This window comes from Kitasatospora sp. NPDC056273, from assembly GCF_042268845.1.
GTDB lineage: Bacteria > Actinomycetota > Actinomycetes > Streptomycetales > Streptomycetaceae > Kitasatospora.
The window spans coordinates 1-54598 of the sequence record NZ_JBHJSJ010000052.1 but is presented as its reverse complement, the minus strand read 5'-3'; the positions used below and the strand labels follow the sequence as shown (position 1 = coordinate 54598).

At 74.1% G+C, this 54598-nt stretch carries 51 protein-coding genes and 1 tRNA gene (1 of these 52 cut by a window edge); 31 read left to right on the top strand and 21 right to left on the bottom strand.

Annotated features, from left to right (window positions below):
* Positions 1-1035: the 5' portion of a ScbA/BarX family gamma-butyrolactone biosynthesis protein gene (locus ACFCY1_RS32935; protein ID WP_375876949.1), read on the bottom strand. The gene continues 147 nt to the left of window position 1, outside the view; 1035 of the gene's 1182 nt are visible here — the first part of the coding sequence; its start codon is at positions 1033-1035; its stop codon lies beyond the left edge, outside the window.
* 348 nt (positions 1036-1383) lie between these two features.
* Here ACFCY1_RS32935 and ACFCY1_RS32930 point away from each other — a divergent pair, with 348 nt between their 5' ends.
* Positions 1384-2022 (top strand): ScbR family autoregulator-binding transcription factor, encoded by a 639-nt coding sequence (locus tag ACFCY1_RS32930; RefSeq protein WP_074004008.1) that lies wholly within the window; start codon positions 1384-1386, stop codon positions 2020-2022.
* A gap of 34 nt (positions 2023-2056) precedes the next feature.
* On the opposite strand, the gene ACFCY1_RS32925 is transcribed toward ACFCY1_RS32930, so the two are convergent.
* From ACFCY1_RS32925 to ACFCY1_RS32910, 4 genes are all read right to left on the bottom strand, one after another.
* Positions 2057-2668: a ScbR family autoregulator-binding transcription factor gene (locus tag ACFCY1_RS32925; protein WP_049661418.1), complete on the bottom strand. Its 612-nt coding sequence runs from the start codon at positions 2666-2668 to the stop codon at positions 2057-2059.
* A 263-nt stretch (positions 2669-2931) separates the two neighbouring features.
* Positions 2932-3141 carry an acyl-CoA carboxylase epsilon subunit gene (locus tag ACFCY1_RS32920; RefSeq protein WP_049651530.1) on the bottom strand — a complete coding sequence of 70 codons (210 nt, stop codon included), beginning with the start codon at positions 3139-3141 and terminating at the stop codon, positions 2932-2934.
* A 95-nt stretch (positions 3142-3236) separates the two neighbouring features.
* Positions 3237-4838 carry an acyl-CoA carboxylase subunit beta gene (locus ACFCY1_RS32915; protein ID WP_049651531.1) on the bottom strand — a complete coding sequence of 534 codons (1602 nt, stop codon included), beginning with the start codon at positions 4836-4838 and terminating at the stop codon, positions 3237-3239.
* A gap of 452 nt (positions 4839-5290) precedes the next feature.
* Complete coding sequence (locus tag ACFCY1_RS32910) at positions 5291-5713, bottom strand: PLD nuclease N-terminal domain-containing protein (RefSeq protein ID WP_375876948.1); 423 nt, start codon at positions 5711-5713, stop codon at positions 5291-5293.
* Between the two features lie 92 nt (positions 5714-5805).
* On the opposite strand from ACFCY1_RS32910, the gene ACFCY1_RS32905 reads away from it, so the two are divergent.
* Positions 5806-7263 carry a menaquinone biosynthesis decarboxylase gene (locus ACFCY1_RS32905; protein ID WP_049651533.1) on the top strand — a complete coding sequence of 486 codons (1458 nt, stop codon included), beginning with the start codon at positions 5806-5808 and terminating at the stop codon, positions 7261-7263.
* Positions 7260-8156, top strand: a complete 897-nt coding sequence (gene mqnP / locus ACFCY1_RS32900; protein WP_369808292.1) for a menaquinone biosynthesis prenyltransferase MqnP — start codon at positions 7260-7262, stop codon at positions 8154-8156. The genes ACFCY1_RS32905 and mqnP overlap by 4 nt, the downstream gene beginning before the upstream one ends.
* A gap of 75 nt (positions 8157-8231) precedes the next feature.
* Here mqnP and ACFCY1_RS32895 read toward each other — a convergent pair whose 3' ends face one another.
* The 4 genes from ACFCY1_RS32895 to ACFCY1_RS32880 all read right to left on the bottom strand — a co-directional run bounded on the left by ACFCY1_RS32895 (position 8232) and on the right by ACFCY1_RS32880 (position 11942).
* Entirely contained in the window at positions 8232-9026 is a 795-nt protein-coding gene (locus tag ACFCY1_RS32895) for a hypothetical protein (RefSeq protein WP_375876947.1), read from the bottom strand.
* Positions 9027-9206: 180 nt separating this feature from the next.
* Positions 9207-9845: a hypothetical protein gene (locus ACFCY1_RS32890; protein ID WP_074004004.1), complete on the bottom strand. Its 639-nt coding sequence runs from the start codon at positions 9843-9845 to the stop codon at positions 9207-9209.
* Positions 9846-9883: 38 nt separating this feature from the next.
* Positions 9884-10639, bottom strand: a complete 756-nt coding sequence (locus ACFCY1_RS32885; protein WP_375876946.1) for an alpha/beta fold hydrolase — start codon at positions 10637-10639, stop codon at positions 9884-9886.
* A 79-nt stretch (positions 10640-10718) separates the two neighbouring features.
* Positions 10719-11942 (bottom strand): FAD-dependent oxidoreductase, encoded by a 1224-nt coding sequence (locus ACFCY1_RS32880; protein WP_375876945.1) that lies wholly within the window; start codon positions 11940-11942, stop codon positions 10719-10721.
* 101 nt (positions 11943-12043) lie between these two features.
* On the opposite strand from ACFCY1_RS32880, the gene ACFCY1_RS32875 reads away from it, so the two are divergent.
* Entirely contained in the window at positions 12044-12850 is an 807-nt protein-coding gene (locus tag ACFCY1_RS32875; RefSeq protein ID WP_049651539.1) for a TetR/AcrR family transcriptional regulator, read from the top strand.
* Positions 12851-12954: 104 nt separating this feature from the next.
* Here ACFCY1_RS32875 and ACFCY1_RS32870 read toward each other — a convergent pair whose 3' ends face one another.
* Positions 12955-13671 carry an MOSC domain-containing protein gene (locus ACFCY1_RS32870; protein WP_375876944.1) on the bottom strand — a complete coding sequence of 239 codons (717 nt, stop codon included), beginning with the start codon at positions 13669-13671 and terminating at the stop codon, positions 12955-12957.
* A gap of 71 nt (positions 13672-13742) precedes the next feature.
* Entirely contained in the window at positions 13743-14495 is a 753-nt protein-coding gene (locus tag ACFCY1_RS32865; RefSeq protein ID WP_049651541.1) for a cyclase family protein, read from the bottom strand.
* Positions 14496-14584: 89 nt separating this feature from the next.
* On the opposite strand from ACFCY1_RS32865, the gene ACFCY1_RS32860 reads away from it, so the two are divergent.
* From ACFCY1_RS32860 to ACFCY1_RS32835, 6 genes are all read left to right on the top strand, one after another.
* Positions 14585-15259 carry a UbiX family flavin prenyltransferase gene (locus ACFCY1_RS32860; RefSeq protein WP_049651542.1) on the top strand — a complete coding sequence of 225 codons (675 nt, stop codon included), beginning with the start codon at positions 14585-14587 and terminating at the stop codon, positions 15257-15259.
* Between the two features lie 119 nt (positions 15260-15378).
* Positions 15379-15837 (top strand): Lrp/AsnC family transcriptional regulator, encoded by a 459-nt coding sequence (locus tag ACFCY1_RS32855; RefSeq protein WP_049651543.1) that lies wholly within the window; start codon positions 15379-15381, stop codon positions 15835-15837.
* Between the two features lie 3 nt (positions 15838-15840).
* Entirely contained in the window at positions 15841-16803 is a 963-nt protein-coding gene (locus tag ACFCY1_RS32850; protein ID WP_074003999.1) for a threonine/serine dehydratase, read from the top strand.
* Between the two features lie 52 nt (positions 16804-16855).
* On the top strand, positions 16856-18019 hold the full coding sequence (gene mqnE, locus ACFCY1_RS32845; protein WP_049651548.1) for an aminofutalosine synthase MqnE: 1164 nt from the start codon (positions 16856-16858) through the stop codon (positions 18017-18019).
* A gap of 116 nt (positions 18020-18135) precedes the next feature.
* Complete coding sequence (locus tag ACFCY1_RS32840) at positions 18136-19350, top strand: L,D-transpeptidase family protein (protein ID WP_338016324.1); 1215 nt, start codon at positions 18136-18138, stop codon at positions 19348-19350.
* A gap of 135 nt (positions 19351-19485) precedes the next feature.
* Positions 19486-20433: a beta-ketoacyl-ACP synthase III gene (locus ACFCY1_RS32835; RefSeq protein WP_049651545.1), complete on the top strand. Its 948-nt coding sequence runs from the start codon at positions 19486-19488 to the stop codon at positions 20431-20433.
* A gap of 248 nt (positions 20434-20681) precedes the next feature.
* On the opposite strand, the gene ACFCY1_RS32830 is transcribed toward ACFCY1_RS32835, so the two are convergent.
* Entirely contained in the window at positions 20682-21329 is a 648-nt protein-coding gene (locus tag ACFCY1_RS32830) for a TetR family transcriptional regulator (protein ID WP_049651546.1), read from the bottom strand.
* A gap of 449 nt (positions 21330-21778) precedes the next feature.
* Between ACFCY1_RS32830 and ACFCY1_RS32825 the strand changes: the two genes are divergently transcribed.
* Positions 21779-24151 carry a PQQ-binding-like beta-propeller repeat protein gene (locus ACFCY1_RS32825; RefSeq protein ID WP_074003998.1) on the top strand — a complete coding sequence of 791 codons (2373 nt, stop codon included), beginning with the start codon at positions 21779-21781 and terminating at the stop codon, positions 24149-24151.
* 37 nt (positions 24152-24188) lie between these two features.
* Here ACFCY1_RS32825 and galE read toward each other — a convergent pair whose 3' ends face one another.
* Entirely contained in the window at positions 24189-25175 is a 987-nt protein-coding gene (gene galE, locus ACFCY1_RS32820) for a UDP-glucose 4-epimerase GalE (protein WP_049657664.1), read from the bottom strand.
* Between the two features lie 204 nt (positions 25176-25379).
* On the opposite strand from galE, the gene ACFCY1_RS32815 reads away from it, so the two are divergent.
* Positions 25380-26495, top strand: a complete 1116-nt coding sequence (locus ACFCY1_RS32815; RefSeq protein ID WP_375876953.1) for a S1C family serine protease — start codon at positions 25380-25382, stop codon at positions 26493-26495.
* Positions 26496-26630: 135 nt separating this feature from the next.
* On the opposite strand, the gene ACFCY1_RS32810 is transcribed toward ACFCY1_RS32815, so the two are convergent.
* Positions 26631-27800 (bottom strand): sensor domain-containing protein, encoded by a 1170-nt coding sequence (locus tag ACFCY1_RS32810; protein ID WP_049657675.1) that lies wholly within the window; start codon positions 27798-27800, stop codon positions 26631-26633.
* A gap of 341 nt (positions 27801-28141) precedes the next feature.
* Between ACFCY1_RS32810 and ACFCY1_RS32805 the strand changes: the two genes are divergently transcribed.
* From ACFCY1_RS32805 to htpX, 11 genes are all read left to right on the top strand, one after another.
* Positions 28142-28558 carry an NADH-quinone oxidoreductase subunit A gene (locus ACFCY1_RS32805; protein ID WP_049657666.1) on the top strand — a complete coding sequence of 139 codons (417 nt, stop codon included), beginning with the start codon at positions 28142-28144 and terminating at the stop codon, positions 28556-28558.
* Positions 28549-29265: an NADH-quinone oxidoreductase subunit B gene (locus ACFCY1_RS32800; RefSeq protein WP_375876943.1), complete on the top strand. Its 717-nt coding sequence runs from the start codon at positions 28549-28551 to the stop codon at positions 29263-29265. The genes ACFCY1_RS32805 and ACFCY1_RS32800 overlap by 10 nt, the downstream gene beginning before the upstream one ends.
* Positions 29262-30416 carry an NADH-quinone oxidoreductase subunit C gene (locus tag ACFCY1_RS32795; RefSeq protein WP_375876942.1) on the top strand — a complete coding sequence of 385 codons (1155 nt, stop codon included), beginning with the start codon at positions 29262-29264 and terminating at the stop codon, positions 30414-30416. Before ACFCY1_RS32800 ends, ACFCY1_RS32795 begins: the two co-directional genes overlap by 4 nt.
* The gene (nuoH, locus tag ACFCY1_RS32790; RefSeq protein WP_375876941.1) at positions 30413-31372 is read left to right on the top strand and encodes an NADH-quinone oxidoreductase subunit NuoH; all 960 of its coding nucleotides are present in this window, start codon (positions 30413-30415) and stop codon (positions 31370-31372) included. Before ACFCY1_RS32795 ends, nuoH begins: the two co-directional genes overlap by 4 nt.
* The gene (locus ACFCY1_RS32785) at positions 31369-31926 is read left to right on the top strand and encodes an NADH-quinone oxidoreductase subunit I (RefSeq protein WP_049660446.1); all 558 of its coding nucleotides are present in this window, start codon (positions 31369-31371) and stop codon (positions 31924-31926) included. Before nuoH ends, ACFCY1_RS32785 begins: the two co-directional genes overlap by 4 nt.
* Complete coding sequence (locus ACFCY1_RS32780; protein ID WP_375876940.1) at positions 31923-32642, top strand: NADH-quinone oxidoreductase subunit J; 720 nt, start codon at positions 31923-31925, stop codon at positions 32640-32642. The genes ACFCY1_RS32785 and ACFCY1_RS32780 overlap by 4 nt, the downstream gene beginning before the upstream one ends.
* A complete protein-coding gene (gene nuoK / locus ACFCY1_RS32775; RefSeq protein WP_049660586.1) occupies positions 32642-33034 on the top strand; it encodes an NADH-quinone oxidoreductase subunit NuoK in 393 nt (130 codons plus the stop codon). Before ACFCY1_RS32780 ends, nuoK begins: the two co-directional genes overlap by 1 nt.
* A complete protein-coding gene (locus tag ACFCY1_RS32770; protein WP_375876939.1) occupies positions 33031-35100 on the top strand; it encodes an NADH-quinone oxidoreductase subunit L in 2070 nt (689 codons plus the stop codon). Before nuoK ends, ACFCY1_RS32770 begins: the two co-directional genes overlap by 4 nt.
* 53 nt (positions 35101-35153) lie before the next feature.
* On the top strand, positions 35154-36710 hold the full coding sequence (locus ACFCY1_RS32765) for a NuoM family protein (protein ID WP_375876938.1): 1557 nt from the start codon (positions 35154-35156) through the stop codon (positions 36708-36710).
* A gap of 56 nt (positions 36711-36766) precedes the next feature.
* A complete protein-coding gene (locus tag ACFCY1_RS32760) occupies positions 36767-38311 on the top strand; it encodes an NADH-quinone oxidoreductase subunit N (protein WP_375876937.1) in 1545 nt (514 codons plus the stop codon).
* 231 nt (positions 38312-38542) lie between these two features.
* Positions 38543-39406, top strand: a complete 864-nt coding sequence (gene htpX, locus ACFCY1_RS32755) for a zinc metalloprotease HtpX (protein ID WP_074003990.1) — start codon at positions 38543-38545, stop codon at positions 39404-39406.
* 12 nt (positions 39407-39418) lie between these two features.
* Here htpX and ACFCY1_RS32750 read toward each other — a convergent pair whose 3' ends face one another.
* Entirely contained in the window at positions 39419-40873 is a 1455-nt protein-coding gene (locus ACFCY1_RS32750) for a PLP-dependent aminotransferase family protein (protein ID WP_049656596.1), read from the bottom strand.
* Here ACFCY1_RS32750 and ACFCY1_RS32745 point away from each other — a divergent pair.
* From ACFCY1_RS32745 to ACFCY1_RS32735, 3 genes are all read left to right on the top strand, one after another.
* Complete coding sequence (locus ACFCY1_RS32745; RefSeq protein WP_375876935.1) at positions 40872-41780, top strand: DMT family transporter; 909 nt, start codon at positions 40872-40874, stop codon at positions 41778-41780. The genes ACFCY1_RS32750 and ACFCY1_RS32745 overlap by 2 nt on opposite strands.
* Before the next feature lie 175 nt (positions 41781-41955).
* Entirely contained in the window at positions 41956-42381 is a 426-nt protein-coding gene (locus ACFCY1_RS32740; RefSeq protein ID WP_049656591.1) for a BlaI/MecI/CopY family transcriptional regulator, read from the top strand.
* A 3-nt stretch (positions 42382-42384) separates the two neighbouring features.
* Positions 42385-43350: a M48 family metalloprotease gene (locus ACFCY1_RS32735; RefSeq protein WP_375876934.1), complete on the top strand. Its 966-nt coding sequence runs from the start codon at positions 42385-42387 to the stop codon at positions 43348-43350.
* Between the two features lie 30 nt (positions 43351-43380).
* Here the strand turns inward: ACFCY1_RS32735 and ACFCY1_RS32730 are convergent, their stop codons facing one another.
* Positions 43381-44082: an NAD(P)H-dependent oxidoreductase gene (locus ACFCY1_RS32730; RefSeq protein WP_375876933.1), complete on the bottom strand. Its 702-nt coding sequence runs from the start codon at positions 44080-44082 to the stop codon at positions 43381-43383.
* 74 nt (positions 44083-44156) lie between these two features.
* Here ACFCY1_RS32730 and ACFCY1_RS32725 point away from each other — a divergent pair, with 74 nt between their 5' ends.
* Complete coding sequence (locus tag ACFCY1_RS32725; RefSeq protein ID WP_375876932.1) at positions 44157-45089, top strand: sigma-70 family RNA polymerase sigma factor; 933 nt, start codon at positions 44157-44159, stop codon at positions 45087-45089.
* Positions 45090-45128: 39 nt separating this feature from the next.
* Here the strand turns inward: ACFCY1_RS32725 and ACFCY1_RS32720 are convergent, their stop codons facing one another.
* On the bottom strand, positions 45129-46133 hold the full coding sequence (locus ACFCY1_RS32720) for an NADP-dependent oxidoreductase (protein ID WP_375876931.1): 1005 nt from the start codon (positions 46131-46133) through the stop codon (positions 45129-45131).
* Between the two features lie 149 nt (positions 46134-46282).
* On the opposite strand from ACFCY1_RS32720, the gene ACFCY1_RS32715 reads away from it, so the two are divergent.
* Positions 46283-47308: a LysR family transcriptional regulator gene (locus ACFCY1_RS32715; RefSeq protein WP_375876930.1), complete on the top strand. Its 1026-nt coding sequence runs from the start codon at positions 46283-46285 to the stop codon at positions 47306-47308.
* Here the strand turns inward: ACFCY1_RS32715 and mug are convergent.
* The 3 genes from mug to ACFCY1_RS32700 form a co-directional block, all read right to left on the bottom strand.
* Positions 47248-47790, bottom strand: a complete 543-nt coding sequence (gene mug / locus ACFCY1_RS32710) for a G/U mismatch-specific DNA glycosylase (RefSeq protein ID WP_049652089.1) — start codon at positions 47788-47790, stop codon at positions 47248-47250. The genes ACFCY1_RS32715 and mug overlap by 61 nt on opposite strands.
* Positions 47791-47804: 14 nt before the next feature.
* Positions 47805-48941: a phosphatase PAP2 family protein gene (locus tag ACFCY1_RS32705; protein WP_375876929.1), complete on the bottom strand. Its 1137-nt coding sequence runs from the start codon at positions 48939-48941 to the stop codon at positions 47805-47807.
* 169 nt (positions 48942-49110) lie between these two features.
* A complete protein-coding gene (locus ACFCY1_RS32700) occupies positions 49111-50190 on the bottom strand; it encodes a M24 family metallopeptidase (protein ID WP_375876952.1) in 1080 nt (359 codons plus the stop codon).
* 702 nt (positions 50191-50892) lie between these two features.
* On the opposite strand from ACFCY1_RS32700, the gene ACFCY1_RS32695 reads away from it, so the two are divergent.
* Positions 50893-51387, top strand: a complete 495-nt coding sequence (locus tag ACFCY1_RS32695) for a hypothetical protein (protein WP_074004049.1) — start codon at positions 50893-50895, stop codon at positions 51385-51387.
* A 127-nt stretch (positions 51388-51514) separates the two neighbouring features.
* Here the strand turns inward: ACFCY1_RS32695 and ACFCY1_RS32690 are convergent, their stop codons facing one another.
* Entirely contained in the window at positions 51515-52003 is a 489-nt protein-coding gene (locus ACFCY1_RS32690) for a YajQ family cyclic di-GMP-binding protein (RefSeq protein ID WP_049652087.1), read from the bottom strand.
* 220 nt (positions 52004-52223) lie between these two features.
* Here ACFCY1_RS32690 and ACFCY1_RS32685 point away from each other — a divergent pair.
* A tRNA-Tyr gene (locus ACFCY1_RS32685) sits at positions 52224-52304 on the top strand.
* Between the two features lie 406 nt (positions 52305-52710).
* Positions 52711-54543 carry an APC family permease gene (locus ACFCY1_RS32680; RefSeq protein WP_375876928.1) on the top strand — a complete coding sequence of 611 codons (1833 nt, stop codon included), beginning with the start codon at positions 52711-52713 and terminating at the stop codon, positions 54541-54543.
* Positions 54544-54598: the final 55 nt, after the last annotated feature.

Below are 54598 nucleotides of genomic sequence, written 5' to 3'. Positions count from 1 at the left end.
GAGCAGCAGGCACTCGGCCGCCGTCCGGCCGTCCTGGAGCAGCTCGACCCGTACCGCGAGCCGCCCGTCCGCCGCGGCCGGCCCCTCGGCCGGCCCGGGGGCCGGTTCGGGGGCGGCCCGGACGAAGCAGGGCCGGTCCAGCTCGATGTAGTGGTCGAAGGAGGTCACCAGCTCGACCGGGACCACCGGCTCGGGGTGGCGCAGCCGCTGGGCGGCCTGCCGGGCGGCCTCCAGCACCAGCATCCCGGGCACGTGGTCCAGCTCGTGGTCGAACAGCACCGGGTGGGTGGCGTCGGCGCGCAGCAGCCAGGTGTCCGGCGCCAGGGTCGGGCTGAGCACCACGTCCGCGGGCTGTGCGCGGCCGACCAGCTCGGGCGCGGCGGGTGCCGGCGGGCGCGGCGGGAGGGTGCGCCGCGCGGGGCCGCGCAGCCGGGCGTACGAGGCGGGGGAGACCACCCGCAGCCGTCCGCTGCCGCGGCCGATCGGCCGGCCGTCCCGGGTGACGTCGACGCAGACCCGGAGCGAGGCGAGCTCGCCGTGCCGCATCCGGACGTCCTCGCAGCCGACGGCCAGCATCAGCGAGGCGGGGCCGGCGGTGACGGCGAGGCCCGGCAGGCCGGTCCCGTCGAGCGCGTAGGAGAGGTCCTCCATCATGAAGTGGTGGCCGCGCGGCACCCCGAACCCGGCGTGGCCGATCAGCAGCCCGGTCTGCCGGATCGTTTCGGCCAGCAGCACCGGGTCGTGGTAGCGGTCCCCGGGCAGCCGGTAGAAGCCGTGCAGCCGGGGCCACTGGGCGCCGAGCAGGAAGTCGTACGGGCCGGTGGCCTGCCAGCCGGTGAGGAACACCTCGGACACCGAGGCGCGGTGCACCAGGTGCCGGGAGACGGTCCGGTCGTGGAAGTCGTAGCCGGTGGCGGGACCGTGGTGGAAGTCGTGGCCGGTGGTGGGGCCGTCGTCGAACCCGAAGCCGCCGGCGCTGCCCGGGCCGGGGTGGGCGTACGGATCGTGCGGGTCCGGCTCTACGATCGATGGCATGACGGGCCCCCGCTTCAGGGTGTCGGTCGGAGCGGCCGCCACGGCCGTCCGAGCAAAACATACATACCACCCGGTTTGTGTTCGGCGGCTGGGGTGCCCAGGCCGAACGCTCCGGCCCGGCCACGCTACCTGCCCCCTGGGCTGCGGGAATGCCCGTTCGGGAGGCCTCGGACCATCGGTGGGGGGCCGTCCCCGCTGGACGGCGGGGGCGAAGCAAGCGCTAGATTAGATACCAACCATGCGGTTTCGGAGGGTGCCGTCCGCATGCGAGCGCCGCCCCCGCAGGGGCCGTGCCGACAGCAGCCGGGTGGGGCGGGGATCGCGCCCGGCCGAGTCCGGAGGGGGCCAGTGGTCAAGCAGGAGCGGGCTGGGCGGACCCGGCGGGCCGTACTGCTCGCCGCCGCGGAGACCTTCGCGCGGGTGGGCTTCGAGGCCGCCAGCCTGGTCGACATCAGCCGCCGGGCCGGGGTGAGCAAGGGGGCCCTCTACTTCCACTTCGTGTCCAAGCAGGCCCTCGCCGACGGGGTGCGCCGCGCCTCCGGGCGGGAGGTCGGCTCGGCCGCGCTGCGCGCGCTGCGGGCCGACGGCCCGGCCCTCCAGGGGCTGATCGACTTCTCGCACGAGCTGGCCCGGATGCTGCGCGAGGACGTGGTGGTGCGGGCCGGCGTCCGGCTCGGCCGCCAGGGCCCGCGCCGGGACGGCGCCCAGGAGGGGCCGGACGGCCCGCCCGTGGCCTCCGACGTCGCCTGGCGCAGCCTCACCGCCGTCGTCCACCGGCTGCTGGACCGCGCCGCCGAGGCCGGCGAGCTGCGCCCCGGAGTGGACCGGCGGGCCGCCGCCGAACTGCTCACCGCGGTGGCGGCCGGCCAGGTGCTGCTCGCGGGCGAGGAGACCGGCCGGCCCGGTCCTGAGGCGGTGAGCCGGCTCTGGACGGCCGCGCTGCCGGCCCTGGTGACGGCGGAGCGCCGGGCGGGCTACCGGGTCTGACCGGCCCCGGCCCCGGGGCTCCCGGAGTCGGGGCTCAGGCGCGCTCGGCGACGCTCAGCCGGGCGAGCGCGTGCGGCTGGACCAGGCCGGGCAGCAGCAGCGTCCAGAGGTCGGACAGCCGCTGGATCAGGTCCTGCCGGTCGGCCAGCACCTGGGAGCTCAGCTGGATGCCGGTGACGGCCCCGGTGATCACCCCGGCGGCCGCGGTCAGGTCGACCCCCGGGTGGAGGTCGCCGGCCTCTCGGGCGTGCTCCAGCAGGACGCGGACGGTGTCCATCCAGCCCTGGTAGGCCGCGAGCTGCGGCTGGGTGAAGCTGCCGTGCTCGATCGTCAGCCGGATGCTGCCGCGCACCAGCGGGTCGGTCTGGAGCGCGCGGGCGAAGGCGTACCCGAGGTCGATCAGGTTCTGCACCGGGCTGTCCGAGGCCGGTGTCCAGCCGGAGATGAAGACGCCCTGTCCCTCGATGACGGCGAGCGCCAGCTCCTCCTTGGAGCGGAAGTGGAAGTACAGCGCGCCCTTGGTGACGCCGGCGCGGTCCAGGATCTCGGACATCGTGGCGGCGGCGTAGCCCCGCTCGTCGAACACCTCGGCCGCCGCGACGAGTACCGTCTGGCGGGTCGCCAGCGCGCGGGCCTGCCTGGCCATCGCAGCCTCCCTGGAAAGTTCTGGTCTCGGCAGCGGCCGATCCTATGGGGGCGGACGGGGCGGCGGACGCATACCGTCCAGTAGGCATCCTACCGAGCCCGCCGCGGGCCCCTCCGGCCCCGGCCGACCGGGCGGGAGCACCGCCGACGCGGCCCCGGACCAGCGCCGACGCGGCTCCGGACGAAGCCCGAGGCGGCCCGGGCAACGCCGGACGGCCGGTCACCCGAGCGGGGTGACCGGCCGTCGGCACGGGCCGTGGGCCGTCAGGCCGCCTGCTGCCAGCTGAACGGCGAGTAGTACGCCGGGCGGCGCTCCAGGCGCTGCCAGTTGGCGATCGGCTCGATCGGCGCGGCGGCGGCGGCCTGCTGCGCGACGGCGGCGCGCGCGGCGAGGACGGCGGTCAGGGCGGCGAGTTCCTCGTCGGTGAGGCTGCCGCGGACGATGCGGACGAGGGGTTCGGCGGAAGCGGTCATGTCCTGGTTTCTCCCCCGGGTGGCTGCGGTCTGAGGTGGTGGCGCGTCGGTGCGGGCTGCTGCTGAGGTGCGGGCTGTCGCGGCGGTGCGCGCCACTACATCGGCGGGTTGCCGTGCTTGCGGCTGGGCAGGTCGGCGTGCTTGGTGCGGAGCATGGCCAGGGCGGAAGCGATCACCTGGCGGGTCTCGGCCGGGTCGATGACGTCGTCCACGAGGCCGCGCTCGGCCGCGTAGTACGGGTGCATCAGCTCGTTCTTGTATTCCTTGATCTTCTGGGCGCGCATGGCGTCCGGGTCCTCGGCGGCGTTGATCTCGCGCCGGAAGATGACGTTGGCCGCGCCCTCGGCGCCCATCACGGCGATCTCGTTGGTCGGCCAGGCGTACGACAGGTCGGCGCCGATCGAGCGGGAGTCCATCACGATGTACGCGCCGCCGTAGGCCTTGCGCAGGATCAGCGAGATGCGCGGCACGGTGGCGTTGCAGTACGCGTACAGCAGCTTGGCGCCGTGGCGGATGATGCCGCCGTGCTCCTGGTCGACGCCGGGCAGGAAGCCGGGGACGTCGAGCAGGGTGACCAGCGGGATGTTGAAGGCGTCGCACATCTGGACGAAGCGGGCGGCCTTCTCGCTCGCGTTGATGTCCAGCACGCCGGCCAGCGACTGCGGCTGGTTGGCGATGATGCCGACGACGTGGCCGTCGATCCGGGCGAGCACGCAGAGCACGTTGGTGGCCCAGCGCTCGTGGACCTCCAGGTACTCGCCGTGGTCGACGATCTCCTCGATCACCTTGCGCATGTCGTACGGGCGGTTGCCGTCGGCGGGCACCAGGTCCAGCAGGCTGTCGTTGCGGCGCTGGACCGGGTCCTCGGTCACCACGGACGGCGGCATCTCGCGGTTGTTCTGCGGCAGCAGCGACAGGAGGTAGCGGACCTCCTCGATGCAGGACTGCTCGTCGTCGTAGACGAAGTGCGAGACGCCGGAGACGCCGGCGTGCACGTCGGCGCCGCCGAGGCCGTTCTGGCTGATCTTCTCGCCGGTGACCGCCTGGACCACGTCCGGGCCGGTGATGAACATCTGCGAGGTCTCGCGGACCATGAAGACGAAGTCGGTCAGCGCGGGGGAGTACGCGGCGCCGCCGGCGCACGGGCCGAGCATCACCGAGATCTGCGGGATGACGCCGGACGCCTTGGTGTTGCGCTGGAAGATGCCGCCGTAGCCGGCCAGGGCGGTGACGCCCTCCTGGATGCGGGCGCCGGCGCCGTCGTTCAGCGAGACCAGCGGGGCACCGGCCGCGATGGCCATGTCCATGATCTTGTGGATCTTCTGGGCGTGGGCCTCGCCCAGCGCGCCGCCGAAGATCCGGAAGTCGTGCGCGTACGTGAAGACGGTGCGCCCGTGGACGGTGCCCCAGCCGACGATCACGCCGTCGGTGTGCGGCTTCTTGGCCTCCAGGCCGAAGCCCTGGGCGCGGTGCCGGCGAAACGGCTCGACCTCCTGGAAGGAGCCCTCGTCCAGCAGCAGCTCGATGCGCTCGCGCGCGGTCAGCTTGCCCTTGGCGTGCTGGGCCTCGGTGGCCTTGTCGCTGGGGCCGCGGCGGACCTTCTCGCGCAGCTCGTGCAGCTCGGCGACCCGCCCGCGGGCGTCGGCCGGGACCTCGGGGACCTCGCCGTCGACCGGCGCCTCATGCACAACCGTCATCTCGAACCACTCCAAGGGTGAGGGAACTGTCCGACAGCCAACGTCTGCTGTGCCCCCGGCTGCGAATCACTTTCTTCACTTATGACTGTACGAGGGGCCGTGCGCTGGTTTCGGCGTCGATTCCGTACAAGGTCGAGTTCGTTTAGCTGTCAGGCCTGGACAGAAGCGGTCGGATCGTTGACTGAGCGCTCGGTGTTCATTCGGATACCGGGGGTTGTCGGACAGATGATGGTCCGATGATCTGAGCATGAAGGAAAGCGCAGGTCAGGGCCGTCTCCCAGTACAGTAGGCCGGTCCTCTTGGGCTCCGCTCAAGGTCCGCTCAAGCCCGGCGGGCAGGGGGTCGCCGTCCGGGTTAGGGGTTGCGCAGTCGTAGGGAAGCACCAAAAATGCCGCAGCCCACCCCGCACGGTGGGGGTGGGCTGTCCGGGCGAGCGGGCGGACCCGCTCCGATCAGCTCTTCCTGCCGTCCTCGGGCTCGTCGCGGTCGCGCAGCTCCCGCTCGCGACGGCGCAGATCGGCCTCCCACTGCTTGAGCATGGACTCGTGGTCTTTGTCGTCCTTCTTCAACGAGGCGAGGAACTCGGGGTCGTCGTCCGGCGCCAGCGGGCGCCCGCCGCGCGCGGCGGGACGGCCCGCCCGGTCGTCGGCCGGGTACCCCGGGTGGGCCCCGGCGGACGCGGCCCGCAGGAAGCCGCGCTGCTTGCCGGCGATCAGCCAGGCGATCGGGCCCAGCGGCGGGAAGAGCAGCACGATCAGCACCCAGACCACCTTGGGCAGGTGCTTCACCTCGTCCTCGGGCGTGGTCAGGCAGTCCACGAACGCCCAGACCCAGAGCGCGAGCGGAAGGATGATGGTCAGAAGAATCCTCGGCACGGCTGGGATCTCCCCCCGGGCGGCGATGGTGGCGGGCGCCTTCCAGGGGCCCTTGACCCGGCCAGGCTATCGGGTGGCGGATACTGACAGGCATGGCATACGACGATCTCCGCTCGTTTCTCCGGGCCCTCGACCGTGAGGGCGACCTCAAGCGCATCAAGGCGGAGGTGGACCCGCACCTGGAGATCGGCGAGATCGTCGACCGGGTGCAGAAGGCCAAGGGCCCGGCGCTGCTCTTCGAGAACGTCAAGGGCTCGTCGATGCCCCTGGCGATGAACGTCTTCGGCACCGAGCGGCGGCTGGCCAAGGCGCTCGGCCTCAAGGGCCCGGACGACATCTCCGAGAAGATCGCCGGCCTGCTCAAGCCCGAGCTGCCGCAGGGCTTCACCGGCTTCCGGGACGCCTTCGGCAAGCTCGCCTCGATGGCGCACGTCCCGCCCCGGCACGTGAAGCCGGGTGACGCCCCGGTGCAGGAGGTCGTGCTCACCGGCGACGACGTCGACCTGGACGACCTGCCCGCGCTCTTCACCTGGCCGCAGGACGGCGGCTCCTTCTTCAACCTGGGCCTGACCCACACCAAGGACCCGGACAGCGGCATCCGCAACCTGGGCCTCTACCGGCTCCAGCGGCACGACCGCCGCACCATCGGCATGCACTGGCAGATCCACAAGGACAGCCGCAACCACGCCGCGGTGGCGGCCAAGCGCGGTGAGCGCCTCCCGGTCGCGATCGCCTTCGGCTGCCCCCCGGCCGTCACCTACGCGGCCACCGCGCCGCTGCCCGGGGACATCGACGAGTACCTCTTCGCCGGCTTCGTCGCCGGGGAGCGGGTCCGGATGGTCGACTGCAAGACGGTGCCGCTCCAGGTCCCGGCCGACGCCGAGGTGGTCCTGGAGGGCTGGCTGGAGCCCGGCGAGATGCTGCCCGAGGGCCCGTTCGGCGACCACACCGGCTTCTACACCCCGCAGGAGCCGTTCCCGGCGCTGAAGATCGACTGCGTGACGATGCGCCGCCGCCCGATCCTCCAGTCCATCGTGGTCGGCCGCCCGCCGACGGAGGACGGCCCGCTGGGCAAGTTCACCGAGCGGTTCTTCCTGCCGCTGCTGAAGATCATCATCCCGGACATCGTCGACTACGACCTGCCCGAGGCCGGCGGCTTCCACAACTGCGTGATCGTCTCGATCGACAAGAAGTACCCCAAGCACGCCCAGAAGACGATGCACGCGATCTGGGGCGCGCACATGATGTCGCTGACCAAGCTGATCATCGTGGTGGACGCCGACTGCGACGTGCACGACTACCAGGAGGTCGCCTGGCGGGCCTTCGGCAACGTCGACTACAGCCGGGACCTGACCGTGGTCGAAGGCCCGGTGGACCACCTGGACCACGCCTCGTACCAGCAGTTCTGGGGCGGCAAGGCGGGCATCGACGCGACCCGCAAGCTGCCGGAGGAGGGGTACACCCGGGACGGCGGCTGGCCGGAGATGGTGTCCTCCGACCCGGCCACCGCCGAACTGGTGTCGCGTCGCTGGAAGGAATACGGACTGTGAGCACGGCCGCTGTCGAGACACCGGGGCGCACCAGGGCGTTCCTCCGCCTGGTGATGATCGAGCACTCGGTCTTCGCGCTCCCGTTCGCGTACATCGCCGCGCTGACGGCCATGTTCCTCGCGGACAAGCGGGTGCACTGGGGCGAGCTGTTCGTCGTCACCGTGTGCATGGTGGGGCTGCGCACCTTCGCCATGGCGGCGAACCGGATCATCGACCGGGAGATCGACGCCCGCAACCCGCGCACGGCCACGCGTGAACTGGTCACCGGAGCGGTGTCGTTGAAGACCGCGTACGTCGGCTCGGCCGTCGCGCTGGTGGTCTTCCTCGGCGCGGCCGCGATGCTCAACCCGCTCTGCCTGGCGCTCGCGCCGGTCGCCGTGGTGCCGATGGTGGTCTACCCGTACGGCAAGCGGTTCACGAACTTCCCGCAGGCGATCCTCGGCATCGCCCAGGCGATGGGGCCGGTCGGCGCCTGGCTCGCGGTCACGGGCAGCTGGTCGTGGGAGGCGGTCGTGCTGGGCGTGGCCGTCGGCATCTGGATCGGCGGCTTCGACCTCGTCTACGCCTGCCAGGACGTCGAGTCCGACCGCGAGCACGGGGTCCGTTCGGTGCCCGCGCGGTACGGCGTGCCGGCGGCCATCCGGGGCGCGCGGGTGTGCCACGTCCTGACGACGCTCCTGCTGGGCTGGTTCGCGCTCCTGACGGACGCCGGAGCGGCGTTCTGGATCGGCCTCGTGGTCGTCGCGGGGGCCTTCGTGTACGAGCACACCATCGTGCGGCCGAACGACCTGTCGAAGCTCAACCGGGCGTTCTTCCAGACCAACAGCTTCGTGGGGATCTCGCTGTTCTTCTTCGCGCTGGTGGACCTGGTCGTCCGGGGGCTCGGGATCTGATCCGCGCGTCCGCCGGCGGGCTCACGGGGCGCTCCTCCCGCCTCGTCCGGGCCCGCCCGCCGCTCGTGGACCGGCTCAGCGGAACAGGGCCGCGTGGTCCCTCGCCCAGGCGTGGAAGCTGCGAGCCGGGTGGCCGGTGACGTCCTGGACGGTGCTGGTGGCCGGCTCGGGGGCGGTGAGGCGGGCGTGGACGAGGTCCAGGGCGCCGTCGACGGCGGCCGACGGGCGGCCGGCGGCGGACAACCGGTGGCGGGCGGTCTCGCGGGAGACCTCCTGCCAGGTGGCCGGGCGCCCTGTGGCCGCGCCGATGATCTCCACCTGCTCCGCCTGGGTCGGCGACTCCGGGCCGGTGAGGACGTACCGGGCGCCGTCGTGGCCGTCCTCCACCAGGGCCCGGACGGCCACCGCCGCGACGTCCCGCTCGTCCACCGGGTTCAGCCCGGCCGCGCCGCCGTAGCCCCGCACCGTGCCCCCGGCCCTGATCTCCTCCGCCCACTGCAACGCGGCGGCGAAGCCGTGCGCCCGCAGCACCGTGTGCCGCACCCCGCTGCCGGTGAGCAGCGCCTCGATCCCGCCCTCCGGCCGGCCGGGGACGGCCGAGGACAGGAACACCACCCGCCCGACCTCCCGGGCCAGCACGCCGACGGCCTCCGTGGCCCCGTCCGCCGTCGGGAACGGCCACCCCAGCAGCACCGCGCCGGCGCCCTGCACCGCGGCCTCCAGCGATGCCGGGTCGCGCAGCTCCCGCTGGGGCAGCGTCCGCACCCGCACGCCGGCCGCCGCGAGCTGCAGCCCGACGTGCCGCCCGACCGCTCCGGAGACGCCGATCACCAGCACCGGCGACGTGTCGTCAACTCGCTCATCTGTCATGCATCGAACGTAAGCGAGAAGGATGAGACGCCCAATGCGCACGGGTCTCGGGTCCATGCGCCAGCGTCTACCCCGCGGCGCGCGCCAACTCCCGCACGCCCCCTGATGCTTCGCGCTCTGGGCGGCCGCCGCCCTCCTCGGCCCCGCGGTGCGGGGTACGGGTCCGGAGGCGCCGCGGGGTCAGTCGCCCAGGTGGGGGGCGTCCGGGTGGTAGGTCCGCTGGCGTTCGACCGGGGCGGCGGCGAAGTCGCCGTTGCCGTTGACGACCTCGCCGACGCCGACCCGGGTGCCCCGGGCCCGGCCGTGGCCCTTGAGGACGCCGCCGCGACCGTCCGGGTCGGGGTGGGTGTACGGGCGGCCGGCGGCGAGCTCGACCGCGCGGGCGGAGATCGGGCCGAGGACCTGGGCGCCGGTGCCGAGGCGGCAACGGCCCGTCAGCTCGGCGCCGTTGGCGATCCTGACCTCGTCCCCGAGCTCGATGGCCTCGCCCGCCCCGGCCCTGACCACGGCGCCGCCCTCGCCGATCCGCGCGCGGCGTCCGACGGTGATCCGCCCGCCGCCGGTCGCGACGATCCGGGCGCCGCCGTACAGGACGGTGCCCGGGCCGATCGCGCAGTCGCTGTCCGCGTCGCACTCGACGGTCGCGCCCGGGTACAGGACGGTCTCCGCCGACAGCGTCACCCGCCGCGCGACCAGTACGGAGAACGGGTCGAGGACGGCCACGCCCCGGTCGGCGAGCAGCACCAGCTCGCCGGGGGTGAGGAGCCCGCGTTCGTGGCGGATGCGGTCCAGTCGGTGCCAGAGCTCGTGATCAGTCATGATCGTCGGATCATACGGAGGCCCCGGCCGGGCCGGCCTCAGTTGTGCAGGAAGCCCTCCAGCGCCGTCGCCAGGGCCACCGGGGCCTCGTACATCGGGTAGTGCCCGCTGCCGGCGAGTTCCTCCAGCTCGGCGTTGGGGTAGTGGGCGAGGAAGGTGCCGCGCATCACCTCGGCGGTGAGGGCGAGGTCGTGCTCGCCGACGATCACCTTGACCGGCACCGGGTTGCCGTCGATCCGGCGCCGCAGGTCGGCCGTCGTCCAGTCGTGCACGTAGCGGCCGAAGGCCTCGGGGGTGGACTGCCGCAGGGACTGGTCGACCATGCGGTCGAGCCAGACCCGGCCGGCCCGCTGCCCGGTGACCAGGTCGAGGATCGCGAAGCGCTTCTCCCGGTCCTCGGCCGCGCCGTAGAACAGGGCCTCGCCCGCCGCGTCCATCGGGTACTCCCCGGCCGGCACCGGGGCCAGGCCGACCAGCTTGCGCACCCGCAGCGGCGCCTCGGCGAGCACCTGCTGGGCCGCCTTGCCGCCCATGGAGTGGCCGACCAGCGAGAAGCGGTCCCAGCCGAGCTGGTCGGCCAGGGCGAGCGCGTCGGAGGCGATCTCGGCGAGCGTGTACGCGCCGGTGACGCCCTTGCGCAGCCCGTAGCCGCGGTAGTCGAGGAAGGCGTAGCCGAAGGCCTTGCCGTCGAGGTAGTCGAGGAACGGGCCCCAGCCCGCGCTGGTGCCGAACCAGTCGTGCAGGACCAGGACGTGGTGGTCGCCGGTGCCGATCAGGCGGTGAGGGATCGTCATGCCAACGGTCGTTCCCCGCGATCCGCCCGTCCGAACGGACGGTTCGCGGGGATCCGGGGCGGATGCCGCCCGCCGGGGCTCAGGCGTCGCGCCGGGCGAAGGCCGGTGCGTGCTCGGGGAGCGGGCCGAAGGCGATCAGGCGGGAGAGCAGTACCGGGAAGCCGGGGACGTGCCGGGCGAGGGCCACCAGCCGGGCGGGCGGGCCGGCCCGCTTGCCGGTGAGGACCGGCTCGAACAGCACGCTGTGCAGGACCCGCTGCATCCGCTGCATGATCACCGTCGGCCGCAGCCGGCGGTGCTGGACCCGGGCCAGGGCCGCCACGGTCGGACGGCCGCGGCGCAGCGGTTCGGCGAGCAGGGTGGCGGCCGCGACGGCGTCCTGGATGGCGAGGTTGATGCCCACCCCGCCGGCCGGGGACATCGCGTGGGCGGCGTCGCCGATCAGCAGCAGCCCGTCGGTGTACCAGCGGTCCAGCCGGTTGAGCCGGACGTCGAGCAGGTGCAGGTCGTCGAGGCTCGCCAGTTGGTCGACCCGGTCAGCGTACTGGGGCAGCAGCCGGGCGATCCGCTCGCGGAACCGCTCGATCCCCTCGGCGCGCAGCTGCGGGTCGGCGCCCTTGGCGCGGAAGTAGGCGATCTGGAAGTAGTCGGTCCGGGCGAAGCTCAGCACCATGTCGCCGGACCCGAACCCGGGGACGAGGCTGGGCGGCTGGGCCTGCTCGTGGGGGTGCCGGGGCAGCCGGAACCACCAGGTGTCGAAGGGCACCGGGAACTCCTGGGCGGCCAGGCCGGCCGCCCGGCGCAGGGTGGAGTGCCGGCCGTCGGCGGCGACGGTGAGGTCGGCGCGCAGCTCGCCCTCCTCGCCGTCCCGGGTGCGGTACCGGACGCCGGTGACCCGGCCGCCGTCCCGGAGCAGTCCGGTCGCCTCGGTGTTCATCCGCAGGGTGAAGGCGGGCTCCTGCCGGGCCTCCGCGACCAGGAAGTTCAGGAGGTCCCACTGCGGGATCATGGCGATGTAGTTGTACGGGGGCCGCAGCCGCTCGTAGGCGCTCAGCGCGACGGGGGCGGAGCCGGGAGGCTGCACCACCAGGTTGCCGAGGCGGCTCTGCGGCAGCGCGGCGAACTTCCGGCCGAGGCCGAGTTCGTCCATCAGCCGCACGGTGGAGGCGTGGACGGTGTCGCCGCGGAAGTCGCGCAGGAAGTCCCCGTGCTTCTCCAGCACGGTCACCTCGACACCGGCGCGCGCCAGCATCAGGCCCAGCATCATTCCGGCCGGCCCGCCCCCGGAGATCACGACGCTCATGGCTCTCCCCTTTCAGTGCTCGATCGATCACTGTCCGTGTGGAACCTGCATATACAGAATCTCTGGAACCGTCCCAGGTGTCAAGTAGTACGATGCTTCACATGAAGGAGCTGGTGACGGCCGCCCTCACGGCGGCGAAGGAACGGGGCCAGGACGTCGCGGACGTCCCGCTCACGGCGATCGCCGCGACGGCCGGCATCTCCCGCAGCACGCTGCTGCGCAGGCTCGGCGGCTCCCGGGCGGTGCTGGACGAGGCCGTCCGGGAGGCGGGCGTCGACCCGGGCGGACGGCCGCCGGTGCGCGAGCGCGCGATCGCGGCGGCGGCGCTGCTGGTGGCCGAGCGCGGCCTGGCCGGGGTCACCCTGGACGCCGTGGCCGACCGGGCGGACTGCTCGCTGCCCAGCCTGCACACCGTCTTCGAGGGGCGGGACGGCCTGCTCGCCGCCGTGTTCGAGCGGCACTCCGCGCTGCCCGACCTGGAGGCCCTCGCCGCCGACCCGCCGGAGACCCTGGAGGAGACCGTCCGGGCGCTCCACGCCACCTTCGCCGCGGCCTTCGTGCACGAGCCGCGGATCGTCCCGGCGGTCTTCGCCGACCTGCTCGGCCGCCCGGACGGCCCCGCCGCCCGGGTGATGGCCGCCACCCTGCCGCAGGCGCTCGCCGGCCTGGACCGGCTGCTGCGCCCGCACGTGCGGGCCGGCCGGCTGAGACCGCTGCCCACCCCGGTGCTGACCCAGCTGATGATCGGCCCGCTGCTCAACCACGCGCTGATGCGGCCGGTGCTGGAACCCGCCCTGGGGGACGGGCTGCCGTCGACGGACGAGACCGTGGAACTCTTCGCCCAGGCCTACCTGCGCGCGGTCGCCCTCCCCGCGGCGGAGTCCGGGAGCGTCGGCGACACCCCCTGAGGGGGCCCGTGACCGGCACCCCGCGGTGCCTCGTGCTCGGCTGCCGGTTCGCGAGGGTCAAGTCGCCCTTCGGGCAAGGGCGGTGACGGACGCGGGGGCGGTGGTCAGCCGAGGAGCAGCCGGTCGCCGACCCGCAGGCGGCCCGGGGTGGCGACCTCGGCGAGGGCGTCGAGCCGGCCGTCGTGGGCGTGCACGACGGCCTTGAGGATCTCGGGGGCGTGCGGCAGTCCGGGCTGCGGGGCGCCGGTCATCGCGCAGCGCTCGCTGGAGGCGACGAAGGAGAGCCGGGCGCTGCCGGGGGTCTCGCCGGAGGCCTGGCGGCCGAGCCAGGCGTCCTCGACGAACGGCGGGGTGCCGGGCGGGGTGCGCAGCACGATGTTGGGGCGGAACCGGCGCTCGTCGACCACGGTGAAGGGGACGGCCTCGCGGACCCAGTCCAGGGTGGCGGTGCTGAGCACGCTGACCGGCAGCCGGTCGAAGTGCGAGACGGCGTCCTCGCGGGCGAGTTCGACGTCCTCGCGCTGGAGGTAGGCGCGCAGGAAGGAGTTCGGCCGGTCGACCGGGCGGCCGAGCGGATCGAACAGTTCGGGGCCGTCGATCCGGTGGCCGAGTCGGGCGGAGAGGCGGAGCAGGCCGTCCATCCGGCGGAAGCGGCGGGTGTTCTTGCCCGAGCCGAGCTTCCCCGCGGCGTCGCGGACGGCGTAGAGGCGGTCGCCGGCCAGGCCGCGCTCGTCCACCTCGACGGAGTCGAGCCGCTCGCCGCCGGTGGACTTCACGGGGTAGCGCCAGAGTCGCTCGATCACTCCGATGATCTCAGCCATGGCCGGAAAGCGTACTGGCGTTGACGGGGGATGGTCTAGACCAAGTCCCCGGCCCGGGCGGAGAGTCCGGCTCAGCCCAGCCGGGCCACCGCCCGTACCGGTGCGCCGTCCGCCGCGACCAGCCGCAGCGGGAACAGCGAGACCTCCACCGGCAGGCCGGCCTCCTGGGCCGCCAGCAGCGGCCGCAGGTCGGTCAGGTTCTCGGCGATCACCCCGCCGCCGGGCGCCCCCAGCAGCACCCGGTGCGCGGCGAGCGTGGGCTCGTCGGCGGTGCCGTGGTCGTGCTCGTCGGTGAGGTCGGCGAGCAGGGCGGCCACCGCAGGGTCGCCCGGGCCCGGGTCGGGGGTCGGGTCGACGCTGAGCGCGTCCACCCCGACCGTCCGCACCCCGGCGGCGACGATCGCCTCGGCGGCGGCCGGGGTCAGGGCGGGGTGGGCGAGGTAGGCGTCGGTGCCCCAGTGCCGGGCCCAGCCGGTGGCCAGCAGCAGGACGGTGCCCTCGCCGGAGTCCGCGACCCGCTCCAGCGCGGCCGCCAGCAGCCCGGGGGTGACGGCCGCTCGGGGCTCCAGCCCGCGCAGGTCGGCGACCACGGCGGGGCCGGTGAACCGCTCCAGCGGCAGCCCGTCCAGGGTCGGCCAGGTGACGTCCACGTGGTACGGCGCGTCCACGTGCGTCCCGGACTGCGAGCCGAGGTGCAGGGCCAGCACGTTCACCCCGGCGGTGGCCGTGGTGAGCGCGGGCTCCAGCAGGACGGCCGGATCGCCGGGGTAGACCGGCATCGCGGTGGTCACCTGATGGGTGAGGTCGACGAGGGTCGCTGCCATGCGCCCATCCTCCCAGGGGCGGGCGCTCCCGGACCCCTCCCGGTCGGCCCGGTCCGGAACCACGGGTGGAGCCGGGACAGAATTGCTCCATGGGAACTGCGAAGCGTCAGCCGTGGGTGGTCGGGGTCTCGGGTGCGTCGGGGACGCCGTACGCGGCCTCGGTGATCCGCGCGCTGCTGGCCGCCGGCGAGGCGGTGGACCTGGTCGTCAGCCGCGCCGCCCGGCTCACCATCCTGGACGAGACCGGCATCTCCTTCCGGGACGCCCACTGGCGCACCGACCTCGCCGCCTGGCTCGGGAGCGACGAGGGCCTGGACGACGTCCGCTACTGGCCCGCCGGGGACTTCGCGGCCGGCCCGTCCAGCGGCTCCTACCCGGCCAAGGGCATGCTCGTGGTGCCCGCGACCACCGGCGCGGTGGCCGGGATCGCGCTCGGCCTGAGCAAGGACCTGCTGCAGCGCGTCGCCAGCGTCACCCTCAAGGAGCGCCGTCCACTCGTCGTCTGCGTGCGCGAGACGCCACTCAACGGGGTGACGTTGAAGCACCTGGTGGAGCTCGACGCGCAGGGGGCGGTCGTCCTGCCCGCTTCGCCCGGTTTCTACGCCGGCGGCTCCACCGTGCGCGAACTCGTGGATTTCGTGGCCGGACGGGTGCTGGACGCCGTCGACGTGCCGCATTCCCTGTACCTGCGCTGGGAAGGGGAGTTGGGGGCGGCCGCCCGCAAGACGGCCGCCGGCGAGGGCGCACCGGCTGAGGGGGAGTAAGGAGACCCGGGGCGGGAGAGTATCTTCTCTGCGATATCCGGGTCGTTCGGCGCACGGCGCCTTTGAATCCGGATAATGATCTGTGGGTCTGGTGAGGTTCGGAAGGACGCGGACGGTATATGGACACGGTGGACAGACAGCTCATCCAGGCGCTCCGGGAGAACGGCCGTGCGTCCTACGCCGAGTTGGGCCGGCTGGTCGGGCTCTCCGGCCCGAGCGTCACGGACCGGATCAACCGCCTGGAGCAGGCCGGGGTGATCACCGGCTACCGGGCGACGGTCAACCCGGCTTCGCTCGGCTTCGGCGTCACGGCCCTGATCGGCCTTCAGCTCACCGACGCCGCGGACCACGAGGACGTCGCGCACCGGCTGAAGGACCTCAACGAGGTCGAGGACTGCTGGTTCATCGCCGGTGACGACTCCTACATGCTGAAGGTCAGGGTGGCCGACGTGGCCGGCCTGGAATCGGTGGTCAAGCGGATCTCGGGCACGAAGGGCGTGGCCCGGACCCGCACCACCGTCGTACTCTCCACCAAGTGGGAAAACCGGGTGAGTGAACTTCCTCCTGTAGGAGAGTGACGTATGGCACTGGTCGGTCTGGAGGAGCTGCGCGCGGCTCGGCAGCGGATCGCGGGGGTCGCCGTGCGCACCCCGCTGGTTCCCGCCCCCTGGGCGGCCGAGGGGGAGCGGCGGCTCTGGCTGAAGCCCGAGAACCTCCAGCCGACCGGGGCCTTCAAGACCCGCGGCGCCTACAACCGGCTGGCCGCGCTCACCGAGGACGAGCGCGCCCGGGGCGTGGTCGCCCAGTCCAGCGGCAACCACGCGCAGGCGGTGGCGTACGCGGCCCGGGAGCTCGGCATCAAGGCCGTGATCGTGATGCCGGACACCTCGCCCGCGGTGAAGGTGGAGGCCACCCGCTCGTTCGGCGCCGAGGTGATCCTGGTGGCGCCGGAGGAGCGGGACACCCTGCCCGGTGAGCTGGCCGGGAAGCACGGCTACGTCTGGGTGCCCCCGTACGACGACCCGTTCATCATCGCGGGCCAGGGCACGGTCGGCCTGGAGATCGCCGAGGACGCCCCGGCCGACCTGGACACCGTCCTGGTGCCGGTCAGCGGCGGCGGCCTGATCGGCGGGACGGCGGCCGCGCTCAAGCTCACCCGCCCCGGCATCCGGGTGATCGGCGTGGAGCCCGAGCTGGCCGCCGACGCCCGGGCCAGCCTGCGGGCCGGCCGCCGGGTCGAGTGGCCGGTCGCCGACACCTACCGGACCATCGCGGACGGGCTGCGCACCCCGTCGCTCGGCGTGCTGCCGTTCGAGCACGTCGCCGCCTACGTGGACGACATCGTCACCGTCACCGAGGACGAGATCCGCGCCACCGTGGCCGTGCTGGCCCGCCGCGGCCGGCTCGTCGCCGAGCCCTCCGGGGCGGTCGCCCCGGCCGCCTACTTCCACCGCGCCGCCGAGACCGGGGGCCAGTCGGTGGCGGCCGTGGTCAGCGGAGGCAACATCGACCCGACACTGCTCGCCGAGCTGCTCTCGGCATAGGCGTACGCTCATTCCGGCAAGGAATCGAATGTCGGAGGAGGCGGGTCACCGCATGGACGCAGGGCTCAAGCGCGAGCTGGAGGCGAAGGTCTACGCGGGTGAGCGGCTGACCCGCGAGGACGGGATCGCGCTCTACGAGAGCGACGACCTGGCCTGGCTGGGCGGGCTGGCCCACCACGTGCGGACGCGGAAGAACGGCGACGTCGTCCACTTCAACGTCAACCGTCACCTCAACATGACCAACGTGTGCAGCGCGTCCTGCGCGTACTGCTCGTTCCAGCGCAAGCCGGGCGAGAAGGACGCGTACACGATGCGCATCGAGGAGGCCGTCCGCCTCGCCAAGGCGATGGAGGTCGACTCCCTCACCGAGCTGCACATCGTCAACGGGCTGCACCCGACGCTGCCGTGGCGCTACTACCCGCGCTCGCTGCGGGAGCTGAAGGCGGCGCTGCCGAACGTCTCGCTGAAGGCCTTCACCGCCACCGAGATCCACTGGTTCGAGAAGATCAGCGGCCTGCCCGCCGACGAGATCCTGGACGAGCTGATTGACGCCGGCCTGGAGTCGCTGACCGGCGGCGGCGCGGAGATCTTCGACTGGGAGGTCCGCCAGCACATCGTCGACCACGACACCCACTGGGAGGACTGGTCGCGGATCCACCGCCTCGCGCACGGCAAGGGCCTCAAGACGCCGGCCACCATGCTGTACGGCCACATCGAGGAGCCCCGCCACCGGGTGGACCACGTGCTGCGGCTGCGCGAGCTCCAGGACGAGACCGGCGGCTTCCAGGTCTTCATCCCGCTGCGCTACCAGCACGACTTCCACGACTCCAAGGACGGCGTCGTGCGCAACAAGCTGATGGCCCGCACGGAGATGGCCACCGGCGCCGAGGCGCTGAAGACCTTCGCGGTCTCCCGGCTGCTCTTCGACAACGTCCCGCACGTCAAGGTCTTCTGGGTGATGCACGGCGTCACCACCGCCCAGCTGGCGCTCAGCCACGGCGCGGACGACATGGACGGCTCGGTGGTCGAGTACAAGATCACCCACGACGCGGACAACTTCGGCACCCCGAACAAGCTCGGCCGCGACGACCTGCTCGGGCTGATCCGCGACGCCGGCTTCCGCCCGGTGGAGCGCAACACCCGCTACGAGGTCATCCGCGAGTACGACGGCCCCGACCTGGAGCGTCGCGAGACCCCGCAGGCGATGCGCCTCTGACCTGCGAAGATCCCCGCCGCCCGGACCGCTCGTCGGCCCGGGCGGCGGTTGTCTTCACGGCCTCCGCACCTGACCCGGGTTTACCAACGGGTACGGCGTTTGGCAGGATCGACAGCATGTCCGGTTCTCATCGCGCCACCGAGTACCCGTCGTACGAGCCGATGCGGGAGCCGGTGTACGGGGTGCCGCAGCAGTCGTACGAGCAGCCGTACCCCGAGCACGAGGCGTACCGGCAGCCCGTTCCGCAGGAGTACGGCCAGGGCGTGTACCAGCCGTACCAGCAGACTCCTGACGGCTACTCCGAGGCGTACGACCAGCCGTTCCAGGCCTACCAGGGTGAGCCGGAGGGCGGCTACGAGGCGGCGTCGGTGTACCAGCCGGTGCCCGCGCCCGAGACCGTCCCCTTCGAGCCCGGGCCCGTCGTGCTCGCCGCCGCTCCCGCCGCACCCGTGGCGGGTTCCCGGACGGCCGCGCGGGGACGGCGACGCAAGGCCAAGCAGAAACGTCACGGCAAGGCCGTGATGGCCGGCACCGCGCTGCTGGTCGCCGCCACCGCCGGCTGGTACGCCGTCGGCCAGGACGGCGCCAAGCCCGGCATCGCCGCCGCCGACGGCCCCGGCCCGGAGGGCGTCAGCAAGCCCGACCACCCCGCCCCGGCCCCCGCGGCCGCCCAGGCCGCCTCCGACCGGCAGGCCGCGGCCCCCGCCGCCGACCGCAGCCAGACCCGTACGGACGGCTCGGTCGCCGCGATACCCGGCCTCGGCGCGAAGTTCACCGCGCAGATCCCCGCCGAGACCGCCCAGGTGCTGGTCGCCTCCGGCCAGGACAAGAACACCGACAAGAACGCCGTCACCCTCTGGACCCGCACCCCCGAGGGCCGCTGGCTGGCCGGCGAGACCTGGCAGGGCCACAACGGCAAGAGCGGCTGGACCACCGACCACAACGAGGGCGACCTGCGCAGCCCGATCGGCGTCTTCAGCCTCACCGACGCGGGCGGCCGCAAGGCCGACCCGGGCAGCAAGCTCCCGTACGACAAGGACCCGAGCTTCGTGGTCTCCGGCACGGGCTTCTTCGGGGACCAGCTGGCCGGCTCCTTCGACTACGTGGTCGCGATCAACTACAACCGGGTCCCCGGCAACTCCCCGCTCGACCCGCGCCGCCCGATGGGCTCCAAGAAGGGCGGCGGCATCTGGCTCCACGTGGACCACGACGGCCCGACCCACGGCTGCGTGTCGATCCCCGAGGACAAGATGGCCCAGCTGATCCGCACCCTGGACCCGGCCGCCCACCCCGTCGTCGTGATGGGCGACGCCTCCACGCTGGCACTCTGACCCCGGAGTCCGCGGAAGCCGGGCACGGAACCCGGGCGCCCCAAGGCCCCTTGTCCACCTCCTACAGATCGAGGGGGCGGATCCTGTCGCCGGTCATACCATGCTGACCAGCGGGTAACCCGGTTCCATGGCAGTATGAGCGGTTCGCGCATTGTGGCACTCGGCCACTACCAGCCCCCCAAGGTCCTCACCAACGACGACCTGGCGGGGCTCGTCGACACCGACGACGAGTGGATCCGCACCCGTGTCGGCATCCGCAGCCGGCACATCGCCGAGGACGAGACCCTGGTCGACCTCGCCACCGAGGCCGCGCAGAAGGCGCTCGCCAACAGCGGCCGGACGGCGGACGAGATCGACCTCGTCGTGGTCGCCACCTGCACCGCGATCGAGCGCAGCCCCAACACCGCCGCCGCCGTGGCCGCCCGGCTGGGCGTGCGCTCGCCGGCCGCGTACGACATCAACACGGTCTGCTCCGGCTTCTCGTACGCCCTGGCCACCGCCGACCACGCGATCCGGGCCGGCTCGGCCCGCCGCGCCCTGGTGATCGGCGCCGAGCGGATGTCCGACACGCTCGACTGGACCGACCGCTCCACCTGCGTGATCTTCGGCGACGGAGCGGGCGCCGCGGTGGTCGAGGCCCAGGAGGAGGGCGCCGAGCCCGGCATCGGGCCGGTGGTCTGGGGCTCCGAGCCCGAGCGGGGCGACGCCGTGGTGATCACCGGCTGGGACCCGGTGATCAGCCAGCAGGGCCAGTCGGTCTTCCGCTGGGCCACCACCCAGCTCGCCCCGCTGGCCCGCCAGGCCTGCGAGCGGGCCGGGATCGCCCCGTCCGAGCTGAAGGGCTTCGTCCCGCACCAGGCCAACCTGCGGATCATCGACGCGATCGCGGGCAAGCTGGGCCTCGGCGAGGACGCGGTGGTGGCCCGGGACGTGGTCCACTCCGGCAACACCTCGGCCGCCTCCATCCCGCTGGCCTTCTCCAAGCTGGTCGAGCGCGGCGAGCTCTCGCCCGGCGACCCGGTCCTGCTCTTCGGCTTCGGCGGCGGGCTGGCCTACGCCGGCCAGGTCGTGCGCTGCCCCTGACCCCGACCCGGCGGCGCCACGAGGCCGCCTGAGGGCCGCCACAAGGCCGCCCGAGGGCGCCGTGAGGCCGTCCGGACCCGAACAACGCCGCTGGGCGGGCACCCTGTCACGGGTGCCCGCCCAGCGGCATGTCTGGCGCGCTTGCGGTACGTCGGCGGACCTCCCCCGAGGACACGGCCGCCGTCCGTCGTTCCCCGGACAGGAGGCCGGGGCTGCGCGCGGAGCGGATGGTGGGTCGGTGGACGGTCCTACTTGGGCGCCTTCTTGCCGGTGACGCCCAGGTACACCAGGGGAGCGAGGTTGGGCTTGAGGTCCTTGACCTTGACGCCCCAGGAGGTGAAGGCCTTCTGGTGCTCGGCCGCCGAGGCGAGCAGCGAGACCAGGGCCCCGGCCACGGCGTTCGGGTCGAGCGACTTGTCGGCCTGACCCTTCGCCTGGAGTTCCCTGACGGCCTCCGCGAGCGGCTTGGCGACCGCGTTGAGGACCGTCATGCGGATCTTGAAGAACCGCTTGTCCCCTTCGGCGGCACCGAGCGTGACCACTCGGAGAATGGCGTCGTTCTTGCGCCAGAAGGCGAGGAATCCGTCGACCAGTTCTTCCGAAGTGGTCGGTCCGGACTTCCCTGCCCAGGACTTTCCGGCCACCAGCTCTTTGAGCTGGTCGGCGTCCTTGGCCATTTCCTCGGCGATTTCGAGGACAGCGCCCTCGACATCCGGGAAGTACTGGTAGAAGGTCGCGGGGGAGGTACCCGCCATACGGGCGACGTCGATGACCTTGACGTCCCGATAGGGCGACGTGCTGAGCATCTCGCGGAGGCAGTCGAGCAGCTTCTGCCGCGTCTCCTGTCCGCGTCGCCCGGCGACGCGACCGTCGACGGTGCGAACTTGTCCTGTCATGCCGTCAGCTTACCGTGGCACGATCTTGGCGCGATTCGGTGATGCGACTATTACTCCGCACGGGGGTTGGTATAGCGGCATGAACCACTTCGGACGGATATTCACCGGGCTTCGAAGCCCCTGTTTGAAGCCCCCCCGTGTGCTTGCGATCTCACAGCGTGACGGCGAGTCCGCTGAGGGGTGATCGGGTGACAGAGCGTGACGATGACCGAAGAGTGCGGTGCCGTCCGGAAGTGGACGGTCCGGAGCCCCGGGTGCAAGCCGCCCCCGGAGCGGGCGTCAGGATCCGGTCGTTCCGTCCTCGCTGGTCAGAGGCCTGTCCGGGGCGTCCTCCGGGCCGGGACGACGTGTTTCAGGGGGTGGGGGAGGTTGGATATGCGCGGGACGGCATTGGAGAATCGGGTCCGGCACCACGCGGCGGGTGCGGACAACGGGGAGGTGGCAGCGGAGTGGACCAGCTGACGGCGCACGATCCGAGGCGGATCGGGCCCTTCGAGGTGCTGGGGCGGCTCGGCGCGGGTGGGATGGGGCTGGTCTACCTGGCGCGTTCCGCGGCCGGGCGGCGGGTGGCCATCAAGACCGTGCGGGGTGAGCTGGCCGAGGACGAGCTGTTCCGGGTCCGCTTCGCCCGGGAGATCGCGGCGGCCAAGACGGTCGGCGGCTTCTACACGGCGGCGGTGGTGGACGCCGACGCGGACGCCCGGGTGCCCTGGCTGGCCACCGCCTACATCCCGGCGCCCTCGCTGGAGGACCTGGTCGAGGAGTGCGGCCCGCTGCCGGTGGAGGCCACCCGCTGGCTGGTCGCCGGCATCGCCGAGGCCCTGGAGTCCATCCACGCGGCCGGGCTGATCCACCGCGACCTCAAGCCCTCCAACGTCCTGGTGGTCGAGGACGGCCCGAAGGTGATCGACTTCGGGATCGCGGCCGGGGTCTCCAGCACCCGGCTCACCATGACCAACGTCGCGGTCGGCACCCCCGCCTACATGTCCCCCGAGCAGGCCCGGGACAGCCGCACCGTCCGGGGCGCCAGCGACGTCTTCTCGCTCGGCTCGCTGATGGTCTTCTGCGCCACCGGGCACCCGCCCTACCGGGGCACCAACCCGGTCGAGACGGTGTTCCAGCTGCTGCGCGAGGAGCCGGACCTGACCGGCATGCCGCCCGAGCTGATGGACCTGGTCCGCCGCTGCATGCAGCAGGCCCCCGAGCGCAGGCCCACCCCGGCGCAGATCCAGACCGAGCTCGCCCCGCACCTCTTCTCCCGGGACGACGCCACCGGCGAGGCCGGGGACTGGCTGCCCGCCCACGCGCTGGAGCTGATCGAGCGCAAGCGGGGCCGGCGCCCGGCCGCCCAGCCGCCGCGCCCGCCCGCCGAGCCGGCCCAGCCGCCCCCGCACCCCCAGGCGCCGCCCGCGCACGTCCCGCCGCAGCACCCCGGCCCGGCCGACCCGCGCACCAATCCGGGCGGGCGGCACGCCCAGCCGCCGGCCGGGCCGGTGCACAGCCTGCCGCAGCGCGCCCCGGGCTCGGACGCCGAGATCCCGACCGCGAAGATCGCCTCCCCGAACCGGCACCGGGCGCCCACCGGCGGCGCCGTCGAGGTGCAGCTCTCCGGCGCCTCCGTCCGGATAGGCCCGGGGCCGCGGGCCGAGCACGAGCAGCCCGGCCCGAGCACCGCCCCGGCCACGACCGACTGGGTCCGCCGGGCCCCCGTCCCGCCGCCCCCGCCGGTCGCCCGCTGGCGCCCCTGGCGGTTCCGGATGTCCAACGACGTCTGGGGCACCCCGGTGGTCGCCGACGGGACGCTGTTCGTCTCCAGCTTCGAGGTGCACGCGCTGGACATCGCCTCCGGCGAGCGCCGCTACAAGACCCGGGACGTGGCCTGGGCGCTCGCCGTGGACGCCGGCCGGGTGCACGCCGCGGACGGCCCGCACCTGTACACCGTGGACGCCGCGGACGGCACCGAGCGCTGGCGCACCTCGCTGGACGGCTGGGTCTACTCGCTCTCCGCCGCCGACGGCGTGCTCTGCTGCGGCATCAGGGGCGGCGGCGTCCAGCTCCGCTCGGCCGCCAACGGCGCCGAGCTGTGGCGCGCCGACGACGCCCAGCAGGACTTCGAGAACCCGCAGTCCGGCCCGGTCCTGGTGGGAGGCGCCGCCTACTACTACGGCGGCGGGCGGCTGCGCTGCGTCGACCCGCGCGGCGCGGGCCTGCGCTGGTCCTTCCCGGTCGGCGAGGAGGTGCCCTCGCACCCGGTCGAGCGCGGCGGCGTGCTGTACGTGTCGGCCGGCACCCGGGTGTACGCGCTGGACGCGGCCAGCGGGGCCGAGCGCTGGCGCTTCGACGCCCCGGTGGTGCTGTTCACCCCGCCCGCCCTGGACGCCGACGCGGTCTACGTGGCCGACTACCTGGGCACGGTCTACGCGCTGGACGCGGCCACCGGCCGGGACCGCTGGCGCGGGGTCACCGGCCGCCGCCAGGGGGCCGACCCGGTGGTGGTCTCGGACGGCATGGTGCTGGTCGGCAACGGCGAGGTGCTGTACGCCTTCGAGGCGGCCACCGGCCGGGAGCGCTGGCGCTACACCGCCCGCGGCGAGATCGTCGGCTCCCCGGCGGTGGCCGACGGCCTGGTGCACCTGGGCAGCCGGGACCACTCGCTGCACACCCTGGACCTGGCCAGCGGTCAGCTGCGCTGGGAGCTCGGCACCAAGGGCGAGCTCACCGGCTCGCCGGTGGCGGTCGGCGGCCGGGTCTTCGTCGGCTCCAAGGACCGCTGCGTGTACGCGCTGGACGCCTTCTACGGCACGGCGGTGCCCGCCCGCTGAACCGCGGGGCGGACACCGCCGGACGGGCGCCGTCGGATCAGGCCCTGCGGGCCCCGGGGTGGCGGCTGCACCAGCCGTCCCACGCGGAGGAGACCATCTCGGTCACGTCGTGGCGGGCGGTCCAGCCCAGCTCGCGGTGGATCAGGTCGGCGGAGGCCACCACCCGGGCCGGGTCGCCGGCGCGGCGCGGGGTCACCTCGGCGGCGGTGTCGTAGCCGGTGACCTTGCCGATCACCGCCAGCATCTCCTTGACGCTGACGCCCTCGCCGCGGCCGATGTTCAGCACCAGGGAGGTCGCGCCGGCCGGGTCGGCGGCCATCCGCTTGGCGGCCGCCACGTGCGCCGAGGCGATGTCGGAGACGTGGATGAAGTCGCGGACGCAGGTGCCGTCCGGGGTCTGGTAGTCGTCGCCGAAGACCCGCGGGGCCTCGCCGGCGGTGAGCCGCTCGAAGACCATCGGGATCAGGTTGAACACCCCGGCGTCGGAGAGCTCGGGGGAGGCGGCGCCGGCCACGTTGAAGTAGCGCAGGGCCACGGTGGACATGCCGTGGGCCTTGCCGGCCGCGGCGACCAGCCACTCGCCGGCCAGCTTGGTCTCGCCGTACGGGCTCATCGGGGCGCAGGGCGTGGACTCGGTGACCAGGTCGACGTCCGGCATGCCGTAGACCGCGGCGGAGGAGGAGAAGAGGAAGCGCTTCACCCCGCCCTCGGCGGCGGCCTCCAGGACGGTCTGGAGGCCGATCATGTTCTCGCGGTAGTACAGGAACGGCTGCTCGACGGACTCGCCGACCTGCTTCTTGGCGGCGAAGTGCAGGATGCCCTCGACGCCGTGCTCGCGGATCGCGGCGTCCAGGGCGGCGCGGTCCAGGGTGGAGCCCTCGATCAGGGGGACGCCGGCCGGCAGCCGGGAGGCGTCGCCGGTGCTGAGGTCGTCCAGGACGGCGACGCGCTCCCCGGCGTCGAGCAGCTGTCGGACGACGTGTCCGCCGATGTATCCGGCACCGCCGGTGATCAACCAAGTCATGTGCCGATCCTAGGGGCGCGCCTCGGGGATCTCCGGCGCACCCGCGTTCGGATCCGACCGCCACGTTCGGGCGAGTTGAAGCCACAAAGCGGACAAAACGGTGAAAAGCTGACAAGGATTTCCGTGCGCTCATGCCCGCGCCCCCCGGCGTGGTGACGAATCGGAGGCAGCCAGGTGCACCGTCGCAAGGAACACACCAGCCCCCTGCCGGGCGGGCGGCTGCCGGCCGCGGCCGTGGTCGCCGTGGCGGCCGCGCTGGCGCTGGCCGGCTGCAGCAGCGGCACGTCCTCCTCCGCCACCGTCGCCGCCACCGGCTCGCCCTCGTCCCCCGGCTCCACCCAGGCCTCCGCGGCGTCCGGCCAGTCGAACGGCGGGACCCAGCTGCAGGACGCCTACCAGGCGGTGATCGCCAACGTGCTGCCCTCCGTGGTGCAGATCACCACCGGCGACAGCCTCGGCTCCGGGATCGTCTACGACGACAAGGGCGACATCGTCACCAACGCCCACGTGGTCGGCTCCGCGAAGACCTTCACGGTGACCCTCGCCAACAGCACCACGACGCTGGACGCCGGCCTGGTCGCCAGCTACCCCGACTCCGACCTCGCGGTGATCCGGCTGAACAACCCGCCGAGCGGTCTCCGGCCGGCCAGCTTCGGCGACTCGGGCAAGGTCCAGCTCGGCCAGATCACCCTCGCCATGGGCAGCCCGCTGGGGCTCTCCAGCAGCGTCACCCAGGGCATCGTCTCGGCCACCGGGCGGACCGTCTCCGAACCCCAGGGCCCAGGCTCGCCGGGCGCCACCATCGGCAACATGGTGCAGACCTCGGCGGCGATCAACCCGGGCAACAGCGGCGGCGCGCTGGTGAACCTGGACAGCAAGGTGATCGGCATCAACACGCTCGCCGCGACCGAGCCGCAGAGCAACGGCGCGGCCGCCCCCGGCATCGGCTTCGCCATCCCGGCGAGCACCATCACCAACATCGCCGACCAGCTGATCAAGCAGGGCAAGGTGACCAACTCCGGCCGGGCCGCGCTCGGCATCACCGCCCGGACCAGCTTCAACCAGCAGTTCCAGCCGGCCGGCGCGGTCATCGTGGCGGTCACCCCGGGCGGGGCGGCGGCCTCGGCGGGGCTCCGGGCCGGCGACGTCATCACCAGGATCGGCGACACCCAGGTCGACTCGCTGAACGCGCTCACCACCGCGCTCGCCTCGCTCACCCCGGGCGGCAAGGTCACCGTCACCTACACCCGGGACGGCGGCAGCAAGACCGCCGACGTCACCCTCGGCGAACTGGAAGGCGCCCAGACCTCCTCCCCCTGAGCCCCGGTACGGGGACGCCGGGCCGCACGCCGCGCAAGGGTTCAGCGGGCCGGGTGCCGTACCGGAACGGCGCCGGGACCTCGTCTTCGCCTCGACGAGGTCCCGGCGCCCTACTGTGCCGTGCTGTTCCCGTGGTCAGCGGCGGGCGGTGCGGGTGCGCCAGGGCAGCTCGACGGTGACGGTGGTCGGGCCGCCGTCGGGGCTGTCCACCAGGAAGACCCCGTCCACCGCGCGGATCCGCTCGGCCAGCCCGGCCAGGCCGCTGCCCGGGTACGGGGCCGCGCCGCCCTTGCCGTCGTCCTGGACCAGCACCATCAGCTGGTTGTCCGAGCGCCAGACCTCGACCGTGGCGGAGCGGGCGCCGGCGTGCTTGGAGACGTTGGTCAGCAGCTCGCTGACGGTGAAGTAGGCGATGCCCTCGACCGCCGAGTCCGGGCGCTCGGGCTGCCCGTCCGGGCCGCTCAGGTCGACGCTCACCCGGACGCCGCCGGGGACGGTGCAGCGGGCGGCGACCGAGGACAGCGCGGCGTCCAGGCCGCGGTCGGTGAGCACCGCCGGGTGGATGCCGCGGGCCAGGTCGCGCAGCTCCTGGAGGGCCAGCTTCACCTCGCCGTGGGCGTTGTCGACCATCTTCGCGGCGGCCGCCATGTCGTCCTCGGACTCCACCTCGCGCAGCCGCTCCTTGGCCATGCCGAGGTCCATCGCCAGCGCGACCAGCCGGGCCTGGGCACCGTCGTGCAGGTCGCGCTCGATCCGGCGCAGGTCGGCGGCGGCGGTGTCGACCACGGTGCCGCGGTCGTCCTCCAGCTCGCGCACCCGCTCGGCCAGGGCGCCCGGGAAGAGCAGCGACTCGATCAGGATGCGGTCGACCGAGGCCAGCCCGCGGATCACCCAGGGCAGCACCGGCCAGAGCACGATCACCGAGACCAGGGTCAGGGCGAAGCTGAGCACGCCCCAGGGCAGCATCAGCACGTTGTAGAGCGCCGAGCGCCAGTTCAGCAGGTCGGTGAGCTGGGCGATGGTGTAGCCGACCACCCCCGGGCGGCGCGGCTTCACCGGCTCCGGCTCGTCGATCGCGGAGCCGTACGCGGCGCGCGCCCGCCGCCGGCCCAGCGTGCCCAGGGAGCGCGAGACGGCCAGGCCGCCGGCCAGCATCGGCAGGCCGAGCACGGTGACCGACAGGCCCAGGCCGACCGACAGCGCGGTCATGGCCAGCACGAAGCCGAAGATGCCGAGCGGCAGGTTCAGCAGCAACTGGCCGACCTGGTGCCACATCCTCGTGCCGTACAGCGGTGGGCGCTCCATCCGGGCGTCCTGCTCCTTGATGGCGTCCACGGCGCGGTGCAGCGGCTTCATGCGGATCTACCGTCCCTACTTCGTCGTGCGGCTGGACCAAGCTTCCCGAACCGGGAGCGGTGGGGGCCATGGGGGTGATACATCTTCCCGGCCGGGGGTTAACCCCACCCCCGCGCCCGGTCGCCGGACGCCCGCCCGGGTGTCCACCGGCCGTCTTGCGGAGCGGGCAGGGTTCGGGCGGAGCGGAGCGGTCCCCTTAGACTCACGCTTTGGCCATGGTTGGGCCGGTGAGAGCAAACGTCGTAGAACTGTCTTGAGGGCGGGTTCACGGCCGAGGTGGAGGCGAAGGCATGGAGGGGAAGCACGCGGCTGCCGTCGCGGCCGACCCGGCGGTCGGCAGCGGCTACTTCGACGCGTACGCCGCGATGGGCCTGATGGCCGTCGTCGGGGTGCTCTTCGTCGCCGTGGCGTTCACCGCCAACCGGCTGCTGCGGCCCGTGGTGTACTCGCCCGAGAAACTCCTCGCCTACGAGTGCGGGGTGGACCCGGTGGGCGAGGACTGGGCGCACACCCAGATCCGCTACTACGTGTACGCCTTCCTGTACGTGATCTTCGCGGTGGACGCGATCTACCTGTTCCCCTGGGCGACCGTCTTCGCCACCGCCGGGTACGGCGCCGGGACGCTGATCGAGATGTTCCTGTTCATCGGCTTCCTCGCGGTCGGGCTGCTCTACGCCTGGAAGAAGGGCGTTCTGGAATGGACGTGACGCACTCCCACTCGCACGGCGGCGCACAGGGCGGTCCCGTCCCGCTCGGCCTGCCGGACCCCGCGCGCCCCGGTGCCGTCGAGCGCCGCGGCCTCGGCCCGCTGGCCCGGCTCGCACCGGACCCGGTCAAGGTGGTGCTCAACTGGGGGCGCCGCTACAGCCTCTGGTGCTTCAACTTCGGGCTGGCCTGCTGCGCGATCGAGTTCATCGCCGCCTCCATGGCCAAACACGACTTCATCCGGATGGGTGTCATCCCGTTCGCGCCCGGACCCCGTCAGGCTGATCTGATGATCGTCTCCGGGACGGTCACCGACAAGATGGCGCCCGCCGTCAAGCGGCTCTACGAGCAGATGCCCGAGCCGAAGTACGTCATCTCCTTCGGCGCCTGCTCCAACTCCGGCGGCCCCTACTGGGACTCCTACTCGGTCACCAAGGGCGTGGACCAGATCATCCCGGTGGACGTCTACGTGCCCGGCTGCCCGCCGCGGCCGGAGGCGCTGCTCCAGGGCATCCTCAAGCTCCAGGAGAAGATCGCCGCCGAGTCACTGCCGGACCGCTACACCGTGCCCGCGCCCGCGGCGGCGCTGCGCCGACCGCTGGTGGCCGGGCCTTCGGGGGCTTCCGCGGCCGGTACCGCGAGCGGCTCCGCGGCAGGCTCCGCGGCCGGTTCCGCGGCCGGCGCTTCGACCGAGGGAGGGGTCTCGTGACATCCGCCGAGCAGTACGCGGCGTCGGTCGGGGAGTGGGCGACCGGCGCCGAGGCGTACGGGCTGGTCACCGTCGACGTCCCCGCCGAGCACTGGACCGAGGCGCTCACCAACGCCCGGGACGTCCTGGGCCTGGGCTTCTTCGACTGGCTGAGCGCCGTCGACGAGCTCGCCGAGGGCTTCTCCGTGGTCGCCCACCTGGCCGCCGTCGAGGCGCCCGGCGTCCGGCACCTCGCGCTGCGCACCCGGGTGCCGCGCGACCGGGCCGCGCTGCCGACCGCCGTCCCGGTGTACGCCGGTGCCGCCTGGCACGAGCGCGAGACCCACGAGATGTTCGGCATCGACTTCCCCGGGCACCCCCACCTGGCCACCCTGCTGCTGCCGGACGGCTTCGAGGGGAACCCGCTGCGCAAGGAGTTCGTGCTCGCGGCCCGGGTCGCCAAGGACTGGCCGGGCGCCAAGGAGCCCGGCGAGTCCGACCACGGCGGCGGGCCGGCCCGTCGCAAGATGCAGCCGGCCGGTGTGCCGGACCCGAACGAGTGGGGGCCGCTCAAGGGCACCCTGCCGCCGGTCGCCGAGCGGCCCGCGCGCGGTGCGCGGGCGGCGGGGGCGGCGGCGCGGACGCCCCGGGCGGCTGCGGGCGCTGGTGCGGGCGCGGGTGCCGGTGCTGGTGCCGCTGGTGCGGCCGGTGCGGGTGCGGCTGCCGCGGGCGCCGAGGGCGGTGCCCCGGTGCGGGCGGACCGGCCGCGGCGGACCCGGTCGGTGTCGGAGGGGTCGGCGAGCCAGGCGGGCGCCGAGGCTCCCGCGGCCGCTCCGGCCGAGGGCACCCCGCCGGTGCGGGCGGACCGGCCACGACGGACCCGGTCGGTGTCCGAGGGGTCGGCCAGTCAGACGGCCGCCGAGGCTCCCGCCGAACCGGCCGCCGAGCCGACGGCCGAGCCCGCGGCTCCCGTACGGCCCCGGCCTTCCGACGCGCCCCGGTCCTCCGACGCGCCCTGGCACAACCCGGTGCCCGCCCACGAGGAGAAGCCGTCGGGCGAGAAGCCGGGCGAGCCCGCTGAACCCGTTGAGCCCGCCGAGCCGGGCAAGCCGGTCGAGCAGAAGGACGAGACCTCGGCCGGACCGGCCGACCAGGACGGAGAAGGCGCGTGAACCTGCTCGACACGGTGCTGCGCTGCGTCGCCACCCTCGTCGTCTTCCTGGTCCTCCCGCTGGTCATCGGCCAGACCGAGCACAAGGTCATGGCGCACATGCAGGGCCGGCTCGGCCCGATGTACGCGGGCGGCTTCCACGGCTGGGCGCAGCTCGTCGCGGACGGCGTGAAGTTCGCGCAGAAGGAGGACATCGTCCCGGCCGGGGCGGACCGCCGGGTCTTCCAGCTGGCGCCCGCCGTCTCGCTGCTGCCGTACCTCTTCGTGCTGCTGGCGATCCCGGTCGGCCCGGACGGCTTCGTCGGCCAGGCGATCGACGCCGGGCTGTTCTTCGTGCTCGCCGTGATGGGCGTCGGCGTGATCGGCAAGCTGATGGCCGGCTGGGCCTCGGCGAACAAGTTCTCGCTGCTCGGCGGCCTGCGCACGGCCGCGCAGCTGATGTCGTACGAGCTGCCGCTGGTGCTGGCGGCGGCCTCGGTGGCGATGGCCGCCGGCACGCTGTCGCTGCCCGGGATCGTGGACGCCTGGGAGTGGTACTGGCTGCCCTGGCAGCTGATCGGGGCGTTCGTCTTCTTCACGGCCGGTCTGGCCGAGCTCCAGCGCCCGCCGTTCGACATGCCGATCGCCGACTCGGAGATCATCTTCGGCGCGTACACCGAGTACACCGGCCTGCGGTTCGCCCTGTTCCTGCTGTCCGAGTACGTGGGCATCCTGGTGGTGTCCGCACTGACCGCGGTGCTCTTCCTGGGCGGCTGGCACGGACCGCTGCCGGACCAGCTCGGCTGGCTGTGGATGCTCCTCAAGACCTTCGCGCTGGCCTTCGTGGTCATCTGGCTGCGGGTCACCTACCCGCGTCTGCGCGAGGACCAGCTGATGCGTTTCGCGTGGACGGTGCTGATCCCGCTCGCGCTGGTCCAGCTGGCCCTCACCGGCATCATCAAGGTGGCGATCTCATGAGTTTCCCCGGTATCGGGCTCGCCAAGGGCCTGGCCGTGACGCTGCGGACGATGACGAGGAAGAGCGTCACCGCGCAGTACCCCGACGTGCAGCCGGTGCTGCCGCCGCGTTCGCGCGGCGTCATCGCGCTGCTGGAGGAGAACTGCACGGTCTGCATGCTCTGCGCGCGCGAGTGCCCGGACTGGTGCATCTACATCGACTCCCACAAGGAGACGCTGCCGGCCGCCGAGCCGAACGCCCGGGCCCGTACCCGCAACGTGCTGGACCGGTTCGCCATCGACTTCTCGCTCTGCATGTACTGCGGGATCTGCATCGAGGTCTGCCCCTTCGACGCGCTGTTCTGGTCGCCGGAGTTCGAGTACGCGGAGACCGACATCCACGAGCTGACCCACGAGCGGGAGAAGCTCCGCGAGTGGATGTGGACCGTCCCCGCGCCGCCGGCGCTGGACCCGGCGGCCGAGGAGCCCAAGGAGATGGCCACCGCGCGCAAGGCCGCGGACAAGCTGGCGGCCGCCGCCGCGGCGGCCCTCGAGGAGAAGGGTGACGACGCGTGACCGGTGCCACCACGCTTCTCGCGGCGACCGGCTCCCTGGAGCCGGCCGCCCGTTCGTTCCTGTCCCCGACCGGGCAGGAGATCGTCTTCCTGCTGGTCGGGATCGCCGTGCTCGGCTCGGCCGTGGTCTCGGTGACCACCCGGCAGCTGGTGCACGCCGCGCTCTGGCTGGTGGTCGCGCTCGGCGGGCTGGCGGTGGAGTTCCTGCTGCTCACGGCCGAGTTCATCGCCTGGGTGCAGGTGCTGATCTACCTCGGCTCGGTGGTCGTCCTGGTGCTGTTCGGGCTGATGCTCACCAAGGCGCCGATCGGGCGCTCGCCGGACGCCGACTCCAAGAACCGCTGGGTGGCCCTGGTCGTGGCGCTGGCCGCGGCCGGGACGCTGGTCACGCTGGTGGTCGACGCCTTCCGGACCTCCTGGATCGACCTCGGCCAGGGCGGCGGCTCGGCCGCCGTCACCGGGGCCAGCCTGTTCCGGCACTGGGTGCTGCCCTTCGAGGCGCTGTCCGTGCTGCTGCTGGCGGCGCTGGTCGGCGCGATCGTGCTGTCGCGCGGCTCGGGGCGGCGGGTGCCGCCGCCCCGGGCGGGCAGGCTGCGCGCCGGGCGGCCGGTCGGGTCCAACGGGACGGTCGCCGCGAACGCGGCCGCGAACGTGAACGCGACGACTACGGCCGCTCCCGCTGCTCCGTCCGCGCCGTCCGCGTCGGAGGAGAGCTGATGCACCTCGCCTACCCCGCCGTCCTCGCCGCGTTGCTGTTCAGCGTCGGCGTGTACGGCGTGCTCGCCCGGCGCAACGCCGTCCTGGTGCTGATGTCCGTCGAGCTGATGCTCAACGCCGTCAACCTCAACCTGGTCGCCTTCGACGCGTGGCTGCGGGACTCGCTGCACGCCGGGCAGGCGCTCACCCTGTTCACCATCACCGTCGCCGCCGCCGAGGTCGGGCTGGGGCTCGCCATCGTCCTGCTGCTGTTCCGGGCCCGGGGCACCGCGGACATCGACCGGGCCACCGCGCTCGGCGACCCGGGCGAGGCGCTCGCCGTCGAGGAGACGCCGGTCGGCGCCGGGACGCCGACCGGAGCCGAGGCACTGAAGGGCCAGGCCGCCGCATGAACCTCGCCCTGCCCGTACTCGTCCCCGCGCTGCCCGCGCTCGGCGCCGCCGCGACCCTGGCCGTCGGCCGGAAGGCGCCCGGGCTGGCCCGGCCGCTGGCGATCGTCCCGGTCGCCGTCGCGGCCGTGCTCGCCCTGGTGGTCGCCCTCCAGCTCGGCACCGGCCGGACCCTGGACGCCGGCACCCGGCTCACCCCGACCGGCGGCCCGGACATCACGCTCGGCCTCCACCTGGACGGCTTCAGCTCGCTGATCTCCGTGCTGGTCGGCCTGGTCGCCACCTGCGTCCAGGTCTACTCGACCGCGTACCTCAAGGAGGACCCGCGCTACCCCTCGTACGCGGCGCTGGTCTCGCTGTTCACCGCGGCGATGTTCCTGGTGGTCTACTCGGGCGACCTGATCGTGCTGCTGGTCGGCTGGGAGGTCATGGGCCTGTGCTCGTACTTCCTGATCGGCCACCACTGGGAGACCGCGGACGCCCGCTCGGCCTCGCTGAAGGCCTTCCTGGTCACCAAGCTCGGTGACGTGCCGTTCCTGTTCGGGATCTTCCTGCTCGGCGCGGACGCCGGCAGCTTCCGCGTCCCGGACGTGCTGGCGGCCGCGACGGAGGGCCGGCTCGGGCACCCGACGCTGACCGCGCTGCTGCTGCTCGCCGGCGTGGCCGGCAAGAGCGCCCAGTTCCCGCTGCACACCTGGCTCCCGGACGCGATGGCCGGCCCGACCCCGGTGTCCGCGCTGATCCACGCCGCCACCATGGTCGCGGCCGGCATCTACCTGGTCGCCCGGCTGCTGCCGGTGTTCCTGCTGTCGGGCGCGGCGCTGGTCGTGCTCGCGGTGATGGCCGCCGTGACGATGATCGGCTCGGCGCTCTGCGCGCTCGCCCAGGACGACCTCAAACGGGTGCTCGCCTACTCCACCGTCGGCCAGCTCGGCTACATGGCCGGCGCGCTGGCCAGCGGGGACCGCGAGGCCTCGGTCTTCCACCTGGTCAGCCACGGCGCGTTCAAGGCGCTGCTGTTCCTGGCCGCCGGTGTGGTGATCCACGCCGCGCACACCAACTCGATCTCCGCGATGTCCCGCATGCCCGGGCTGCGCAAGCGGGTGCCGGACGCCTACTGGACGACGGGCATCGCGCTCGTCGCCCTGGTCGGGCTGCCGCCGTTCTCCGGCTTCTTCAGCAAGGAGGCGGTGCTGACCGCCGCCGAGCACGCCGCCAACGGCGAGGCGCTGACCAACGGGCTCGGCCCGGCCTCGGCGGTGCCGCAGGCGGCCGGGTGGATCGTGCTGATCTCCGCCGGGCTCACCGCGCTGCTCACCGCCGCGTACGCGACCAGGCTCTTCCTGCTGGCGTTCCACAGCCCGGCCGGGGCCGCCGTGCCGACGGCCGCGGCCGCCAAGGCCCGGGTCCAGGCCCTGGTACCGGCACCGGCCGACCACGAGGCAGGGGCGCCGTACTCGCCCGAACTCGACGAGGCCGACCCGGCCACCGCCGAGCCGCCCGCGATGCGCTGGCCGCTCTGGGTGCTGGCCGTGCCGACCATGGGCTTCGGCATCGTCGGCCTGCGCTCGGACTGGCTGCCCGCGCTCCTGGACGGCGGTTCGCTGCGGCCCTCCGCGGTCACCGCCGTCACCGGGACCGGGCTCGCCGCGGTCGGCGTGATCGCCGCGTACGGCGCCTGGCGCTCGGCGACCGCCCGGCTGGGCACCGGCCGCCCGGCCCCGGCCGGAGGCTGGGGGAGGGTGCCCGAGCAGGGCGGAGCCCCGGCCGCCGAGGTGATCGTCGCCGACCCCGGGCGCACCCTGCTGGGCCCGCTGTTCGGCCCGGCCCGGCACGGCTTCGGCGTCGACCGGCTCTACCACGCGCTGTTCGTCCGCCCGGTGGGCGCCGCCGCGAAGCTGGTCCGCTTCCTCGACCGCGAGGTCGTCGAGACCTACGTGCGCGGCAGCGGAGCGGGCGCCAACCTGCTCGGCCGGGTCGTCCGGCTCGCGCAGACCGGCAACGCGCAGACGTACCTCAGCGCCCTGCTGGCCGGCGTCGTCCTGCTGGCCGTCCTGGTGGCGGTGTAGCCGGTGCTGCTGTCCTCGACCTCCGCCACCTCGACCGCTGCTGGGAGCCCCCGATGAACGCAGTCCTCATCGCCCTCCTGCTGCTGCCGCTGCTCGGCGCCGCACTCACCCTGGCGCCGGTGTTCGGGCCGGACCGGGCCGTGGCCGACCGGCGGGCCCTGCGGCTGAACACCGTCGTCACCGGCGCGGTGCTCCTGCTCGCCGTCGTCCTCGCGGCCGGCTTCGACCACGACGAACCCGCCCGGATGCAGGCCACCACCGACGTGTCCTGGATCCCGGCCCTGCACGTGCGCCTCCACCTCGGCGTGGACGGCGTCTCGCTGCCGCTGGTCGTGCTGACCGCGCTGCTCACCTTCCTCTGCGCGCTGTACTCGGAGAAGCGGCTGCCGGACGGGGAGACCGTGCCCTCGGCGCAGGCCTTCGTCGGGCTGTTCCTCCTGCTCGAGGTCGGCATGCTCGCCACCTTCGCGGTCCTGGACCTCCTGCTCTTCTTCCTGGCCTTCGAGATCGTGCTGATCCCGATGTACTTCCTGATCGCCCGCTGGGGGAGCGGCGCGAAGGTGCCGTCCGCCAACCGCTTCATCCTCTACACGCTGCTCGGCTCGGCCGTGATGCTGCTCGGCTTCCTGCTGATCGGCAGCAAGGCCGGCACCTTCGACATGCAGGCCCTGGCCGCCGCGCACGGCAGCGGCCTGAGCCACACCACCCAGGTGATCGCCGCGCTGGCGATCCTGGTCGGGCTCGCGGTCAAGGCCCCCGCCTGGCCGCTGCACAGCTGGCTCCCCGACGCGCACACCGCCGCCCCGACGGTGGGCTCGGTGCTGCTCGCCGGCGTGCTGCTGAAGATGGGCACCTACGGCCTGGTCCGCGTCCTCCTCCCGGTCGTGCCGGACGGCGCCGCCACCCTGGCCCCCTACCTGGGAGCCTTCGCGGCCGTCGGCATCGTCTACGGCTCACTGGCCTGCCTGGCGCTGGCCCGCCCCGGCGCCAAGGGCGACCTCAAGCGCCTGATCGCGTACTCCTCCGTCGGCCACATGGGCTTCGTGCTGCTCGGCATCGCCTCCCTCACCCCGGTGGGCGTCAACGGCGCGCTGTTCGTCAACATCGCCCACGGCCTGATCACCGGCCTGCTGTTCTTCGTCGTCGGCGCGCTCAAGGACCGCTACGGCACGGCCGACCTCGACACCCTGGCCGGCACCACCGGCGCCGCCCTGTACGGCCGGGCCCCGCGGCTCGGCGTACTGCTCGCCTTCGCCGCCGTCGCCAGCCTCGGGCTGCCCGGCCTGGCCGGCTTCTGGGGCGAGCTGCTCGCCATGTTCGGCGCGTTCGACCCGGCCGCCGGCCTGTCGCGCCCCGCGTTCGTCACCTACATGGTCCTGGCCGGCCTCGGCACCCTCCTCACCGCCGCGTACCTCCTGATCGTGGTCAAGCGCGTCTGCATGGGCGACCCCGAGCAGCCCGCCCCGGTGGCCGATCTCGCCGACCTGCGCCCGTACGAGGCCGTCAGCTGGACGCCGCTGGCCGCGCTCACCCTGCTCGCCGGACTCTGGCCCGCGCTGCTGCTCGGCCTCTCCGACCCCGCCGTCAAGCACCTCCTCGGGGGTGGCTGACCGTGCTCGCAGCCCAGACCGCCGCACTCGGACCTCACTCCACGGGGCAGCACACTGTGACCTCCCTCGCCGTAGCCAACCCGGGCAGCCTGATCCAGTCCGTGGACTGGGTGGCGATCGCGCCGCCGCTGATCGCCGCCGTGGCCGCCCTCGCCGTGCTGCTCACGGACCTGTTCCTGCCCGAGCGGCACAAGAAGTGGCTCGGCCGCCTCACCGCGGCCGGACTCGCCCTCGCCCTCATCGCGCTCCTTCCCCTCACCGGATCGTCACCCCGCGCCACCTTCTGTGTGCAGAACGTAGCAGGGGGGTCCGACAACGGCGGCTGCTCGTACGTCGCCGACCACTTCGCCCTGGTGTTCCAGCTGCTCGCCCTCGGCGGCGCGCTGATCGCGGCCCTGCTGTCGATGCACACCGTGGAGGACGAGAAGCTGCCGCGCGGCGAGTACTGGTTCCTGCTGCTCTCCAGCGCCACCGGCGCCGCCCTGCTGCCCGCCTCCCGGGACCTCGCCACCATGGTGATCGCCCTGGAGGTCGCCTCGCTGCCCGCCTTCGCCCTGGTCGCGCTGCGCCGGGACGGCCGGGGCGCCGAGGCCGCGTTCAAGTTCTTCGTCTCCTCGGTGACCGCGACCGCCGTGATGCTGCTCGGCGTCGGCTTCGTCTACGCGGCGAGCGGCAGCCTGCACCTCGGCGCCGTCGCCCAGGGCCTGGAGCACGCCCCCGGACAGCTCAGGCCGCTGGCCGAGGCGGGCGCGGTGCTCACCCTGGTCGGCTTCGCCTTCAAGGTCGCCGCCGTCCCGTTCCACTTCTGGGTGCCCGACACCTACACCGGCGCCCCGCTGCCGGTGGCCGGCTACCTCTCGGTGGTCGGCAAGGCGGCCGGCCTGTCCGGGCTCGCGCTCGCCACCACCGTCGCCTTCCGCCCGTACGCCCACACCTGGGGCCTGGTGCTCGCGGTGCTGGCCGCCGTCACCATGACCGTCGGCAACGTCGGCGCGCTGCGGCAGCGCTTCGACACCCGGTACAGCGCGGTGCGGCTGCTCGCCTGGTCCTCGGTCGGCCAGGCCGGGTACCTGCTGGTGCCGCTCGCCGCGGCCGGCTACGCGCCCACCGGCGTCGACCCGCTCGGCGCCACCGCCGCGTACGCGCTGATCTACGGCGTGGTGAACCTCGGCGCCTTCGGGGTGGTCGCCGCCGTCGGCCGCCGGGCCGGGACCAGCGTGGACGACTTCCGCGGCCTGTTCGCCCGCAACCGCTGGACGGCGCTGGCGCTCGCCTTCTTCCTGCTCTGCCTGGCCGGGCTGCCGCCGGGCGTGGTCGGCCTGTTCGGCAAGGTCGTGGTGTTCCGCGCGGCGGTCGACGCCGGGCTGGGCTGGCTCGCCGTGGTGATGGCCGTCAACGTGGTCGTCGCCCTGTACTACTACCTGCTCTGGACGGCCCGGCTGTTCGCCCCGGCGGGCGACGCGCCCCTCGACGGGGCCGCCGCCGGGCACCGCCTGCCGGTGAGCCTCACCGCGACGCTCGGACTCACCGCCTCCGCCGCCGTGGTGCTCTCGGTGGCGCCGCAGCTGGTCCTCCAGGTGGCGGGCGGCTCGCTGTTCTGAGCCCGGGCCGGGCCGGGCCGGGCCGTGGTTCCGGGCCCGGGTCGGGCCGATCCGGGGGTGAGGCCGGGCCGCTCCGCCGTGACGGCCCGGTGACGGTGCGGTGGTACCGGGGGTGCGGCCCGGCGGTGTCACGTCGGTCACAAGGGAACAAGGTCCCCGGCCCCACCCGTTGACCGGGCAAGAGGGACGAGGCAGAAAGGGCTTCCCCACCGCACCATTGGAGGGCCTGACGTGCACAGCCGGCACAACGGACTGAGGACCGCCGTCCTGCTCGGAGGCCTCTCCGCGCTGATCCTGGTGATCGGCGGCCTCTTCGGCCGCACCGGCTTCGTGATCGCCCTGCTGGTCGCCCTCGGGACCAACGCCTACGCCTACTGGAACAGCGACAAGCTCGCGCTGCGGGCCATGCGGGCCCGGCCGGTCAGCGAGTTCGAGGCACCCGGGCTGTACCGGATCGTCCGCGAGCTCTCCACCTCCGCCCGCCAGCCGATGCCCCGCCTCTACATCTCCCCGACCCCGGCCCCGAACGCCTTCGCCACCGGCCGCAACCCGCGCAACGCGGCGGTCTGCTGCACCGAGGGCATCCTGGGGATCCTGGACGAACGCGAGCTGCGGGGCGTGCTCGGGCACGAGCTGAGCCACGTCTACAACCGGGACATCCTGATCTCCTCGGTGGCCGGGGCGCTCGCCTCGGTGGTGATGTTCCTGGTGAACTTCGCCTGGCTGGTGCCGTTCGGGCGCAGCGACGACGACGACGGCCCGGGGCTGTTCGGGATGCTCGCCATCATGATCCTCGGCCCGCTCGCGGCCGGGCTGATCCAGATGGCGGTCAGCCGTTCCCGCGAGTACCAGGCGGACGCCGACGGCGCCCGGATCACCGGGGACCCGCTCGCCCTCGCCAGCGCCCTGCGCAAGCTCGACGCGGGCACCCGTCAGCTGCCCCTGCCGCCCGAGCCGCAGCTCCAGACCGCGAGCCACATGATGATCGCCAGCCCGTTCCGGCCCGGCGAGGCCGGTGCGCGGCTCTTCTCCACCCACCCGCCGATGGCCGAGCGGATCGCCCGCCTGGAGCGGATGGCGGGCGGGCAGGTCTAGGGCCCCAGGGCGTCAGTCCGCGAGCTCCTCGTACGCGAGCCGCAGCCGGTGGACGCCCTCGGCGACCTGGGCGGAGCTCTCGGCGGCGGCGTAGCTGAGCCGGAGGTGGGGGGCCGGGGGCTCGGCGGGGTGGTACGGGCGGCCGGGGGAGAGCTGGACGCCGGCGCGCAGGGCGGCCCTGGCGAGGGTGGTGTCGTCGACGCCGTCGGGGAAGCGCAGCCACAGGTGGTACCCGCCGGGGCGGTGGGTGCCGACGACGCCGGGCAGCTCGCGGTGCAGGGCGGCGACGGCGGCGGTGCGGCGGTCGCGCAGTTCGGCGCCGAGGGTGCGCAGGTGGCGGGCCCAGGCCGGGTCGGAGACCAGCTCCAGGGTGGCCTCCTGGAGCGGCCGGGGCACGAAGAAGCTGTCCACCACCTGGGTGGCCCGCAGCCGGGCCAGCGCCGGGCCGCGCGCGGTGAGGGCGCCGACCCGCAGGTTGGGGGAGGCCGCCTTGGTCAGCGAGCGCAGGTGCACCACGACCCCGTCCCGGTCGTCGGCGGCGAGCGGGCGCGGCAGCGCGGGGGCGTCCGCGTGGACCAGCAGCCGGGCGAAGTCGTCCTCGACCACGAAGGCCCCGGCCGCCCGGGAGATCCGCAGCACCTCCTCCCGCCGTACGGGCGACAGCACCGCGCCGGTGGGGTTCTGGAACAGCGGCTGGCAGAGGAAGACCCGTGCCCGGGTGGCCGCGAAGGCCTCCGCCAGCAGGTCGGTGCGCACGCCGTCGGCGTCGACCGGCACCGGGACGGGCCGCAGCCCGGCCGCCCGGACGACCGCCAGGATGCCCGAGTACGTCGGCGACTCCACCAGCACCGGCGAGCCGGGCGCGGCGAGCGCCCGCATGGCGACGGTCAGCCCGCTCTGCCCGCCGGCGGTGATCAGGACGTCCCCGGCGCCGATCGGCCCGCCGTGGCCGCCGATGTCGCGGGCGAACCAGCCGCGCAGTTCGGTCAGCCCGTCGGTGGGCGGGCGGTCCCAGGCGCCCGGCCGCCGGCCGGCCCGGGCGAGGACGGCGGCGAGCAGCCGTTCGGGCAGCAGCGAGGCGTGCGGGTAGCCGCTGTTGAGGTCGATGACGTCGGGCGCGGGCACCCGGAGGGTGTCGAACACCGGGGCGGCGAGCAGGTCGCGCGGGCCGGAGTCGGCGCTGAGCGCGATCTCCTGCCAGGAGAGGTCGCCGGTCCGGCCGGCCGGCGGGGCGGGGACGGCCGGGGCCGCGGCGAAGGCGGCCGCCCGGAACACCCCGGCGCCCGGCCGGGAGACCACGAGCCCCTCGGCGACGAGCACCGCGATGGCCCGGGAGACCGTCACCGGGCTGACCTGGTGGCGTTCCACCAGCGCCCGGCTGGCGGGCAGTTTCCGCCCCTCCGGGTAGCGCTCCACTTCCCGCCGCAGGATGTCGGCGAGTTCGGTCACGCTGCTACGCTCGTTCATGACGGCACAAGATAGCGCTATCCGCTCGAAGGCGATAGCACCTCGACCGGCCCCCGCTTCAGGCACCGCCCTCGCGGCCCTCGGGGTGGCCTCCTTCTCGCTCACCTTCCCCGCCACCGCGTGGGCCCTGACCGGCTTCGGCCCGTGGACCGCGACCGGTCTGCGCGGCGTCCTGGCCGCTGTGCTGGCCGCGCTCTACCTGCTGGCCGTCCGCGCCCGGCCGCCGCGGCGGGGGCAGTGGCCCGGGCTGCTGGTGGTCTCGGCCGGCTGCGTCCTCGGCTTCCCGCTGCTCACCACGCTCGCCCTGCGCACCTCCTCGACCGCCCACTCGGCGGTGGTCATCGGCGTGCTGCCGCTGGCCACGGCGGTGGTCTCGGCGCTGCGCACCGGCCGCCGGCCGTCCGGGGCGTTCTGGGCGGCGGCGCTCGCCGGGGCCGCGGCGGTGCTCGCCTTCACCCTGGTCCAGAGCCACGGCCGGCCGACCGCCGCCGACCTCTACCTCTTCGTGGCGGTGCTGCTCTGCGCCGCCGGGTACGCCGAGGGCGGGCGGCTCTCCCGGGACCTGCCGGGCGGGCAGGTGATCGCCTGGGCGGTGCTGGTCGCGCTGCCCGCGACGCTGCTGACCGCCGTGCTCGGGCTGGGCGCCGAGCCGGTCCGGCTCGGGGCGAAGGCACTGGCCGGGCTGGCGTACACGGCGGCGGTCTCGCAGCTCGGCGGGCTCGTGCTCTGGTACCGGGGGATGGCCGCGATCGGGGTGCCGAGGGCCAGCCAGCTCCAGCTCGCTCAGCCGCTGCTGACCCTGGTCTGGTCGGTGCTGCTGCTCGGCGAGCACCTGCCGGCCGCGGCGCCGGTCACCGCGGTGGTGGTGCTGGTCTGCATCGCGGTGACCCAGCGGGCCCGGAGCTGACCGGGCGGACGGCACCGGCCCCGGAGCTGACCAGGCGGGCGGCACCGGCCCCGGACCGGAGCGGCGCCGTACGCCCCCGAACCCTCGCTCCGACCGGATCGGCGCGGCCCCGCGCTCGTTAGGATGAACCCGCGCCCGCCGGTCCGGGCGCGGCATCCGGAGGGAGTGGGCCGTCATGGCAGACCAGAGGCACGCCCCGACGGCCGGGGACGCGCCGCCCCGACGACGAGGCCAGGGCGAGCTGGAGGCGCAGGTGCTCGCGGTGCTCCAGCAGGCGCCCGGCCCGGCCGCCGCGGGGTGGGTCCAGGAACGCTTGGAGGGCGATCTGGCGTACACCACCGTGATGACCATCCTGTCCCGGCTGCACGCCAAGAACGCCGTGACCCGGACCCGCGCCGGCCGTTCCTACCTGTGGCAGGCCTCCGCGGACGCCGCCGGGCTGGCCGCGCTGCGGATGCGCCGGATGCTCGACGGGGAGGCCGACCGGGACGCGGTCCTGGCCAGTTTCGTCAGCGCGCTGCTGCCGCACGACGAGGAACTGCTGCGGGCGCTGCTGGACGCCGCGTCCGCCGATCCGGCGGCGCCCGACCGTGAGAGCTGACCCGTGGGCTTCTTCGTCTTCCTCCCGCTCGTCCTGCCGCTCACCGCGGTCCCGATCGCGCGCCTGACCGAGCAGCACCTGCATCCGCGCGGCGCGGCCCGGCTGATGACCGTGATCAGCGCGGTGATGGCGGTGTGCAGCGTGCTCTGCCTCGGGCTGATCGGCGTGGTCGGCACCGCGCAGATCCCCGGCAACCCGCTGCCGGACAGCTGGTCCGACCCGGAGGTGCGGGCCGCGCTGCCGTACCACGAGACGGTCGGCACGGCCGCGATGTGGCTGCTGGCCCTGGTGGTCCTGGCCTGCGCCCGGACGGTCGTCCGGCACCTGCGGGTGCGGAACCGGGCCCGCCGGGCGCTGAGCGGGCTGCCCGCGGAGCCGGGGGAGTCCGGCGACCTCGCGGTGCTGCCGGACCACAGCCCGTACGCCTACGCGCTGCCCGGCTCGCCCGGCCGGGTGGTGGTCTCCACCGGGATGCTGGCCGGCCTGGCCGCCGACGAGCGCGAGGCGCTGCTCGCGCACGAGCGGGCGCACCTGCGCCACCGGCACCACCGGTACCTGCTGACCACCCAGCTCGCCGCCTGCGTCAACCCGTTCCTGCGGCCGCTGCAGCACGCGGTGGCGTTCAGCGCGGAGCGGTGGGCGGACGAGGAGTCGGCGCAGGCCGTGGGGGACCGCCGGATCACCGCGCGAGCGGTGGCCCGGGCGGCGCTGGTCTCGCACGCCGCCCCGGCCCCCGGCTTCGCGGCCTTCGCGACGCCGACCGCGGCGGCGGCCGCCGCCGGCCCGGTGCCGCGCCGGGTCGCCGCGCTGCTCGGCCCGGTGCCGACCTCCCGCAACTGGCCGCCGGCCAAGACCCCGGCGGGCCTGGCGGCGATGGTCGCGGCGATCGGCACGGCGGTGTCGGCGCTGTGCGCGCTGAACGCCGCCGTGGCCCTGCTGGTGGTGCTCAAGGCCGTCACCCCGCTGTAGCGGCCGCCCGGCCAGGCCTGTCAGGGCGGCTCAGAGCGTCGCGGCCAGCTCGTCGAGGGCGGCCTCGGCCGCCGCCAGCGACTCGGCGGCGAGCGGCTGGAGGGCGTTCAGCGCCGGGACGTCCGCGGCCCTGGTGAGCTCGGCGGTGACCACGTGCAGGTGCTCCGGCGCGACCCCGATCCGGTCGAAGTACGCCCGCAGGTACGGGACCTGGAAGTCGCAGTGGGCGCGCGGGGTGCCCGGCGCGTAGCCGCCGCCGCGGACGGCGACGAGCACCACGCGGGTGTCGCGCAGCAGCGGCTCGCCGGTCTCCGGGTCGTGGTGGACGCCGGGGAAGGTGACCCGGTCGATCCACGCCTTGAGGCCGGCCGAGACGGTGTAGTTGTACATCGGGCTGCCGACCAGCAGGGTGCCGGCGGCCCGCAGCTCCTCGATCAGCGGGCGGCTGAGCGTCCACTCGTGCGCCTCGTCCGGCCCTTCGGCGAGGCGGCCGATGTCGTCCAGCGGGAGTATCCCCTTGCGCTCGGTGCGGCGGCCGAGGGCGTCGTAGGCGGCGCGCACCGCGGGCACCGGGTCGGCGGCGAGGTCGCGGTACCGGTACCGGTACCGGTCCCGGCCGGCGGTGCCGTGCCGGGCGTGCCAGGCGTCGGCGAAGCGGGCGGTCAGGGCGCGGCTGACCGAGCCGGACGGGCTGATGCTGGAGTCCAGGTGGAGCAGCGTGGTGGAGGTCATGGTGGTCTCCCGGTCACCTCGGAGGGGGACGGATCGTCATAGCGGTGACGGGCCGCGCCGAGGAAAGGTGACCGATGGACCGGGACGCGATGTCGGGAGCGGCGGCCGGGGCGGCGGCGGCCCCGGGGCGGCGGGCCGAGGCGCCGGAGGAGCGCTTCGAGGCCGAGCGCGGCCGGCTGCGGGCGATCGCCCAGCGGATGCTCGGCTCGACCGGCGAGGCCGAGGACGCCGTGCAGGAGGCCTGGCTGCGGCTGGTCCGCACCGGTCCGGCGGAGATCGACAACCTGCCCGGCTGGCTGACCACGGTGGTCTCCCGGATCTGCCTGGACCTGCTGCGGGCCCGTGCCGCGCGCCGCGAGGAGCCGGCCGACGAGGCGCTGCCGGAGGCGGCGGGTGGCGGCCCGGAGCCGGAGCGGGAGGCGCTGCTGGTCGAGTCGGTGGGCCGGGCGCTGCTCGTGGTGCTGGACCGGCTGGGCCCGGCCGAGCGGGTCGCCTTCGTGCTGCACGACGGCTTCGCGGTGCCCTTCGACCAGATCGCGCCGATCGTCGGGCGGACCCCGGTGGCCGCGAAGAAGCTGGCCAGCCGGGCCCGGCAGCGGGTCCGCGGGACGGCCGCGCTGCCCCCGGAGCCGCTGGCCGGGCACCGGCGGGTGGTGGAGGCCTTCCTGGCCGCCGCCCGGGGCGGGGACCTGGCCGACCTGCTGGCCGTCCTGGCGCCGGACGTGGTGCGCCGGGCCGATCCGGCGGCGCTGCCACCGGGCCGCGCCCTGGTGGCCCGGGGCGCGCAGGCCGTCGCCCGGGAGACCACGGTCTTCGGCCGCCGGGCCCGGTACGGCGCGGTGGCCCTGGTGGACGGGGTGCCCGGGATCCTGATCGCCCCGGACGGGCGGCTGCGGCTGGTGCTGCGGATGGCGGTCGCGGACGGCCGGGTGGCCGGCTACGAGGTGGTGGCCGATCCGGCCCGGCTCGCCGCGCTCGACCTGGCCGTGCTGCCGCTGCCCGGGTGAGTGCCGCCGGGGTGGGCGCCGCGGCGGGGCACGGGGTGGTCAGTCGGCGATCCGGACCAGCATCTTGCCGGTGTTCTCGCCGCGCAGCATGCCGAGGAAGGCGTCCACCACCCGGTTGAAGCCGTCCACGACCGTCTCGTCCGGGACGACGGCGCCCGAGCGCAGGTGGGGGATGAGGAAGTCGTACAGCTCCGGCCGGGCGTCGAGGTGGTCGCGGACCAGGAAGCCCTCCAGCCGCAGGCTCTTCCCGACCACGTCGAACAGGTTGCGGGGGGCGGCCGGCGGGTTCCCGAGCCGGTTGTACTGGGCGACCGCGCCGCACCAGGCGATCCGGCCGCGCTCGCGCAGGGCGCCGATGGCGGCCTCCAGGTGGTCGCCGCCGACGTTGTCCAGGTAGACGTGCAGCCCGTCCGGCGCGGCCTCGCGCAGTCGGTCCGCGATCGGGCCGTCGTGGTAGTCGAAGGCGGCGTCGAAGCCGAGCCGCTCGGTGAGGCGGGCGGCCTTGGCGGCGGAGCCGGTGCTGCCGACGATCCGGCCGGCGCCGAGCAGGCGGGCGAGCTGTCCGGCGGCGGTGCCGACGCCGCCCGCGGCCGCCGAGACGAAGAGCGTCTCGCCGGGCTGGAGCCGGGCGATCCTGGTCAGCGCGACCCAGGCGGACAGGCCGGTGCCGCCGAGCACCGACAGGTGGGCGCTGAGCGGGACGCCGGCGAGGTCGGGGAGCAGGCTCGCCCGTTCGGCGGTGACCACCGAGAGGGTGCGCCAGGCCTGGCGGTGCTGGACCAGCGCCCCGACCGGCAGGGCGTCGGCCCGGGACTCCACCACCCGGCCGAGGGTGCGGCCCTCCAGCGGGGCGTGCAGTGCCCAGCCGCCCTCCTCCATCTCCTCGCGCATGTACGGGTCGACGGACTGGTAGAGGTTCTCGACGAGGGCCTCGCCCGCCGCGAGGGCCGGGACGGTCTCGTCGACGAAGGCGAAGTCCGCGGCGGTCGGCGCGCCGTCGGGGCGGGCGACCAGGTGGACGGCGCGGGCGGTGGGACGGGACATCGGGGCTGCTCCAGGTGCGCGGGGGGCTTGGCGGGACGTGATCACCGTAGGAAGCGCGGGAGCGGCCGGGCAGGGGCGGCGGTCGATGGAACGGGCCGGTCCATGAGCGGGATCGATGGATCGCGGGCCCGCGGATTAGATTCGGGCGCATGACCGATCTCGCCCCGCACGAGCTGCGGACCCTGGTCGCCGTCGAGGAGGAGCGGAGCTTCACGGCGGCCGCCGCACGCCTGGGCACCACCCAGTCCGCCGTCTCGCACGCCGTCCGCGCCTGCGAGCGGAAGCTGGGCACGGTGCTCTTCGACCGCGGGCGCCACGGCGCACGCCCCACCGAGGGCGGCGCGCGGGCGGTGGCGTACGCCCGCCGGATCCTGCGGCTGCTGGACGCGATGGGCCCCGAGGTGCGCGGCGCGGGAGCGGACGGGCCGCTGACCGGCACCCTGCGGATCGCCGCCTTCCGCAGCGCCGCCGCCCACCTGCTGCCACCCGTCCTGGCCCGGCTCGCCGAGCGCCACCCCGGGCTCGGCACCCGGGTCCGGATCGTCCGGGAGCTCGGCCGGGGCAGCGCCGGGGAGGTCGCCGACGGGCGCGCCGACCTCGGGCTGGCAACGCTCGACGCGGGCGGCCCGCCGCCCGTCCCGGGCCTGGTCGCGGTGCGACTGTACGAGGAGTCGTACGCGCTCGCGCACCCGCAGGGCCACCCGGCGCCGCGCGAACTCCCGCTGGTCGACTGGGACGAGAACTGCGGCTCGTACACCCGGGACTGGTGGCAGCGGCAGGACTGGATCCCGCCCGCGACCGTGGACGTGGAGGACGACACGGTGGCCGTCTCGCTGGTCGCCCAGGGCCTCGGCATGGCGATCATGCCCCGGACCGCCCTGCTCGGCGCCCCGGCCGGCCTCGCCGTCACCGACCTCGGGCCGCGGCCGCCCAGCCGCACCGTCGGGTACGTCACCACGCCCGAGCTGGCCGGGACGGCCGCCGTCCGGGCGCTGATCCGCGAACTGCGCGAACTGCCGCTGCCCGCCGGGCTGGTGGCGGCCCGGCCCGCGGGGGCGGCGCGTCCTTCGGCACCGGCCGGGGCTCCGGAAGAGGCCCCGGCCCCGGCGGCCGCTCAGCCCCCGACGGCCTCCCGGAGCCTGCGGAACTCCTCGGCCAGCCCGTCCAGGGTGTAGTGGGCGTTGAGGCCGCTGGGGTTCGGCAGCACCCACACCTCGGTGTCGCCGATGCCCTCCGGCTGCCGCCCGAGCGGGGCCCGGCGCTGCCCGAAGGCCGTCCGGTAGGCGCCGATGCCGAGCACGGCCAGGGCGCGCGGGCGCAGCCGCAGCACCCGCTCGCGCAGCGCGGCGCCGCCCTCGCGCAGCTCCTCGGTGGTCAGTTCGTCCGCCTTGGCGGTGGCGCGCGGGGCGACGTTGGTGATGCCCAGCCCGAGCGCGAGCAACTCCCGCTGCTCGTCCGGGCGGTACTGGCGCCCGGTGAAGCCGGAGCGGTGCAGGGCGGGCCAGAAGCGGTTGCCCGGGCGGGCGAAGTGGTGGCCGGTGGCGCCGGACCACAGGCCCGGGTTGATGCCGCAGAACAGCACCCGCAGCCCGGGCCCGGAGACGTCCGGGATGGTGCTGTCCTTGGCGGCCAGCAGCTGCTCGGCGGTGGGCTTCATCGGTGCGCTCGGATTCACCCGGCCAAGTCTGCCGTGCCCTTGGCGGGGGCCTCCGTCCGGGCCGTGCCCTCGGCCGGGGCCTCGGCCGAGGCTTCCGTACGGACCGGGGCCGGGGCCTGGGCCGTGCCTTCGGCCGTCGCCTCCGTACGGACCGGGGCCGGGGCCGCGAGCGGGGCCGAGGCCCTGGCCGCCCGGCGGGCGCGCAGCCGGCGCAGGCCGTACACCACCGCGGCCGCGTACGCCCAGCCGACGAAGACGTCGATGATGAAGTGCTCCGCGCCGTACACCAGGGTGAAGGTCATCGCGAGCGGGTAGGCGACCAGCACCGCCCGCAGCCAGCGCTTGGCGGTGGGCCAGAAGAAGAACAGCAGCATCGCCGGGTAGGCGGAGTGCAGCGAGGGCATCGCGGCGACGTCGTTGGCGAACTGGCTGCCGTTCTCCAGCAGCGAGTCGGCCTGCGGCAGCCCGCTCACCGAGATCACCTCCCAGACCACCCGGGACAGGTGCGGCAGGTTGCCCTCCTGGGCGACCAGCCACGGCGGGTCGGCCGGGTAGAGGAGGTAGGTGGCGAAGCCCGCGAAGGTGAGCGTCAGGTAGGCGGCGAGCAGTTGGCGGAAGCGGTGGTGGGCGCGCCGCCAGAGCACCGCGAGCAGCAGGAAGACGACGAAGAAGTGCGAGAGGTAGACGGCCACCGCGGCGTAGTCGTACCAGTGCGGCGAGCCGGCGGTGTAGAGGGCGTGCTGGAGCCGGACGGTCCAGGTCTCGCCGAAGCCGAGCACCTCGTCGAAGCGCAGCTGCGGCAGCCAGTGCGGGGCCCACGGGGTGTGCGCGCCGTAGCCGCGCAGCAGCGAGTACGTCCACACCACGGCCATCACCGGGACCCAGTCGCGCAGGACCAGGAGGAAGCCGCGGGGGCCGTGCCCGCTGTGCACGGCGCCGGTCAGCAGGGCGGCGATCAGCCAGAGGAACAGCACGTCGTTGGCCGCGGGGATGCCCTCGGTGCGCAGGAACCAGAGGAGGCACGTCAGGTAGAGCGGCCAGGCCAGCCATCGGAGTCTCGACCAGCCCGTCACGCGGGGGCGGGGCGGAGGCACCGGGCGCGGCTGCCCGGCCCGCACGTCGTGCGGGGCCGGGGAGAGGGTCTTGGTCATGCGCACTGAAACTAGCAACCCAAACTTGGAGGTCTCTGGGTGAAATATGACCGGATCGTAAGAACGTCCGACCCGGTCGTCACCCGGTTCGACACACGGTCAGGCACCGGAAGGCGCCCTCGGGCACCTGCGGACACCGTCGGGCGCCTTCCGGCACCGTCCGGCGGCCTCAGGCCACGATGCCCAGCTCGTGCGGGGTGTTGTTGAAGCGGCGGCCGCCGGCCGGGGTGACGGTGACGATGTCCTCGATCCGCACCCCGAACCGGCCGGGCAGGTAGATCCCGGGCTCGATGGAGAAGCACATGCCGGGCACCAGCGGCCGCTCCTCGCCCTCGACCAGGTACGGAGGTTCGTGCGTGGTGGTGCCGATGCCGTGGCCGGTGCGGTGGATGAAGTACTCGCCGTACCCGCCCTCGGTGATCACCCGGCGGGCGATCCGGTCGATCTCCTGGCAGCCGACGCCGGGCCGGACCGCCTCGAAGGCGGTCTGCTGGGCCAGCCGGACCAGCTCGTGCACCGTCCGCACCTCGTCCGGGACGTCCGGGCCGACGTGCACGGTCCGGGTGGTGTCGGAGCCGTAGCCGTCCTTGAGGCCGCCGAAGTCCAGCACCACCGTGTCACCCGTACGGATGACCCGCTCACCGGCCTCGTGGTGCGGGTCGGCACCGTTCGGGCCGGAGCCGACCACGGTGAAGTCGACCTGGCTGTGCCCGTACTGGATGAGCAGCGCGCCGAGGTCGGCGGCCACGTCGGTCTCCCGGCGGCCGGCGAAGGGGACCTCCAGGATGCCCCGGTAGGCGGCGTCCGCCGCGCCGCCGGCCGAGGCCAGCCGCTCCAGCTCCTCGGTGTCCTTGACGGCGCGCAGCATCGGCAGGCTGTCGGTGAGCGAGGTGAAGGAGACGCCGGGCAGCGCGGCCTGGAAGCCGAGCAGGTGCAGGGCCCAGGTGTTGTCGGAGACGCCGTACCGGCCGGCCGGGTCGAGCAGCGGGCCCGCGGTGGCGAACGGATCCTCGCCGTCGGACCAGTCGAGCAGCCGGACGGCCGGGGCGCCGACCGCCTTCTCGGCGTCCGGACGCTCCAACTTGGGCACCACCAGGGTGGGTTCGCGTCCGGCCGCGAGCACGAGGGCGGTCAGCCGCTCGGTGATCGCGGTGGGCGAGTAGCCGCACAGGTAGGCCAGGTCGGGGCCGGGGGCGACGACCAGGCCGGCCAGTCCGGCGGCGGTCGCCTCGGCGGTGGCACGGGTCATCCGGTCGGTGTGGTCCTGCACGGTGAAGGGGCGGGGCACGGCGGTTCCTCCTCTGGGGCCGGACGGGCTCTGCTGAGCCTCCGTCGCGTCAACTCCATCACTTCCGGGAGGAGTTGGTGAAGCCCTCGGGGGAGCCCCGGCGAGCCGGCGCGGTGCCGGCGGGTCCGGCGCTCCCCGGCCGGGGCCGTCGCGGCCCCCGGCGGAGGCCGGTCCTGTCGGTCCTGCTGGTCCTGCCGGTCCTGCTGGTGCGATCGGCGGGGTCGGTGCGATCGCTCCTGCCGACAGTCGGAGTACCAGCGCCGGGACGAGGCCGAGCAGGGTGCGGGCCGGCCCGCGGAGCGCCAGGGCCGGTGCGGCGGCGGCCGTCCGGTTCGGCGGGGGTCTGTCCGGCGCATGCATGCGGTCCTCCTCCGTACGGCCCCGGCCGGGAGCGCCCGACCGCGCGGGAGCCGGGGGAGGGGTCGGGAAGAGAGGCCGTACCCGGCCAGTCCACCGGGGCGCCGCGGCCGCCGCATGCCGCGAGCACCCGAGCGGGTGACCGGCGGCAGGACCGGAGGAGCCGCGGCCGACGGCGCGATCCGGGCCCCGCGGACCGGCCGCGGACCGCTCCAAAGGCCCCGCAGCCTGCTCTACGGTCTCCGACCGGGCACGGAATCATAAATTCCGGGCCGACTGTCGGTGCGGTGGGACACCATGGCCGCCATGTCCTATGAACTCCAGGCGCTGATAGGAACACGGGAGCTGCTGACGGTGGCGGCCGCGGAGGTTCCGGCGGCCCGGGTGGTGCCCTTGGCACAGGGGCTGGCGATGATCCCGGTCACCTCCGCCGTCCTCGCCGCGCTCCAGGGGGACGGCAGCGTGCGCAAGCCCCGCGGCGGGGCCGGGTTCGGCTGGCACTCGGACGGCTTCGAACTCCGGCTGGCCGCCTGGTCGAAGGCCGGCCCGATCGCCTGCGTCGAGGCCGAGTACTTCGGCGGCAGCGGCACCCAGCGCGCCGCCGTCTGGGCGGACGGCGCGGTCACCCTCGGCCCGCTCACCATCGGCGAGTTCGAGCCCGCCCCGGCCGACGGCACCCCGATCTCCCACGTCCTGCGACGGATCGGCGCGCGCACCGAGGAGGGCCGGGCGGACGAGTTCGAGTCGGTCGGCCTGGGCCGGCACCGCAGCACCGCCGGCTGGGCGGAGTCGGCCGGCTGACCCGACCCCCGCGCCCCACCGCCCGTCGGCCCCGCCGCCCGCCCCGGCCCCGCCGACGCGAACGGCCCCGCCCCCGAAGCGGGGAGCAGGGCCGCGCCGTCGTCCGTCGAACCGGCCGACCGGAGGGTCAGCGGTAGTTCACGTACTGGATCGCGAAGTCCAGGTCCTTGCCCTTGAGCAGGGCCTGCACGGCCTGGAGGTCGTCGCGGCTCTTCGAGCTGACGCGCAGCTCGTCGCCCTGGACCTGCGCCTTGACGCCCTTCGGGCCCTCGTCACGGATGATCTTCGCGACCTTCTTCGCGTCCTCCGTGGTGATGCCCTCCTTGACGTTGGCGAAGATCTTGTACTCCTTGCCGGACAGCTGGGGCTCGTTGGCGTCCAGGGCCTTCAGCGACAGGCCGCGCTTCACGAACTTGGTCTGGAGGATGTCGAGTACGGCGCGCACGCGCTCCTCGCCGTTCGCCTTCATCTCGATCTTCTCGCCCGAGCGGCTGATCTCGGCGCCCACGTTCTTGAAGTCGAAGCGCGTCGCGATCTCGCGGGAGGTCTGGTTGATCGCGTTGTCGACCTCCTGCCACTCGACCTTCGAGACGATGTCGAAACTGGAGTCGGCCATGGGTATTGGTCTCCTTGATGCTCTGGTCTTCACTGGCACGGGCCCGCCCCTCGGGGGCGCCCGCGACCCCAGCCTATCCAGCGCCACACCGGCCCCGCCCGTAGCGGGCGCCCGCGGTTTCTTGATCGTCGCGTGATCTATCGAGTGGCGGAGCACCCCCCGGCATCGGGTATGGTTTACCAAGTCGAACGGGGTGAACACCCCGGGAAACGAAGATCCTGGCTGGTTGCCCGAGCGGCCAAAGGGAGCAGACTGTAAATCTGTCGCGCAAGCTACGCAGGTTCGAACCCTGCACCAGCCACAGGATAGAGAAACAGCCCCCGATCTGCGGAAACGCGGATCGGGGGCTGTTTCGTTTTGCCTGGGCGGCCTTGCCGGGGGCGGGGGAGCGGGGAGTCGGGAGGGCGGGCGCCGGGGCGACTTATTGCACATTACTTGCAATTACGGGGGAGAGGCAGCAGAGTGGGGCCCGGGGGTGGGAGTCCTTCGACAGAGCTGATCGTCTTCCCAGCCGGCGACCGCCGGGACAAACGGCTCGCCCCACCCCCGCCAACAGCCACCCGACGGAGGCCGACGCGGCGTGACGGCCGCGTCAAGGGCGCGTCAAGGCCGCTCGTGGCGGCGTCAGGAACGCGTAGGGGCCCGGCGGGCGACGGGCGCGCGGACCGCAGGATCGGACCAACTACCGACTGCGGAGGTCCCGTCCGATGTCCAGCGCCATCACCACCCCGGCCGTCACGGCCGACTCCGAGCCGCCTGGCACCGGCGCGGGAGACGAGCGGCACCGGCTCAGCGCGCTCGGCGGGCTGGCCGCGCTCTCGCTGGACGCCATGGCCTCGGTCGCGTACGGGCCGGAGTCGATCGTGCTGGTGCTGGCCGCCGCCGGGGCGTACGGGCTGGGCTTCACGCTGCCGGTCACCGCGGCGATCGCCCTGCTGCTGGCGGTGCTGGTGGCCTCCTACCGGCAGGTGATCGCGGCGTTCCCGGACGGCGGCGGCGCCTACGCGGTGGCCAAGGCGCACCTCGGCCGCCGGACCGCGCTGACCGCGGCCGCCTCGCTGGTCGTCGACTACGTGCTGAACGTCGCGGTCTCGGTCACCGCCGGCGTCGCCGCGCTCACCTCGGCCGTCCCGGGCCTGTACGACGACCGGGTCTGGCTCTGCCTGGGGGTGCTCGCGCTGGTCACCGCGGTGAACCTGCGGGGGATCGCCGAGTCGGCGCGCTGGTTCATGGCGCCGACGGCCGTCTTCGTGCTCTCCATCCTGGCGATCGTCGTGGTCGGCCTGTTCCGGGACGCCCCGGCCAGCACCGCGGCCGCCGCCGGCCACGCCTCGACGCTCGCCGAGAACGCCACCACCGTCGGCGCGCTGCTGCTGCTCAAGGCCTTCGCGGCCGGCTGTTCCGCGCTGACCGGGGTGGAGGCGGTGGCCAACGCCGTCCCCTCCTTCCGCGCCCCGCGGGTCAAGCGCGCCCAGCACACCGAGGTCGCGCTCGGCGCCCTGCTCGGCGTGATGCTGATCGGACTGGCCGTGCTGATCGGCCGCTTCCACCTCCAGCCGGTCGAGGGCGTCACCGTGCTCGCCCAGCTCGCCGACGCCTCGCTCGGCCACGGCTTCGGCTTCTACGTCGTCCAGTTCGCCACCGTGGTGCTGCTCGGGCTGGCCGCCAACACCTCCTTCGGCGGGCTGCCGGTGCTGCTCGACCTGCTGGCCCGGGACAACCACCTCCCGCACCTGTTCGCGCTGCGCGCCGACCGCCAGGTGTACCGGTACGGCGTGCTGTTCCTGGCCGCGGTGTCGGCGGCGCTGCTGGCCGGCTCCGGCGGGGACGTCAACAGCCTGGTGCCGCTGTTCTCGATCGGCGTGTTCGTCGGCTTCACCATCTGCCAGGTCGGCATGGTCCGGCACTGGCTGCTGCACCGGCCGTCCGGCTGGCGGTGGAAGGCCGCGCTGAACGGCTTCGGGGCGCTGCTCACCGGCGTCGCGGCGCTGGTCGTCACCGGCACCAAGTTCACCGAGGGCGCCTGGGGCATCGTGGTGGCCCTGCCGCTGCTGGTGGTGCTGTTCGAGGCGGTCCACCGCAGTTACGGGCGGATCGGCGAGCGGCTGGAGCTGGGCCGGGTGCCCGGCCCGGTGACCAGGCAGCGCAGCCTGGTCGTCGTCCCGGTGACCGCGATCACCCGGCTGACCAGGGACGGCCTGTCGGCGGCGCTCTCGCTCGGCGACGAGGTGATGGCGGTGACCGTGGTGCACGAGCCGGCCGCCGCCGAGGCGCTGCGCCGGGACTGGGAGCTGTGGCGGCCGGGCGTGCCGCTGGTGGAGATCCCGGACGTCCACCGCCGGCTGGGCCGGCCGATCGCCGACTTCGTCAACGAGCTGGGGGCGGAGCACGCCTACGACCGGCTCACCGTGCTGATCCCCGAGGTGGAGCCGGCCCGCTGGTGGCAGCGGGCGCTCCAGAACCGGCGCGGCGCCGTGATCGACCGCGCCCTGCGGCGGCACACCGACGCGGTGGTCTGCCGGTTGCGCATGCGGATGTGATCAGGGGACGGGTACGGAACGGCCCCGGACGGCAGCCCGCCGTCCGGGGCCGTTC

Excerpts from the sequence above, each read along its gene's own strand:
- ACFCY1_RS32925 (WP_049661418.1), bottom strand. The coding sequence starts at position 2,668 with ATGGCCAGGCAGGCCCGCGCGCTGGCGACCCGCCAGACGGTACTCGTC.
- ACFCY1_RS32920 (WP_049651530.1), bottom strand. The coding sequence starts at position 3,141 with ATGACCGCTTCCGCCGAACCCCTCGTCCGCATCGTCCGCGGCAGCCTC.
- ACFCY1_RS32915 (WP_049651531.1), bottom strand. The coding sequence starts at position 4,838 with ATGACGGTTGTGCATGAGGCGCCGGTCGACGGCGAGGTCCCCGAGGTC.
- ACFCY1_RS32905 (WP_049651533.1), top strand. The coding sequence starts at position 5,806 with ATGGCATACGACGATCTCCGCTCGTTTCTCCGGGCCCTCGACCGTGAG.
- ACFCY1_RS32895 (WP_375876947.1), bottom strand. The coding sequence starts at position 9,026 with ATGACAGATGAGCGAGTTGACGACACGTCGCCGGTGCTGGTGATCGGC.
- ACFCY1_RS32890 (WP_074004004.1), bottom strand. The coding sequence starts at position 9,845 with ATGACTGATCACGAGCTCTGGCACCGACTGGACCGCATCCGCCACGAA.
- ACFCY1_RS32885 (WP_375876946.1), bottom strand. The coding sequence starts at position 10,639 with ATGACGATCCCTCACCGCCTGATCGGCACCGGCGACCACCACGTCCTG.
- ACFCY1_RS32880 (WP_375876945.1), bottom strand. The coding sequence starts at position 11,942 with ATGAGCGTCGTGATCTCCGGGGGCGGGCCGGCCGGAATGATGCTGGGC.
- ACFCY1_RS32875 (WP_049651539.1), top strand. The coding sequence starts at position 12,044 with ATGAAGGAGCTGGTGACGGCCGCCCTCACGGCGGCGAAGGAACGGGGC.
- ACFCY1_RS32870 (WP_375876944.1), bottom strand. The coding sequence starts at position 13,671 with ATGGCTGAGATCATCGGAGTGATCGAGCGACTCTGGCGCTACCCCGTG.
- ACFCY1_RS32865 (WP_049651541.1), bottom strand. The coding sequence starts at position 14,495 with ATGGCAGCGACCCTCGTCGACCTCACCCATCAGGTGACCACCGCGATG.
- ACFCY1_RS32860 (WP_049651542.1), top strand. The coding sequence starts at position 14,585 with ATGGGAACTGCGAAGCGTCAGCCGTGGGTGGTCGGGGTCTCGGGTGCG.
- ACFCY1_RS32855 (WP_049651543.1), top strand. The coding sequence starts at position 15,379 with ATGGACACGGTGGACAGACAGCTCATCCAGGCGCTCCGGGAGAACGGC.
- ACFCY1_RS32850 (WP_074003999.1), top strand. The coding sequence starts at position 15,841 with ATGGCACTGGTCGGTCTGGAGGAGCTGCGCGCGGCTCGGCAGCGGATC.
- mqnE (WP_049651548.1), top strand. The coding sequence starts at position 16,856 with ATGGACGCAGGGCTCAAGCGCGAGCTGGAGGCGAAGGTCTACGCGGGT.
- ACFCY1_RS32840 (WP_338016324.1), top strand. The coding sequence starts at position 18,136 with ATGTCCGGTTCTCATCGCGCCACCGAGTACCCGTCGTACGAGCCGATG.
- ACFCY1_RS32835 (WP_049651545.1), top strand. The coding sequence starts at position 19,486 with ATGAGCGGTTCGCGCATTGTGGCACTCGGCCACTACCAGCCCCCCAAG.
- ACFCY1_RS32830 (WP_049651546.1), bottom strand. The coding sequence starts at position 21,329 with ATGACAGGACAAGTTCGCACCGTCGACGGTCGCGTCGCCGGGCGACGC.
- galE (WP_049657664.1), bottom strand. The coding sequence starts at position 25,175 with ATGACTTGGTTGATCACCGGCGGTGCCGGATACATCGGCGGACACGTC.
- ACFCY1_RS32810 (WP_049657675.1), bottom strand. The coding sequence starts at position 27,800 with ATGGAGCGCCCACCGCTGTACGGCACGAGGATGTGGCACCAGGTCGGC.
- ACFCY1_RS32805 (WP_049657666.1), top strand. The coding sequence starts at position 28,142 with ATGGAGGGGAAGCACGCGGCTGCCGTCGCGGCCGACCCGGCGGTCGGC.
- ACFCY1_RS32800 (WP_375876943.1), top strand. The coding sequence starts at position 28,549 with ATGGACGTGACGCACTCCCACTCGCACGGCGGCGCACAGGGCGGTCCC.
- ACFCY1_RS32785 (WP_049660446.1), top strand. The coding sequence starts at position 31,369 with ATGAGTTTCCCCGGTATCGGGCTCGCCAAGGGCCTGGCCGTGACGCTG.
- nuoK (WP_049660586.1), top strand. The coding sequence starts at position 32,642 with ATGCACCTCGCCTACCCCGCCGTCCTCGCCGCGTTGCTGTTCAGCGTC.
- ACFCY1_RS32770 (WP_375876939.1), top strand. The coding sequence starts at position 33,031 with ATGAACCTCGCCCTGCCCGTACTCGTCCCCGCGCTGCCCGCGCTCGGC.
- ACFCY1_RS32765 (WP_375876938.1), top strand. The coding sequence starts at position 35,154 with ATGAACGCAGTCCTCATCGCCCTCCTGCTGCTGCCGCTGCTCGGCGCC.
- ACFCY1_RS32745 (WP_375876935.1), top strand. The coding sequence starts at position 40,872 with ATGACGGCACAAGATAGCGCTATCCGCTCGAAGGCGATAGCACCTCGA.
- ACFCY1_RS32750 (WP_049656596.1), bottom strand. The coding sequence starts at position 40,873 with ATGAACGAGCGTAGCAGCGTGACCGAACTCGCCGACATCCTGCGGCGG.
- ACFCY1_RS32740 (WP_049656591.1), top strand. The coding sequence starts at position 41,956 with ATGGCAGACCAGAGGCACGCCCCGACGGCCGGGGACGCGCCGCCCCGA.
- ACFCY1_RS32730 (WP_375876933.1), bottom strand. The coding sequence starts at position 44,082 with ATGACCTCCACCACGCTGCTCCACCTGGACTCCAGCATCAGCCCGTCC.
- ACFCY1_RS32725 (WP_375876932.1), top strand. The coding sequence starts at position 44,157 with ATGGACCGGGACGCGATGTCGGGAGCGGCGGCCGGGGCGGCGGCGGCC.
- ACFCY1_RS32720 (WP_375876931.1), bottom strand. The coding sequence starts at position 46,133 with ATGTCCCGTCCCACCGCCCGCGCCGTCCACCTGGTCGCCCGCCCCGAC.
- ACFCY1_RS32715 (WP_375876930.1), top strand. The coding sequence starts at position 46,283 with ATGACCGATCTCGCCCCGCACGAGCTGCGGACCCTGGTCGCCGTCGAG.
- mug (WP_049652089.1), bottom strand. The coding sequence starts at position 47,790 with ATGAAGCCCACCGCCGAGCAGCTGCTGGCCGCCAAGGACAGCACCATC.
- ACFCY1_RS32705 (WP_375876929.1), bottom strand. The coding sequence starts at position 48,941 with ATGACCAAGACCCTCTCCCCGGCCCCGCACGACGTGCGGGCCGGGCAG.
- ACFCY1_RS32700 (WP_375876952.1), bottom strand. The coding sequence starts at position 50,190 with ATGACCCGTGCCACCGCCGAGGCGACCGCCGCCGGACTGGCCGGCCTG.
- ACFCY1_RS32695 (WP_074004049.1), top strand. The coding sequence starts at position 50,893 with ATGTCCTATGAACTCCAGGCGCTGATAGGAACACGGGAGCTGCTGACG.
- ACFCY1_RS32690 (WP_049652087.1), bottom strand. The coding sequence starts at position 52,003 with ATGGCCGACTCCAGTTTCGACATCGTCTCGAAGGTCGAGTGGCAGGAG.
- ACFCY1_RS32680 (WP_375876928.1), top strand. The coding sequence starts at position 52,711 with ATGTCCAGCGCCATCACCACCCCGGCCGTCACGGCCGACTCCGAGCCG.